The sequence below is a fragment of the Streptomyces sp. NPDC046759 genome, from assembly GCF_040645475.1.
GTDB lineage: Bacteria > Actinomycetota > Actinomycetes > Streptomycetales > Streptomycetaceae > Streptomyces.
The window spans coordinates 91053-147724 of record NZ_JBEYYJ010000018.1 but is presented as its reverse complement, the minus strand read 5'-3'; the positions used below and the strand labels follow the sequence as shown (position 1 = coordinate 147724).

Genomic DNA, 56672 nt, shown 5'->3' with positions numbered 1-56672 from the left:
CCGTGCGGCCTTCGCCGTCGGTCAGCAGGTCCAGCACGAGCGCGTTCTCGATCGTGCGCAGTCCGCGTGCGTGCACGGCCTCCACGAGCGCCCGGGAGACCTCCGCGCCGGTGGCGTCTCCGCCCGCGTGCGCGATCCGGCGCCGGTGGTGGCCGCCCTCACGGGTGAGGTGGATGTCGCCCCCGTCGTCGGTGTCGAAGTGGGCGCCGGTGGAGATCAGCCGGCGTACCGCGCCCGGGCCCTCGGTGACGAGGATCCGTACGGCTTCCTCGTCGCACAGCCCCGCGCCGGCCACCAGGGTGTCCTCCAGGTGCTGCTCGGGGGTGTCGCCCTCGCCGAGCGCGGCTGCGATGCCGCCCTGCGCCCAGCGCGTGGAGCCGTCGTCGAGGCGGGCCTTGGTGACGACGACCGTCGTCAGGCCCGCGGCCTGGCAGCGCAGGGCCGCGGTCAGGCCGGCCACGCCGGAGCCGACGACGACCACGTCCGCGGAGATGGCCCAGCCGGGTGCGGGCGCGTGCAGTCGTATGCCAGTGCTGGTGCCTGTGCTGGTCACGAGGCGGCTCCGAAGGTTCCGAAGGTGAGGGGAAGGTTGTCGATCAGCCGGGTCGTGCCGACCCGTGCGGCCACCGCGAGGACGGCCTCGCCGGTGAAACCGTCGCCGATCTCGGTGAAGTCGGACGGGTCGACCAGGGCGAGGTAGTCGAGTTCGAGCGGCGGGACGAAGCGGGCGGCCTCGTCCAGCACCTGCCGGGCGGCCGCGCGGACGGCCGCCGGGCCGCCGGGGGACGCCGTGGCGACCGCGTGCGCGTCGGCGGCGGCGCGGGACTCCCCGAGAGCGCTCAGCGCCTCGGCACGCGCGTGCGTGGAGGGCACTTCACGGGCACGCGCGCGCAGCGCCTCCTGCGCGGCGTGCCGGTCCCGGCCCGCGAACAGCGCGCGGGACAGCGCGAGCGCGGTACCGCGCTCGTCCGGCGAGAGGTACCGGTTGCGGCTGGACAGGGCGAGCCCGTCCTCCTCGCGGACGGTCGGTACGCCGACGATCTCGACGCCGAAGTTCAGGTCCCGGACCATGCGCCGGATCAGGGCCAGCTGCTGGGCGTCCTTCTGCCCGTACAGGGCCACGTCGGGCCGGGTGAGGTGCAGCAGCTTGGCGACGACGGTGAGCATGCCGTCGAAGTGGCCGGGCCGCGAAGCACCCTCCAGACGTTCGCCCATGGGACCGGCGGTGATCCGTACCTGCGGGTCGCCGCCGGGGTAGACCTCGTCCACGGACGGCGCGAACACCGCGTCCGCACCGGCCTGTTCGGCGATCTTCAGGTCGGCGTCGAGGGTGCGCGGGTAGCGGTCCAGGTCCTCGCCCGCGCCGAACTGCAGCGGATTGACGAAGACGGTGACGACGACCTCGCCCTCGGGGCCGGCGATCTCGCGGGCGGTGCGGATCAGGGTGGCGTGGCCCTGGTGCAGGGCGCCCATGGTCATCACGACGGCACGACGGCCGCGGCGCACGCGCGCGTGGAGCTCGTCGGCGGTGCTCAGCAGGGCGGTGGTCATCGGTCGTTCCCCTCGGTGCCGTGAGTGCCGTTCGTACCGCCGCTGCCGCCGGTGCCGTCGGCCAGCACGCCGAGCAGGTCCTCGGCGAGTTCGGGCTTCAGCAGGCCGTGCGCGAGTGCCCGGTCGGCGGTCGCGCGGGCCATCGCCAGGTAGCCCGCGACGGTCTGCGGGGCGTGCGCGCGCAGCTCGGTGATGTGCGCGGCGACCGTGCCGGCGTCCCCGCGCGCGACGGGCCCGGTGAGCGCCGCGTCGCCGGAGCGCAGCGCGTTGTCCAGGGCGGCACCGAGCAGGGGGCCGAGCATCCGGTCGGGCGCCTCGACGCCCGTGGTGCGCAGCAGCTCCATGGACTGGGCGACCAGGGTCACCAGGTGGTTGGCGCCGAGGGCGAGGGCCGCGTGGTAGAGCGGGCGGTTCTCCTCGCTGATCCACTCCGGCTCGCCGCCCATCTCGATGACGAGGGCCTGGGCGGCCAGCCGCAGCTCCTCGGGCGCGGTGACGCCGAAGGAGCAGCCGGCCAGGCGCTGCACGTCCACCGGGGTGCCGGTGAAGGTCATCGCCGGGTGCAGGGCCATCGGCAGCGCGCCCGCGCGCAGGGCCGGGTCGAGAACCTTCGCGCCGTACCGGCCGGAGGTGTGCACGAGCAGCTGTCCCGGCCGCACCGCGCCGGTCTCGGCGAGGCCGGAGACGAGTCCGGGCAGGGCGTCGTCGGGGACGGTGAGCAGCACCAGGTCGGCGCGCTGGAGAACCTCGGCGGGCGGCACCAGCGGCACGTCCGGGAGCATGGTCTCGGCGCGCCGCCGGGAGGCGTCGGAGACACCGGAGACGGCCACCGGGCGGTGCCCGGCGAGCTGGAGGGACGCGGCGAGCGCGGGGCCCACGCGACCGGCGCCGACGACGCCGACGGTGAGCCGCGCGGGGCGGTCCTTGAGGTCTGGCTGGTGGACTGTACTCACGCGACGGCGGCCTTCCCGTTCCAGTCCGCTCTGGGTACCGGACGATTTCTCGTCATGTTAACGCTATCTCGGTCCGGCGCCGACAGGTTGTCCACAGGCTGTGGGTTTCGCCACGCCCCGCCACGGTTTCGCGCACGGAAACTCCCGTGCCCCGCACGGCCGGGGCACGGCATGCTGCCCGGCATGAGCGATACGGCTGAGCAGGACGAGAAACGATCGAGCCAGGAACGGCGGACGGCCGCCCTCAAGGAGGCACGGCGCGCGCTGTGGCGGCCCGGCTTCCACGGCACGATCCGGGAACGGCTGGAGTGGCTGACGCGGACCGCCCCGCAGCTCTACGACGTGGACGAGCGGGCCGACGTCTACGGCGACCGGATCGTGACCGCCCTGGAGGAGCGCACCGCCGGTCTGCTCGGCACGGAGGCCGCCGCGTTCTTCCCGACCGGCACGATGGCCCAGCAGGTGGCCCTGCGCTGCTGGGCGGCCCGCACCGGCGACCCCACGGTCGCCCTGCACTCCCTCGCCCACCCAGAGGTGCACGAACGGAACGCGTTGAGCCAGGTCAGCGGCCTGCGCCCGGTACGGGTCGGCAGCGAGCCACGGCTGCCCACCGCCGCCGAGCTACGCGACTTCCCCGAGCCCTTCGGCACGCTGATGCTGGAACTGCCGCTGCGCGACGCCGGTTTCGTGCTGCCCACGTGGGAGGAGCTGACCGAGGTCGTCGAGGCGGCGCGGGAGCGCGACGCGGTGGTGCACTTCGACGGCGCGCGCCTGTGGGAGTCGACGGTGCACTTCGACCGCCCCCTGGAGGAGATCGCGGGCCTCGCCGACACCGTCTACGTGTCGTTCTACAAGTCCCTCGACGGCTTCGGCGGCGGCGCGCTCGCCGGTCCGAAGACCCTGATCGAGGAGGCGAGGACCTGGCGGCACCGGTACGGCGGGATGGCCTTCCAGCAGTTCCCGACCGTGCTGGCGGCACTGGCCGGACTCGAGACGGAGCTGCCCCGGCTGCCGGACTATGTGCGCCACGCGCGCGTGGTCGCCGCCGCCCTGCGTGACGGGTTCGCCGCGGCCGGGCTGCCGTGGGCGCGCGTCCACCCCGAGGAGCCGCACACCCATCAGTTCCGGGTCTGGCTGCCGTACGACCCCGACGTGATGGCCGAGGCCGCGGTCCGGCAGGCGGAGGAGACCTCGGTGATGCTGTTCACGGGCGCCTGGGACCGCGGCGGGCCAGGCCTGGCGTTCACGGAGGTCACGGTCGCCGCGGCGGGCCTGGAGTGGACGGCGGACGACGTACGGGCGGCCGTGGCCGACTTCGTGACGCGGCTGCCCGTGGGGTGATCACAGCGTGCGCGGGCGCAACCACCGGCGCAGGGCGTAGCGCACGCGCCCCCGAGTCGGGCGCCCGGCAACGACCGCTTTGAAGCGCCGGTAGTCGCGCAGTTCGCGTATCAGGGCGGCGTCGTGCCGGCCGGGCGCGGGCGGCTCCGGTGCGCCGAGCACGCGGGCGCGGTGGCTGTCGAGGAGGTACTGCTGGGTGATGCTCATGGCTGATCGCCTTCCAGGAAGTTCTCGTGGCGTGTCGGAAGTTCCGAAGGAGCCGGGACCTCTCGGGCCTCTGGGTCACTCGGGTCACTGGGCCGCTCGGGTCACTGGGCCGCTCGGGTCACTCGGGCCTCCGGGACTCTCGAGTCCGTCGGGACAAGGGCTGCTCACCTGCTCGGTGACCGTTCGGGCTCCGCGGCCGCCTCCGGTGCCTCCCAGGCTGCTCCGGGCCGGGGCGGCTGTCCCGTGGATTGACGCCTGCCGTCAATCCACGGCGGCACTGTCGGTGGCCGGGTGCACGATGGTGGGCATGAGCGTGACCATCGACATCACCGGACTGCCGCCGGAGCGGGTCGCCGTGGTGCCCTCCCCCCTGGCGGAACTGGGGATGGCCCTGCACGCCCTCAGCGAGCCCGGCCACCACCCCGGCCTCCAGGGCTGGGCGACCGCCGTCTCGTCCCGGCTCGACCCCTGCCTGGCCGACCGTCTGTGCGAGGCGGATTTCCTGTGGCGAACGACGTTCTCGGACGTCTTCGCCCCGTTCGCGGGGATCCCCGGCGGCAGCACGCTCCCCGGCGCCACCCTCGCCGAAGAACTGGACCTGCTGGACAAACTGACGGACGACCAGTTCGTCAGTGCCGCCCTGGAGTTCACCTGCCGGCTCCGCTACGACGTCCAGACCCCCAGCCCGCTGACCGACCCGGAGCTGCGCCGGCGCGCCGTGGAACTGGCCGCCGCGCGCGGTGCCGTGCAGGAGCAGTTCACACGCCGGCTGCTGGAGGACCCGCCGGCCGTCCGCGCCTGGTTCCGGCAGCTGATGCTCGACTGCGACGAGGCCTTCTTCGCCGACACCTGGGCCCGCCTCCAGCCCCAGCTCGCCGCCGACGCCCGGCACAAGATCGAACTGCTGCGCCGCAAGGGTCTCGGCGAAGCCCTCACGTCCCTCTCCGGGGCCGTCTCACTGGACGAGGAGGCCGCGCTCGTCACGGTCGACAAGCTCACGGTGGGCCGCACCGCCACGGGCGACGGCGGCCTCGTCCTGGTGCCGACCAGCCTCGGCTGGCCGCACGTCATGGTCCTGCACCGGTACGGCTGGCAGCCCTCGATCACCTACCCCGCGAGCGGCACCCGCCCGCAGGCCCCGTCCGTCGAGCAGCTCACCCGCCGTCTGGAGGCGCTGGCCCACCCGGTGAGGATGCGGCTGTGCCGGCATCTGGCGCGCGCCCCGCACACCACGAGCGAACTGGCCGACGCGCACGGCGTGTCGGCGCCCGAGATATCCCGGCACCTGGCGGTGCTGAAGAAGGCCGGCCTGATCACCGACTGCCGCCGTGGCCGGTACGTCCAGCACCAGCTGGACCTGACGGCGGTGGCCCGGCTGGGCAGCGACTTCATCGAGGGCATCCTGCGCTGACGGACGCCACAGCGGCCAGGGGCCGCGGCCCGCTGCGCAGCCGCATCGACGCTTGCCGCGGGCCCGGCCATGGTCATGGTCATGGTCATGGTCATGGCGCCAGGGTGCCCGTGGCCCTCCCGTGCGGCGCGCTCGGCGCGGGGCCCGGGTCGCCACCCACCTTCACGGCCGGGCCCAGCTCCCGGGCAGCCCGGTGGCGGCCTGCACCTCCAGGGTCACTCGCACCCGTAGCACCCACCGCCCCCGTGCCTCCTTTCCGAGCGCCCGCCTCAGCCGTGGCCGCCCGCTCGGACCAGGCCCGTCTCATAGGCCAGCACCACCACCTGCACGCGGTCGCGCAGGCCGAGCTTGGTCAGGATGCGGCCGACATGGGTCTTCACCGTCGCCTCGCTCAGCACCAGCCGGGCCGCGATCTCGCCGTTGGACAGGCCCTGCGCGACCAGCACCATCACCTCGCGCTCCCGGTCGGTGAGCCGCTCCAGCTCCTTGTGCTGCGGTTCCTTGCCGGTGGAGGGCAGCATCGGCGCGAACCGGTCCAGCAGGCGCCGGGTGGTCGACGGCGCCACGACCGCGTCACCGCTGTGCACGGCACGGATCGCGCCCAGCAGGTCACCCGGCGGCACGTCCTTGAGCATGAAGCCGGAGGCACCCGCCTTCAGCCCGGAGAAGGCGTACTCGTCCAGGTCGAACGTGGTCAGTATCAGCACCTTGGGCGGGTTCGGCTCGGCGCAGATCCGCCGGGTGGTCTCCACACCGTCCAGCTTCGGCATACGGACGTCCATCAGGACGACGTCGACGGCCGTGGAGCGCAGCACCTGCAGGGCCTCGACCCCGTCGCCCGCCTCCGCGACGACCTCCATGTCCGGCTGGGCGGCGAGCACCATCCGGAACCCGGTGCGCAGCAGCACCTGGTCGTCGACGAGCATCACGCGGATCGTCATCGGGCCTCTTTCGGTCGGTACGCGGGCGGTTGGTCCCGGGCAGTTCGGTGCCGGGCGGGTTGGTGCCGGGCGGTGCGGTGCCTGTCTTACAGGTGTCAACGGAGGGCGTGCGGCGGCGTCAGTGCGCCGGTTTGAGCGGGAGCAGAACGCTGATGCGGAAGCCTCCACCCGGGCGCGGTCCGGCGTCCAGGGTGCCGCCGACCATACCGACCCGCTCGCGCATACCGATCAGGCCGTGTCCCTGGCCGTCCACTCCGCCGTCCTCGTACAGCTCGTGCGGGGCGCCCTTGCCGTCGTCCTCCACGAGCAGGCCGAGCCCGTCGTCGAAGTAGACCAGCCGCACGCTCGCGCCCGCGTTGGGTCCGCCGTGCTTGCGGGTGTTCGTGAGCGCCTCCTGCACGATCCGGTACGCGGTCAGCTCCACCCCGCTGGGCAGGGGGCGCGGCGTGCCCTCGACCTTGAAGTCGACCGGGAGGCCCGAGCTGCGGCACTGCTCGACCAGCTCGTCGATCTGCTCGACGTCGGGCTGAGGGACGTACTCGCCGCTCTCCTGGTGCTCCCCGGTGCGCAGCACGCCCAGCAGCCGGCGCATCTCGGCGAGGGCCTGCCGGCCGGTCGAGGAGATCGTCTCCAGGGCCTTCTTGGCCTGGTCGGGGGCCGCGTCGAGGACGTACGCGGCGCCGTCCGCCTGCACCACCATCACCGACACGTTGTGCGCGACGACATCGTGCAGCTCGCGGGCGATACGGGCGCGCTCGGCGGCCACCGCGACCTTCGACTGCGCCTCACGCTCCTTCTCCAGACGGGCCGCGCGCTCCTCGAGCTGGGCGAAGTAGGCGCGCCGGGTGCGCATGGAGTCACCGAGCACCCAGGCGAGCGCGAACGGCACCGTCTGGAAGACGACTATCGCGGACTGTCCGAGGAGGCCGTCGTGCTCGGCCGGCCAGCGGATCTGCGCGAGGGCCGCGGCGACGAGACTGGCGGCGAGCGCCAGCCGGGAGGCCCAGCGCGCGCCGATCGCCGCCACCGTGTAGGTGATCACCAGCATGGCGAAGTCGGCGACGGTCGTCTCGACGTCCAGCACCAGCTGGGCCAGCCCCGTCGCGAGGGCGACCACCAGCATCGGCTCGGGGAATCGGCGGCGCAGCGCCACGACAGCGCACAGGACGGCGGACACGGCCATCCCCCCGGCGACCGTCCCGTGCCGGCCGGGGGTCCCGTGGAGGTTGACCACGCTCACGCCGGACAGCCCGAACAGGACGACGGCCCAGAAGGTGTCGACCCACGTCGGGTGGCGGCGGAGGAAGTCGTAGAGGCGCTGCACGTAACCCAGAGTAGGGAAACCGGATGCATGCAGGGGTCAACCGGAGGGCCGATCCGCGCCCGGCGCGCGTACTCCGCAAGGTGGAGGAGGTGATCACCTGTGCGCCTAGTCTGTTGCGGTGACGGATGAGACGGCACGGGAAGCGGAACGCCACCCCGGTGACGGGCACGGCGACGGGCACGCCCTGCCCCGCCGGGAGGAGGGAACGGGCCCGCGCGGCTGGCGTGCGGCGGCCGAGGCGGCGCTGTACGGGCCGGACGGCTTCTACCGCCGCCCGGAGGGCCCGGCCGGCCACTTCCGTACGTCCGTACACGCCTCCCCACTGTTCGCGCGGGCCGTGGCCCGGCTGCTGTGCCGGGTCGACGAGGCGCTGGGACGGCCGCCGGTGCTGGACTTCGTCGACATGGGGGCGGGGCGTGGGGAACTGGTCGCCGGGGTGCTGGCCGCCCTGCCGGCCGACGTGGCCGCACGCGCGCGGGGATACGCCGTCGAGCTCGCCGACCGCCCGGCGGGGCTCGACGAACGCGTCACCTGGCTGCCCGCGCCTCCGGCCGCCGTGACGGGGCTGCTGTTCGCCAACGAGTGGCTGGACAACGTGCCCGTGGACGTCGCCGAGGTCGACGCCGCCGGAGTGTCCCGGCTCGTGCTCGTCACCGAGGACGGCACCGAGCTGCCCGGCGAGCCGGTGAGCGGCGCGGAGGCGGACTGGCTCGCGCGCTGGTGGCCGCTGCCCGCCGAGCAAGGGCTGCGCGCGGAGATCGGGCTGCCCCGCGACCTGGCCTGGGCGTCCGTGGTGGGCCGGGTGGCGCGCGGGCTCGCGGTGGCCGTGGACTACGCGCACACCGTCGAGACGCGGCCCCCTTTCGGGACGCTCACCGGCTTCCGGGAAGGGCGCGAGACGGCGCCCGTGCCGGACGGGTCGTGCGACCTCACCGCGCATGTCGCACTGGACGCGTGCGCCGCGGCGCCCACAGCGCGGACACCTTCGCCGGCGTCCCGCAACACGCCGCGCACGCCTTCCGACACGGCGCCCGAGAGCTCAAGCACGCCTCGGAGTGCCGGCCGCACGCCTCCCGGCCCAGCGCAGGGGCCCTCCGGCACGGCGCAGGCGCCGTCCGACGCGGCGCAGCCACCCTCGGCCACGAAGCGAGCGCCCTTCGAAGAGGCGCGCACGCTGACTCCCGCGCGCCTTCTCACGCAGCGCGCCGCTCTGCACGCCCTGGGCATCGCCGGGGCACGCCCCCCACTCGCGCTCGCCTCCACGGATCCCACCGCCTACGTGCGCGCCCTCGCCGACGCCGGGGAGGCCGCCGAACTCACCGCCCGGGGCGGCCTCGGCGACTTCGGCTGGCTGGTCCAGCCGGTTGGCATTCCGGACCCGCTGGCCTGAGACGGTCCACCGCCCGCTCGCGTGCCGACCGCCTACTTGTCGATGTCGCCGACCACGAAGAACATCGAGCCCAGGATGGCCACCATGTCCGCCACCAGCGTCCCCGGCAGCAGCTCGGTCAGCGCCTGGATGTTGTTGTACGAGGCCGAGCGCAGCTTCAGCCGGTAGGGCGTCTTCTCGCCCTTGCTGACCAGGTAGTAGCCGTTGATGCCGAGCGGGTTCTCGGTCCACGCGTAGGTGTGGCCCTCGGGCGCCTTCAGCACCTTCGGCAGCCGCTGGTTGACCGGCCCGGGCGGCAGCTCGGCGAGCCGGTCCAGGCAGGCGTCGGCGAGGTCGAGCGCGTTGTGCGTCTGGTCCAGGAGCACCTCGAAGCGGGCGAGGCAGTCGCCCTCGCTCCGGGTGACGACCTTCAGGGTGTCCTGGAGATCGCCGTACGCCAGGTACGGCTCGTCGCGGCGCAGGTCGAAGTCGACGCCCGAGGCGCGCGCGAGGGGACCGCTCACCCCGTAGGCGTGCACCGTCTCCGCCGTCATCGCGCCCACCGCGCGCGTGCGCCCCCGGAAGATCTCGTTGCCGAGCACCAGGTCGTCGAAGACGTCCATGCGCGAGCGCACGTCGGCGACGGCGGCACGCGCGCGTGCCGCCCAGCCGGCCGGCAGGTCCTCCTTGAGGCCGCCGACACGGTTGAACATGTAGTGCATGCGCCCGCCGGAGACCTCCTCCATGACGTTCTGGAGCACCTCGCGCTCGCGGAACGCGTAGAACACGGGGGTGATGCCGCCCAGCTCCAGCGGGTAGGACCCGAGGAACATCAAGTGGTTCAGCACCCGGTTCAGCTCGGCGAGCAGCGTGCGCGTCCACACCGCCCGCTCGGGCACCTCCATGCCGAGCATCCGCTCCACGGCGAGGACCACACCGAGCTCGTTCGAGAACGCCGACAGCCAGTCGTGGCGGTTGGCGAGCACGATGATCTGCCGGTAGTCGCGTGCCTCGAAGAGCTTCTCGGCGCCGCGGTGCATGTAGCCGATCACCGGCTCCGCGCGCACGATGCGCTCCCCGTCCAGCACCAGTCTGAGCCGCAGCACGCCGTGCGTGGACGGGTGCTGGGGCCCGATGTTGAGCACCATGTCGGTGCTTTCCGCGGCACCGCCGATCCCGACCGTGGTCTCCGTCGTAGGAGTCATGGCCCCAGTCTCCCCTACGTACGCTGGCCCCATGGAGACGGGGAGTCCGGAGGACACCGGGATACCGGGGGACGAGTTGGTGTGGCGGGGGCTGCAGCCCGCCCTGATGCGGGTGCGCAGGCTGCTCGTGGTGGTGTGGGCGGCGGGGCTCACGGTCGTCACCGGGCTGCTGCCGGGCCTGCTCGTGGGGCCCGCGTGGGCCGCCTCGGCGGTGGTGCCCCTGGCCCTCGCCGCCTGGTGCTGGCGGCTGGTGGGGCGCAACTGGCGCTCGTGGCGGTACGCCGAGCGCGCGGACGACCTGCTGATCAGCCGCGGCGTGCTGTGGCGCGAGGAGACGGTGGTGCCGTACGGGCGGATGCAGCTGGTGGAGGTCACCTCCGGGCCCGTGGAGCGGCGCTTCGGACTGGCCACCGTGCAGCTGCACACGGCGGCCGCCGCGACCGACGCCACCATCCCCGGCCTGGACCCGGCCGAGGCGGAACGGCTGCGGGACCGGCTCACCGAGCTGGGCGAGGCGCGATCGGCGGGCCTGTGACGGCCCCGGGCCACGGCGGCGCCGCGGACGCCACAGCCGCCGAGGACCCCACAGCCGCCGAGGACCCCACAGCCGGCATACCTGCCGAGGACCACGGGGGCGGCGGCGCGGACGGGACAGCCGGTGCCGGGGGCGCGGAGAGCGCCCGGGGCGCGGAGAGCGCTGACGGTGCTGAGAGCGCCGAGGTGCTCGGGGAGGCGGTCGAGCGCCGTCTGCACCCCGTCACGCCCTTCCGCCGGGCGTGGGCGCCGATCGCCGTGCTCGCCGGATGGGCGGCGCACGACCCGAACGGGGCGCAGGAGCAGCTGACGCGGCTGACCACCGGCGTACTGCTGGTGGGACTCGCGGTGCTGGTGCCGGTGGCCGGTCTGTACGGCTTCCTGTCCTGGTGGTGCACGCACTTCGCGGTCACCGACACCGAACTGCGCATCCGCACCGGCCTGTTGTTCCGGCGCGCCGCGCACATCCGGCTGGAGCGCATCCAGGCCGTGGACGTCTCCCGTCCCCTCCTCGCGCGCGTGGCGGGCGTCGCCAAGCTGCGGATCGACGTCGTGGGCGCCGACGGCAAGAAGGACGAACTGGCCTTCCTCGGCGAGCAGGAGGCACGCGCCCTGCGTGCCGAGCTGCTCGCGCGGGCGGCGGGCTTCGCCCCCGAGACGGCGCGCACGGTCGGTGAGGCGCCCGCACAGGAGCTGCTGCGCGTGCCACCGCGTGCGCTGGCGCTCGCCCTGGCGCTGACGGGCGCCACCTGGGGTTCGCTGTGCGCCGCGGTCGTCGTGCCGACCGTGCTGTGGTTCACCACGCACAACCTGTGGACGGCCCTCGCGACCGCCTTGCCGCTGTTCGGCGCGGCCGGCGCGAGCAGCGCGGGACGGTTCGCCGGCGAGTTCGACTGGACGGTGAGCGAGTCACCGGACGGGCTGCGCATCGACCGCGGGCTGCTCGACCGTACGCACGAGACGGTCCCGCCCGGCCGGGTGCAGACCGTGCGGATCGTCGAGCCGCTGCTGTGGCGGCGGCTCGGCCGGGTGCGGGTGGAACTGGACGTGGCCGGGTCCGCCAACTCGGTGCTGGTGCCGGTCGCCCCGCGCCCGGTCGCCGAGGCGCTCGTCGCACGCGTGCTGCCGGGTGTGACGGTGCCGCGGGAACCGTCACGGCCGCCGCGGCGGGCCCGCTGGTGCGTGCCGGTCTGGTGGCGCGGTCACCGCCTCGCGGTCACCGGCGCCGTGTTCGTGACCCGGCACGGCCTGCTGCGGCGCCGGATCTCGCTGGTCCCGCATGCCAAGGTGCAGAGCGTACGGCTGAGCCAGGGGCCCTGGCAGCGTCTGTGGCGGCTCGCCGACGTCCATGTGGACACCGGGGCCGACAAGACCGTGACGGCCCGCCTGCGGGACGCCCAGGAGGCCGCGCGGCTCCTGCACGCCCAGGCCGAGAGGTCCCGTACCGGCCGCCGCGGCGCCCGCCCCGACCGCTGGATGACGTGAGGCCCGGCTCCCCTGTGCGGGGAGCCGGGCCCGGTGCCGGTCTCTGATGAGGCCTCAGGACGCCGCGCTGCGCAGCCCCTGGATGTCGATCTGCTCGGTCTCGTCGTGCGCGGTCAGGTCGATGACCTGACCGGCGCCGAGGTCCTGAGCGCCCGCCTGCTTGAACCCGGCCTCGGCCTCGGCCTTGTGCACGGCGAGGGCCTCCTGACCGACGACGTCGGCGAGATCCTCGTTCTGCATGGAGTCCAGCGCGGCCTTCGGGGCGTCCTTCTGAGTGCCGAAGAAGTCGAAGCCGCCCTCGACGACCGGGCGTCGCGCGGGCGCGGCCGGTACGACGGCCACCGCGGTCGGCACCGTGAAGTGCCCGGCGGGCGGCTGCCCCACCGGCTTGGCGGGCTCGGCCGGTGCCACCGGGGCGGCGGCCGCGCGCGCGTGCTCGCCGGCCGCCACAGGCTGCCCCTGCGCCTCGTCCTCCTGGGCGGCCGGCGCACCGGTCTCGCTCCGGAAACCGCCGACGCCGTCCGTCACGTCTTCCCGGGCGCCTTCCACAACGCTTTGTGCCCTGGCGCGCTCCGCCCCGACCGGGGACGCGGACCCGGCCGCGTCGGCCCTGCGCGCATCGGCCCTGGGCGCATCGGTCCTGCCCGCCGGGACAGCGCTCGCGTCGCCCTTGGTCTCGCCGCTCCCGGGCTCGCCGCTCTCGGGCTCGTCGTCCTCGAGTTCGTCGTCTCCGGGCTCGTCGTCCTCGGGCTCGGGCGCGGCGGAGGACGCGACCGCGGAAGCCATGGGCCCGGAAGTCGCGAGCTCGGCCGTCTCGGCGTCGCCCGTCTCGGCGTCGCCCGTCCCGACGCCGCCCGACGCAGCGTCGCCGCAGGCCTCGTCCGCGAACCGGGCCAGGGCCATCAGGGCCCGGCCGTACAGCCGGGCACCCTCGGAGGAGAACACCGCGTACGCCGCCGGCTCGTCCCCGGAGTCCGTAGCGGCCTCACGGGCGGCCTCGTCCGCCCTGGCGGCCGCGGCCGCCGACTGCGTGGGAGCCGGCTCCGGCTCGGCACGGCGCGCGGGCGGCAGCGCGGGCGAGGACGAGGGCTCGGCCGCCTCGATCTCCAGCAGCCGGCGTCCCTCCAGGGCGCTCGCTCGCTCGGTCTCCGCCGTGGCGTACCGGCGCAGCAGGGCCGCGTGCTCGTTGCGCAGGCCGGCCAGCTCCGCGCGCTTGGCGCGCAGCCGCTGTTCCAGCTTCGTGCGCAGCTCGCGGGACTCCTCCAGGTCGGTCTCCAGTTCGGCGACCCGTTCCTCGAAGCGCCACTCGTCGCCGGCACGCGCGCGTGTCAGGTCGGCGACCTGCTTGCCCGCGTGGATGTCCCAGCGGCGCATCACGAACGCGCCCAGAACGGCCGTGGCCGCGCCGGCCCCGGCCAGCGCGCGCAGCACCATGGCCTCGGAGAACACCCAGGGACCCAGCGCGCAGACGAGGGACACACCGGCGATGGCCGACGGAGGCAACAGCCGGTGCAGAGGCGGTGAATGGCGGTGGCGTCCACGTGGCATGGCCAGAAACTTACCGCGCGTAGGCGAATCGTGGACCCCCGCCCCGTAAAAACCCGGCCACATCACCGGCTCCACGGGGAGGCGGGCTCACGGGATCAGTGCGCCACCAGCCGCGTGCTGAGCCACTGGAGCGTCCCCGGGATCTCCCGCCGCCAGGTGTTGAAGTTGTGCCCACCGCTCGGAAGGATGATCGACGAGACCCTGGTCACGTTCGTGTCCTGCACGTTCTTGATGAACTTGAGCGTGTCCTTGTAATTGTGCTCACCGACCTTGCTGCTGGTGACGAGCAGCGACGTCTCGGGCGCGGGCAGGTGCTTCAGGACCCAGAACAGGTCGGCGCGATTCTGCAGGTTCCTGTTGCCGTGGAAGAGGTCCCCGGTGGTGGGGTCGATCGGCGCCCTGTAGTACGGCGACAGACCCGCGGCGGCCGCGTACGCCCTCGGGTAGTGCATGGCGATCTTCAGCGCGCAGTAGCCGCCGGTCGAATCGCCGACGATGCCCCAGCTGGCGGGCGTCTTGTCCACCCGGTAGTGGGCCATCACGGAATCCCGCAGATCCTTGGCAAAAAACGTTTCCGTCCGCGGGCCGCCGGGGACGTCCACGCATTCCGTGTCCCGCGGCGGCGCCACGGCCGGCCGCAGCATCACCAGAATCATCGGCTGCATCTTCCCCGCCTTGACCAACTGCTGCGCCGTGTCCGGGTAGTGCAGTTTGTCCACCAGTGCCTGCGCCGTGCCGGGGTAACCCGTGAGGACGACGGACACCGGGAACTTGCGCCCGTGGTTCTGCGGCTGGAAGTACTCGGGGGGCAGGTACACGAACGCCGGTGCGGCGATGTGGGTCGTACGGCCGAGGATGTCGACCTTCTGGATCTGCCCGGCCACCTGCGGCAGCGCGCTGCTCACCCCCATGACCCGGGACGTGGAGACCACCCGGATCGGACCGCTGTTGCCGTCCGCTATGTGGTCGACGACCACGCCCTGACCGGTCTCCTGGCCGAACAGGTCCGCCCAGCTCGCGTAGAAACCGAAGGCCTGATTGGCCGCCAGCCCCACGGAGGAGAAGAGCGCCAGCTGAGTGGCGAGCAGCAGCCCGACCCGCCCGCTGACGGCCCGCCAGCTCCGCCGGGCCAGGTGCGGCCACAGCCACACCGTGCCGAGGAACAGTACGACGGCGAGGACGATCGCCAGCAGCAGCACTTTGTTGCTCGTGAGACCCATGGGCTGTTTCCTGCCTGCGCTTTCCGCCCGGCACCCGCCCACGCATCGTCGCGAGAGCTTGCCCGGGGCTTTTCCTGGCCTTTGACCCGACTTTCCGCTGGGGAGTGAACCTCTCCCCCCGAGACACCGTCCTAGAGGGCGCAATGTCGCCGGATGCCCGATCGGGCCCGGGTTCAAGGTCTCTCGCAGAACTACGGGATGCGATGTCTGTCAGGATAGATGGGGAAATGTCGGGCGAGGTTCCGAGCCGATCAAGCCGGGCGCGGCGCATACTGCGCGGCCCGCGTCCCGAGGCCGTCCCCGTGCTCGTCGGCAGGGCGGCCGCCCTCGTGGGCGTCTTGGACATTGCCGCGGGCACGTTTCCGCGATTTCGTCACAGCCGTATGCACGCCCTGGCCGAGGTGCTGCCGGGCTCGTTCGGCCCCTTCGCCGCCGCGCTCTCGCTGAGCGCCGGCGTGCTGTTGCTGCTGCTCGCGCACGGGCTCAAACGGCGCAAGCGCCGGGCGTGGCGGGCCGCGGTCGCGCTGCTGCCGGCCGGCGCGGCGGCACAGTTCGCGTACCGGCACTCGCTCGTCGGCATGCTCATCGCAGTCGCGCTGCTGGCACCGCTGCTGATCCATCGCCGGGAGTTCGCGGCGCTGCCCGACCCGCGCAGCAGGTGGCGCGCGCTCGCCAACTTCGTCCTCATGAGCGCCGGTTCTCTCGTTCTCGGACTCATCATCGTCAGCGTCCACCCGCACCGGACGATCGGCGACCCGAGCCTGGCCGATCGGCTGACGCACGTCGTCTACGGCCTGTTCGGCTTCGAGGGCCCGGTCGACTACCAGGGCAACACCTCCTGGACCGTCGCCTTCTCCCTCGGCGCCCTCGGCTGGATCACCGCCGTCACCACCATCTACCTTGCCTTCCGCCCCGAGCATCCGGCCGCCCGCCTCACCGAGGAGGACGAGTCCCGGCTGCGGGCCCTGCTGGTCAAGCACGGCGGACGCGACTCCCTCGGCCACTTCGCGCTGCGCCGTGACAAGGCGGTCGTCTTCTCGCCCAGCGGTAAGGCCGCGGTCACGTACCGCGTCATCTCCGGCGTGATGCTCGCCAGCGGCGACCCGATCGGCGACGTCGAGGCCTGGCCCGGCGCCATCGAGCGCTTCATGGACGAGGCCAAGGCGCACTCCTGGACTCCGGCGGTCGTGGGCTGTTCCGAGACCGGCGGTGAGGTGTGGACCCGCGAGACCGGCCTGGACGCCCTCGAACTGGGCGACGAGGCGGTGGTGGACGTGGCGGATTTCTCCCTCGCCGGACGCGCGATGCGCAACGTCCGACAAATGGTCAAGCGTATCGAGCGAGCCGGCTACGAAACCCGGGTACGGCGCATCCGTGACCTCGGCGAGCCCGAACTGGAGCGCATACGCCGGGCCGCGGAGGACTGGCGCGGCACCGACACCGAACGCGGCTTCTCCATGGCACTCGGCCGCGTCGGCGACCCCGCCGACAGCGACTGCCTCATCGCCACCGCCCACAAGCAGGACGACGAACCGGGCGAGTACGGCGACCTGAAGGCGATCCTGCACTTCGTGCCCTGGGGCAAGGACGGCGTGTCGCTGGACCTGATGCGCCGTGACCGCACCGCGGACCCGGGCATGAACGAACTGCTGATCGTCGCCGCCCTGCAGGCCGCGCCGAAGTTGGGCATCGCCCGGATCTCGCTCAACTTCGCGATGTTCCGCTCCGCCCTCGCGCGCGGGGAGAAGATCGGCGCCGGCCCGGTGCTGCGGGCCTGGCGCGGACTGCTCGTGTTCCTCTCGCGCTGGTTCCAGATCGAGTCGCTGTACAAGTTCAACGCCAAGTTCCAGCCGCGCTGGGAGCCGCGGTTCATCGTCTACCGCGCCACCACCGACCTGCCGCGCATCGGCTTCGCCACCATGCAGGCCGAGGGGTTCGTCAACCTCGCCCTGCCGCTGCCGCGCTTCCTGCGCCGGCGCAGGACGGCCGCCGAACGCCCCTGCGCACACGCCGTGGCGGAACACGACGTCCGCGCGGCCTGAGCCTGCCCGCGCCATCCGGGCGCGGGACGGCTTGCACGCCGCACGGCCGAAACGCGGCCGGGAAGGGGCCCGGGCAGGGGCCCCACCCCCTCCGGCACGAGGGCTTCCGCCCGGACCACCGCACGTGCCCGGCGCCCTGCTGGGCCTAGGCTGAACGTATGAACAACCTCAGCGGGCGCGGCCAGGTCGCCGGCCTTCCGGTATGGGACCGGTGCGCGGTCATGGGTGTCGTCAACGTGACCCCCGATTCCTTCTCCGACGGCGGCCGCTGGTTCGACACGACCACCGCCGTCAAGCACGGCCTGGACCTCGTCGCCGAAGGCGCGGACCTGGTGGACGTCGGCGGCGAGTCCACCCGCCCCGGCGCCACCCGCGTGGACGAGGCCGAGGAACTCCGGCGCGTCATCCCCGTCGTCCGCGGCCTCGCCTCCGAAGGTGTCCTCGTCTCCGTCGACACCATGCGCGCCTCCGTCGCCGAGCAGTCCCTCGCGGCCGGTGCCTCCCTCGTCAACGACGTCAGCGGCGGCCTCGCCGACCCCGCGATGATCCCGGTGGTCGCCGACGCGGGCGCCCCCTTCGTCGTCATGCACTGGCGCGGCTTCCTCGAAGGCGGCAAGGTCCAGGGCTCCTACGAAGACGTCGTCGCCGAAGTCACGGACGAGCTGCACGCGCGCGTGGAGGCCGTTCTCGCCGGCGGGATCGCCCCCGACCGCATCGTCGTCGACCCCGGCCTCGGCTTCTCCAAGGAGGCCGAGCACGACCTCGCCCTCCTCGCCCACCTCGACCGCCTGCACGAACTGGGCCACCCCCTGCTCGTGGCCGCCTCCCGCAAGCGGTTCCTCGGCCGCGTCCTCGCCGGCCCCCAGGGCGCGCCCCCGCCGGCCCGGGAGCGCGACGCCGCCACGGCCGCCGTCTCCGCACTCGCGGCGCACTACGGCGCGTGGGCCGTACGCGTCCATGAGGTACGCGCCACCGCGGACGCGGTACGCGTCGCACGCGCCGTGGAAGGAGCGCGTACGGCGTCCGCGGCGCCCGGCGCGCGACGTGAGCGTCGGGCGGAAGGAACCCGGTGAGCGCCCCTCATACCGACGTCGAGCAGGTGGAAGCCGCCAACACCGCCTTCTACGAGGCGATGGAACGCGGCGACTTCGAGGAGCTGTCCTCGCTCTGGCTCACCCCCGCCGACCTGGGCGTGGACGACGAGTACCACGACCCGGCGGACACGGGCGTGGTCTCCTGCGTCCACCCCGGCTGGCCGGTGCTCACCGGCCGCGGCGAGGTCCTCAGGTCCTACGCCCTGATCATGGCGAACACCGACTACATCCAGTTCATCCTCACCGACGTGCACGTCTCCGTCACCGGTGACACCGCCCTCGTCACCTGCACCGAGAACATCCTCAGCGGCGGCCCCGCCCCCGAGGACGGCGCGGAACTGGGACCCCTGGTCGGCCAGCTCGTCGTCGCCACCAACGTGTTCCGGCGCACACCCGTCGGCTGGAAGCTCTGGTCGCACCACGCCTCCCCCGTGCTGGCGGAGACCGAGGACGAGGACGGCGAGAACGGCGTCGACGGCGTGAATCCGGACGACGGACCGCTCGCCTGAACGGGTAGACGCTCCCCGAGGGACCAAGAAGGGCAAGAAGTGGTTCGAATCACCTACCCCGGGGTAGGAGCCGCTACCGACCCATGACACCGCCGGGTTTCCCCGGGGAAACGCGAGATGAACCCCTCATGCTCCCGGCCCGGCCACGCGCCCCGCAGCCCGGTCCTGTCAGTGCCCGCAGGTAGATTCGTCTGAGGCCGGGGTGTCGCCCGCACGCGGTACGGACCGGTCCTTCCCGACGATTGCAGGAGTGATTCGCGTGGATCGTGTCGCGCTGCGCGGCCTCAAGGCCCGCGGGCATCACGGCGTGTTCCCCAAGGAACGCGAGGAGGGCCAGACCTTCATCGTGGACCTCGTCCTGGGACTCGACACCAGGCCGGCCGCCGCCGACGACGACCTGGCGAAGACCGTGCACTACGGCATCGTGGCCGAGGAGGTCGTGGCCGTGGTCGAGGGCGAGCCAGTCAACCTCATCGAGACCCTCGCAGGGCGGATCGCCCAGACCTGCCTGAAGCACGAAGGGGTCCAGGAGGTCGAGGTCTGCGTCCACAAACCGGACGCACCGATCACCGTCCCCTTCGACGACGTGACCGTCACCATCACCCGGAGCCGAGCATGACCCGACCTTTCCTCCAGGGTCACAGCGACCCGACCGTCCAGCCGGTGCCCGCCTCGGTCGTCGAGCAGGTCGACGCCGCCGACACGACCCTGCACAACCCCCAGTGGGCCGTCATCTCCATCGGCTCCAACCTCGGCAACCGCCTGGAGACGCTCCAGGGCGCCGTCGACGCGCTGGAGGACACCCCCGGCGTCCGGGTCAAGGCCGTCTCCCCGGTGTACGAGACCGAGCCCTGGGGCGTGGCCCCCGGCAGCCAGCCGTCGTACTTCAACGCCGTCGTGCTCCTCAAGACCACCCTGCCGCCGGCCTCCCTGCTGGAGCGGGCGCACGCCGTCGAGGAGGCGTTCAAACGCGTCCGCGACGAGCACTGGGGCCCCCGCACCCTGGACGTCGACATCGTCGCCTACGCCGACATCACCTCCGACGACCCGCAGCTCACCCTCCCCCACCCGCGCGCCCACGAGCGCGCGTTCGTGCTCGCGCCCTGGCACGACGTGGACCCGCAGGCCAAGCTGCCCGGCCGGGGCACGGTGGCCGAACTGCTGTCGGCCGTCACCCGTACCGGCGTCGAACCCCGCGAGGACCTGGAACTCCGACTGCCCGAGTAGTCGTTAAGGTCAACACGACAAGGTCGAGACGACCACCGTCCGGACCGGTCCGGGGGAGCTGAAGGGACGCCGTGAGAGAGCTGCGCATCAGGGTGCTGGCAGGTGTGTTCGTCGTGGCCGGCGTCCTGTCCTGGGCGGGCGCCCGCCTCTGGAACTCGACCGGGACCCTCCCCAGCGTCCCCCTGGCCGCCCCCATCGTGCTCGCCCTGATCGCGGTGGTCCTGCTCTCGACCGCGCTCTCGCTGCGCGCCCGTTTCAAGGCCCAGCGCGAGCGCCGTCCCGGCGCAAAGGGCGTCGACCCCCTGATGGCCGCCCGCGCGGTCGTCTTCGGCCAGGCCAGTGCCCTGGTCGCCGCCCTGGTCGCCGGCATGTACGGCGGCACGGGCGTCTTCCTGCTGGAACTCCTCGACATCCCCGCCCGCCGCGATCAGGCCATCTACGCCGGCTTCTCGGTCCTGGCCGGCATCGGGGTGATAGCGGCGGCCCTGTTCCTGGAGCGGGTGTGCAAGCTCCCGGAGGACGAGGACCACAACCCCCCGGGAGCCGAACCGGCGGCGTGACCGCCAGTCTGAGCAGACGCCGGTTCAGCGCGCCATGATCAGGCTCATGGCCTCGTTCCGCGTGGCCGCGTCCCGCAGCTGACCGCGCACGGCGGACGTTATGGTCTTCGCGCCCGGCTTGCGAATGCCGCGCATGGACATGCACATGTGCTCGCACTCGACGACCACGATGACGCCCCGCGGCTCCAGGATCTCCATCAGGGAGTCCGCGATCTGCGTGGTGAGTCGTTCCTGCACCTGCGGCCGGCGGGCGTAGACATCCACCAGCCGGGCCAGCTTGGACAGACCGGTGATCTTGCCGGAGACGGACGGGATGTAACCGACGTGGGCGACGCCCCGGAACGGGACCAGATGATGCTCACAGGTGCTGTACACCTCGATGTCCTTCACGAGCACCATCTCGTCGTGGCCCAGGTCGAACGTCGTCGTCAGCACGTCCTCGGGCGTCTGCCACAGCCCGGCGAAGATCTCCTTGTAGGCACGCGCCACCCTCGCCGGTGTCTCCCTGAGCCCCTCGCGGTCCGGGTCCTCGCCGACCGCGATCAAGAGTTCCCGTACGGCGTTCTCGGCGCGCTTCTCGTCGAACTCGCCGATGCGGCCCTCTCCGTCAAGCGTCACCGGGTCGGTCATCTGGTTCCTCGTTCCTGTGCCTTCGCGCGTGGCGGCGGCCACACGCCGTCCTGCGGACATACGAACGCCGCGCCCACCAGGCTAAAACCTGGCAGACGCGGCGTTCATTCCGGGCCCGCTTGGCCGAAAGGCGTCAGCTCTCCGGGCGGTCCTCCGGTGTCTTGTCCGTCACCGGAGCGGACTCCGTGGCGGTGGACTTGGCCGTGCTGATGGCGGCCGTCGCGCCGTTCGCACCGTTGGTCAGTGCCAGCTCCTTCGGGGAGAGCACCGGCGGGCGGGTGGACGGGGTGCGGCGGGACGAGCCGGTCCAGGCGGGCCGCGGCGGGCGCTTGACGATCGGGGCGAAGATCTCGGCGATCTCCTCCTTGCCCAGGGTCTCCTTCTCCAGCAGGTGAAGGACGAGCTGGTCGAGCACGTCGCGGTTCTCGACCAGGATCTCCCAGGCCTCGTTGTGCGCGGTCTCGATGAGCTTCTTGACCTCTTCGTCGACCAGCGCGGCGACCTCTTCCGAGTAGTCGCGCTGGTGAGCCATCTCACGGCCGAGGAAGGGCTCGCTGTTGTCGCCGCCGAACTTGATGGCGCCGAGCCGCTCGGTCATGCCGTACTGGGTGACCATCGCGCGGGCCAGGTTGGTGGCCTTCTCGATGTCGTTCGCGGCGCCGGTGGTCGGGTCGTGGAAGACCAGTTCCTCGGCGGCGCGCCCGCCCAGCATGTAGGCGAGCTGGTCGAGCATCTCGTTGCGCGTGGTCGAGTACTTGTCCTCGTCCGGCAGGACCATCGTGTAGCCGAGGGCGCGGCCGCGGGACAGGATCGTGATCTTGTGGACCGGGTCGGAGTTCGGCGAGGCCGCCGCGACCAGGGCGTGACCGCCCTCGTGGTACGCGGTGATCTTCTTCTCCTTGTCCGACATGATCCGGGTCCGCTTCTGCGGGCCCGCGACCACGCGGTCGATCGCCTCGTCCAGCGCCTTGTTGTCGACCAGCTTCTGATCGCCGCGGGCGGTCAGCAGGGCCGCCTCGTTCAGCACGTTCGCCAGGTCGGCGCCGGTCATGCCGGGCGTGCGGCGGGCGACGGCGGCCAGGTCGACGTCGGGCGCGACCGGCTTGCCCTTCTGGTGGACCTTGAGGATCTCCAGACGGCCCTGCAGGTCCGGCGGGTCGACCGCGATCTGGCGGTCGAAGCGACCGGGGCGCAGCAGCGCCGGGTCGAGGATGTCGGGTCGGTTCGTGGCGGCGATGAGGATCACACCGCCCTTGACGTCGAATCCGTCCATCTCTACGAGCAGCTGGTTCAGGGTCTGCTCGCGCTCGTCGTGACCGCCGCCGAGGCCGGCGCCGCGGTGACGGCCGACCGCGTCGATCTCGTCGACGAAGACGATCGCCGGGGCGTTCGCCTTGGCCTGCTCGAACAGGTCGCGGACGCGGGAGGCACCGACACCGACGAACATCTCGACGAAGTCGGAGCCGGAGATCGAGTAGAAGGGGACGCCCGCCTCGCCCGCGACGGCACGCGCGAGCAGGGTCTTGCCGGTGCCCGGGCGGCCGTAGAGCAGCACGCCCTTGGGGATCTTGGCGCCGACGGCCTGGAACTTGGCGGGCTCCTGCAGGAACTCCTTGATCTCGTGGAGTTCCTCGACGGCCTCGTCACAGCCGGCGACGTCGGCGAACGTCGTCTTCGGGGTGTCCTTGGTGATGAGCTTGGCCTTGGACTTGCCGAAGTTCATCACCCGGGAGCCGCCGCCCTGCATCTGATTCATCAGGAACAGGAAGACGACCACGATGAGGACGAAGGGCAGCAGGGAGAGCAGGACGCCGACGAACGGGTTCTGCTTGGACGGCGAGACCGTGTAGCCGTCCGGGATCTGCTTGTCCTGGTACTTGGTCTGCAGCGTGCCGGCGATGGTCACGCCCTGGTCGCCGATGTAGCTCGCCTGGATCTTCGAGCTGCCCTGGACCTTCTGGCCGTCCTTGAGCGTGACCTTGATGCTCTGCTCGTCACCGGTGGTGAGCTTGGCCGACTGGACCCTGTTGTCGTTGATCGCCGCAACGACCTGGCCGGTGTCCACCGTCTTGTAGCCGCCGGACGAGCCGACGACCTGCATCAACACGACCACGGCAAGGACGGCCAGCACGATCCACATGACCGGCCCACGGAAGTATCGCTTCACGTCCATCCATACGGAGCGGTGTCGCCCCGTCCCTCCTGCCATAGTGAGTTTGATAAGACAGTTCTTCTGACGGTACCCCAGCGCGGTGGTCCGAAGCCGCACGAAGTCGCTTCGGCGGCTGGGAAACCCGTCTCTGCATGCTTCAACGGCGTGGAACCCGCCGGGGTTCCCGATCGTCCTACAAGGCTTGAGCCGGCCGGCTCAGCCGCCGTAGACGTGAGGCGCGAGCGTACCGACGAACGGCAGGTTGCGGTACTTCTCGGCGTAGTCGAGGCCGTAGCCGACGACGAACTCGTTGGGGATGTCGAAGCCGACCCACTCGACGTCGATGGCGACCTTGGCGGCGTCGGGCTTGCGCAGCAGGGTGCAGACCTGCAGCGAGGCGGGCTCGCGCGAGCCGAGGTTGTTGATCAGCCAGGACAGGGTCAGGCCGGAGTCGATGATGTCCTCGACGATCAGGACGTGCCTGCCCTTGATGTCGGTGTCGAGGTCCTTGAGGATCCGCACGACACCGGAGGACTGGGTGCCCGCGCCGTAGGAGGACACGGCCATCCAGTCCATGGTGACGGGGGTGGACAGCGCCCGGGCGAGGTCCGCCATGACCATCACGGCGCCCTTGAGGACGCCGACGATGAGCAGGTCCTTGCCCGCGTACTCCGCGTCGATCTTCGCGGCCAGCTCGGCCAGCTTCGCGTCGATCTCTTCCTTGGTGATGAGCACCTGCTGGAGGTCGGCACCCATGTCTTTCGCGTCCACCCGCATCACTTTCGGTCGTCCCGCACTTACGGCCGTAGGTCACGGCCACCGGCTGCCCGGACCGGCCGCCGGAGGGTCGCTCCGCGGGGCCGGGATTCAGCCTTGCCGAATCACCAGTCTGCCACCCTGCCGCTGGGCGACGACTTTGCCCGGGAGATTGATGGCTCCCTGGCCGCGCCAGCCGGTGATCAGGCGGTCGACTTCCTCGATGTGGCGGGCGAACAGCGAACCGGCCGGGGCACCGGCCTCGATGGCGGCGCGGCGCAGGATGCGGCGGCGCACGGCGGGCGGGAGGGCGTACAGCTTGGCGCACTCCAGCAGCCCTGTGGCGTCGCGTACGGAGGCCTCGGCCTGGCTGGCCCAGGTGTCGAGGGCGTCGGCGTCGTCGCGGGAGAGCTGGGCGGTGCGGGCGAGGGCCTCCACGACGCCTTTGCCGAGGGCCTTCTCCAGGGCGGGCAGGCCTTCGTGCCTCAGCCGGGAGCGGGTGTAGGCGGGGTCGGTGTTGTGAGGATCGTCCCAGACGTGGAGTGACTGGACCATGCAGGCCTTGCGGGCGGTCTGCCGGTCGAGCCCCAGGAAGGGGCGCCGGTAACGGCCGTCGGCCCCCGAGACCGCGGCCATCCCGGACAGGGAGCGGATGCCGGAGCCGCGGGCGAGGCCGAGCAGGACGGTTTCGGCCTGGTCGTCGCGGGTGTGGCCGAGCAGGACCGCGGTGGCGCCGTGGCGTTCGGCGACGGTGTCGAGGGCGGCGTAGCGGGCGTCGCGGGCGGCTGCCTCGGGGCCGCCTTCGCGGCCGACGGTCACCGCGACGGACTCGACGGGGTCGAGGCCGAGTTCGCGCAGGCGCAGGACGACCTCGTCGGCGCGGAGGTCGGAGCCGGGCTGGAGGCCGTGGTCGACGGTGACGCCGCCGGCGCGGATGCCGAGCTTGGGCGCCTCGAAGGCGAGGGCGGAAGCCAGGGCCATGGAGTCGGCGCCGCCGGAGCACGCGACGAGCACGAGCGGGGAGGGGAGCCGCTCGGCTGTCCGGTGCGGGGGCTCGCCGGGGGCCTGCGGGGCTGGGCCGCCGGATGTGTGGTGGTTGTTGAGGATGTCGTGGAGGGCGCGGCGGACCGCCAGGCGTATCGCCGCGACCGCAGGATGGGGACCCATGTCCGGTTCCCTTCATGAAGTTTTCGGGGGGTGAGCCCGAGTCCGGTCACTCAGAGTGTGTAGATGGTGACAGAAGCGGGCGGTTCCCCGAGCATTGCACGCCTACGCATGGCTCACGGTCCCTCGGACGGGTGATTGGAGGGGCGTTCGCCTGCCGTCGGCCGGATTCATTTCACGACGTGTCCATGCCGTTCACGACTCGGCCTTGCGGTGCACCCGCGCGACCCAGTCCGCCGGTTTGGCGATCTCCGCCTTGGTGGGCAGGGTGTTGGGCGAGGTCCACACGCGGTTGAAGCCGTCGACGCCGGCCTGTTCGACGACGGCCCGTACGAACCGTTCCCCGTCCCGGTACTGCCTGAGTTTGGCGTCCAGACCGAGCAGCTTGCGCAGGGCGAGGTCGAGGCGGGAGGCGCCCTTGGCGCGGCGCTGCTGGAATTTCTCTCGGATCTCCGCCACGGTCGGTACGACGCTGGGGCCGACGCCGTCCATCACGTAGTCGGCGTGGCCCTCCAGGAGGCTCATCACGGCCGTGAGGCGGCCGAGGATCTCGCGCTGGGCGGGGGTCTGCACCAGTTCCACGAAGGAGCGGCCCCCGTCCTCCTCCTCGCCCTCGGGGCGGCCTCCGGCGAGGGACTGGGCGGCGTCCCTGATGCGCTCCAGGAAGGTCATCGGGTCGACGTCGGTCTCCGCCAAGAACGACTGGATTTCGCCCTCGAGGTGGTCGCGCAGCCAGGGCACGGCGGTGAACTGGGTGCGGTGGGTCTCCTCGTGCAGGCACACCCACATGCGGAAGTCGTGCGGGTCGACGTCGAGTTCGCGCTCGACGTGGACGATGTTGGGGGCGACGAGGAGGAGCCGGCCGCCGCCGTTCTCGCCGGCCGGGAGTTCCCGCGTGGACGGGGCGAAGGTCTCGTACTGGCCGAGGACGCGGGAGGACAGGAACGACAGCAGCATGCCGAGTTCGACGCCGGTGACCTTGCCGCCGACGGTGCCGAGGACCGCGCCCGCGGGGTTGCCGGCGCGCCGTTCCTGCAGCTTCTCCAGCAGCGGTTTGAGGATCTCGCGGAAGCCGGCCACGTTGGCGCGGACCCAGCCGGGACGGTCGACAACGAGGACGGGGGTGTCGTGGATCTCGTCGGTGCCCATACGAGTGAAGCCCCGGACGTGCTCCTCCGAGGCTTTCGCGTGCCGGCGCAGCTCCGCGACGACGGCGCGGGCCTCGTCGCGGCTGACGTCGGGGCCCGGTCGTACGAGCCGTGTCGCGGTCGCCACCGCGAGGTTCCAGTCGACCATCCCGGGAGATGTGGTGCCACCGAAGCCAGTCATGTCGTCAACCGTACGGGAACGTTCCTATTTGAGGCAGGCCATGGAAGCACGGCAGGGGTGCCGGGACCGGGGCCGGGCATCCCCGGCGGCGGGCCGTGTCCGCCCGGCGGCCCGGTCGCGGCACTAGCTGCAGCCGCAGGCCGCCAGCGCCGTCGCCGTCCTGTCCAGAGCCGCCTCGGCCGCGAGGGGGTCCGTCGTGCCGGACGCCATGAAGGCGAAGGCCAGGAGGCGGCCGTCGGCGTCGACGACGGTCCCGGCGAGGGTGTTCACCCCGGTGAGGGTGCCGGTCTTGGCGCGTACGACGCCTGCCGCGCTGTCGGTGTAGCGGTCGGCGAGGGTACCGGTGAAGCCGGCCACGGGCAGCCCGGTGAGGACGGGGCGCAGGCCGGGGCGGGCGGGGTCGCCGGCGGTGGCCAGGAGGGCGGTGAGCAGGTCGGGGGTGAGCCGGTCGTCGCGGTCGAGGCCGCTGCCGTCGTGGAAGGAGGCGCCGGCCATCGGCAGGCCCAGCTTGGTCAGCCGGGCGGAGATCGCCTCGGCGCCGCCGTCGAAGCTGCCCGGTTCGCCGCTCGTGAGGGCCGTCTGGCGGGCCAGGGCCTCGGCGATGTCGTTGTCGCTGTTGGTCAGCATGCGCTCGACGATGTCGGACAGCGGGGGCGAGGACACCGTGGCGAGGGTCTGCGCGCGCGTGGTGGCCTTCGAGGGCCCGGGCGGTGTGGTGGTGATGCCGGCGTCCTCGAGGAAGCCCTCGAACTTCGTGGCCGCGTCCTTCGCCGGGTCGGCCACGCGGGGCGCCGGGCCTTTGCCGGAGCCGTCGGTGCGGCCCTCGTCGGCGGTGAGGGCGGTGACGGGGGCGAGGTTCTCGTTGACGCCGATGGGGTGCAGGGAGGGGCCGGAGTACAGGGTGGTGTCGTAGGAGAGCGTGACCTTGTGCACGCCGCGCTTGCGCAGTGCCTTCGCGGTGTCCGCCGCGAGCTCGCGCAGGCCGGCCCAGCCGCCGGTGTTCCGGCGGGCGGTGAGGGTGGGGTCGCCGCCGCCGACCAGGACGAGCTCGCCGGTGTCGGGTTCGAGGGCGGTGCGGGTGGTGAAGCGGTGGTCGGGGCCCAGGGCGGACAGCGCGGCGACGGCGGTGGCGATCTTGGTGGTGGAGGCCGGGGTGAGGGCCTTGTCCCCGGCGACGTCGTAGAGACGCCGGCCGGTGGTCAGGTCGATGACGGAGGCCGTACGGGTGGCGCCCAGCGCGGAGGCGTCCAGGAGGGGCCTCAGGACGTCGGAGAGCGCCCTTTCGCCCGGTGCGGCCTTCAGGGTGCCGAAGGCGGCCGCGGGGCCGTCCAGGCCCACCAGGACAGGTCCGGCGCTCGGCGCGGGCCGGGGCGCCGTCCGCGTCGTACCGGCCCGGCCGTGATCTGTGCCACCTGCCCGTTGCAGGGAGGCTGCCCGGTCCCGCTCGGCCGTACGCTGGCCGTTGGCGTCCCAGGGGCCGGCCGCGGTCACCACACCGGCGGCGAGCGCGAGGCCGGCGGTGGCGGCGCCCGCGGTGTACTGCCAGGTCCTGGTCGCCCGCGGACGCCTCGGGGGCAGGGACACGGCCCTGGGCCGCAGTGTCCGCGTCAACCGCGCAACCCGCGGCTCGGCGGCCTGCGCGGCCCGCGCCAGACGCGGTCGTACGGCGTTCGCGATCCGCTCCACCTGCGGTCTCGCGGCTCGCCAAGGCCTCAGCTCTGGCACGACCACCAGCCCCTTTCGCGATCACACACCTGCGTGAGGGACACTTAACCACCAGAACTATGTGCTGATCATGGAGGAGCCACCGGTGGAGTTCGACGTCACGATCGAGATCCCGAAGGGTTCGCGCAACAAGTACGAGGTGGACCACGAGACCGGTCGGATCCGCCTGGACCGTCGTCTCTTCACCTCGACCGCCTACCCGACCGACTACGGCTTCGTCGAGAACACCCTCGGCGAGGACGGCGACCCGCTGGACGCGCTGGTCATCCTGGACGAGCCGACCTTCCCGGGCTGCCTGATCAAGTGCCGTGCGATCGGCATGTTCCGCATGACGGACGAGGCGGGCGGCGACGACAAGCTGCTGTGCGTGCCGGCCACCGACCCGCGAGTGGAGCACCTGCGCGACATCCACCACGTGTCGGAGTTCGACCGCCTGGAGATCCAGCACTTCTTCGAGGTGTACAAGGACCTGGAGCCCGGCAAGTCGGTCGAGGGTGCCAACTGGGTGGGTCGCACGGACGCCGAGGCGGAGATCGAGCGGTCGTACAAGCGCTTCGAGGAGCAGGGCGGTCACTGAAGTCCCACGCTTTCCGGGAACGGGCCGCACGCGCCTGCGTGCGGCCCGTTCCCGTCCCCGCACGTGTGCGGTCCGTCCAGGCACGTGTGCGGCTCCTCCGGGTACGTGTGCGCATACTGAGCCGTACGGAAGGCGTCATTCAGGGAGCGGTGCGAGGTGACGGAGGCGGAGGACCGCAAGCCCCGGTCGGACGAGGCTCGGTACGACCCGGAGATCACGTCCGAGTTCGCCATCCCAGCGGGTCTCGACGTCCAGAAGACGGTCGGTGAGTCGGAGACCACCTCCGAGTTCGCCGTGCCGGAGGGGCTGGAGACGCCGCAGCCGCCGCACCCCGAGCCGGAGGGGTCGGCGTTCAGTCCGCCGCGCACCTACAGCGCCCAGGACGCCCCGGCGGCGTTCACTCCGGCCACCGGAGTGCCGCTGGTCAGTCTGATCAAGGACGCGCCCTGGCAGGACCGGATGCGCACGATGCTGCGCATGCCGGTGACCGAGCGGCCCGCGCCGGAGCAGGTGCAGCGCAGCGAGGAGGAGGGGCCGGCGGTTCCGCGCGTCCTCGACCTGACGCTGCGTATCGGGGAGCTGCTGCTGGCCGGAGGCGAGGGCGCGGAGGACGTGGAGGCCGCGATGTTCGCGGTGTGCCGCTCCTACGGCCTGGACCGCTGCGAGCCGAACGTCACCTTCACGCTGCTGTCGATCTCGCACCAGCCGTCGCTGGTGGAGGACCCGGTGACGGCGTCCCGGACGGTACGGCGGCGCGGCACCGACTACACCCGGCTCACGGCCGTGTTCCGGCTGGTGGACGACCTGACCGACCCGGAGGCGCATGTCTCCCTCGAAGAGGCCTACCGGCGGCTGGCGGAGATCCGCCGCAACCGGCACCCCTACCCCGGCTGGGCGCTGACCCTGGCCAGCGGTCTGCTGGCCGGTGCGGCCTCCGTGCTGGTCGGCGGTGACCTGATCGTGTTCGTCGCCGCCGCGGTGGGCGCGATGCTCGGCGACCGGCTGGCCTGGCTGTGCGCGGGGCGCGGGCTGCCGGAGTTCTACCAGTTCACGGTCGCCGCGATGCCGCCCGCCGCGATCGGGGTGGCGTTCGCGCTGGCGCACGTCGACGTGAAGGCGTCCGCGGTCGTCACCGGTGGGCTGTTCGCGCTGCTGCCGGGACGGGCGCTGGTGGCGGGCGTCCAGGACGGCCTGACCGGCTTCTACATCACCGCCTCCGCACGTCTGCTGGAGGTCATGTACTTCTTCGTCGGCATCGTCACCGGCGTGCTGGTCGTCCTGTACTTCGGCGTGAAGGTCGGCGGCAAGCTGAACCCGGACGCGGCGCTGATCATCAACGAACGGCCGCTGGTGCAGATCGCGGCGTCGATGCTGCTGTCGCTGACGTTCGCGGTGCTGCTCCAGCAGGAGCGGTCGACGGTGCTGTGGGTGACGCTCAACGGGGGCGTGGCGTGGACGGTGTACGGCGCGATGCACTACGTCGCCGACATCTCGCCGGTGGCCGCGACGGCCGCGGCGGCCGGGCTGGTCGGTCTCTTCGGGCAGCTGCTGTCGCGGTACCGGTTCGCGTCGGCGCTGCCCTACACGACGGCCGCGATCGGGCCGTTGCTGCCCGGTTCGGCCACCTACTTCGGGCTGCTGAACATGGCCCAGAACCAGATCGACAAGGGGCTGGTGTCCCTGGCCAACGCGGCGTCTCTGGCGATGGCCATCGCCATCGGGGTCAATCTGGGCTCGGAGGTCTTCCGGCTGTTCCTGCGCGTCGGCTCCCCCGGGAAGCGCCGGGCCGCCAAGCGGACCAGGGGTTTCTAGGCGGCCTGAGAGGTTCTGGGGCGGCTACTGCCGGCGGTGGTCGTAGGGGTACTGGTGCTGGTCGTACGAGCTCTCGCCGTAGGAGCTCTCGCCGTACGGGTTCTGGTCGTACGGGTTCCGGTCGTACGGGTTCCGGTCGTACGGGTTCCGGTCGTACGGGTTCCGGTCGTACGGGTTCCGGTCGTACTGCTGCTGCGGGTACTGCTGCTGGTGGTGTTGCTGGTGCTGCTGCGCGTACTGCTGCTGGTGCTGGTGCTGGTGCTGGTGCTGCTGGTACTGCTCCTGTGGGTACTGCTGCTGGTCGTGCTGCTGCTGCTGGTCGTAACCCTGGTTCCAGTACTCCTGCTCCTGCCCGTAGGCCTCGTCCTGCTCGACGCGGCGCAGCTGGGTGGTCGCGGTGTCCATCACCGGCGGCTGCTGGTACTGGGGGGCCTGGGGCTGCTGCGGGGCCTGCGCCGCGGACGCGGCGGACGCGGCGGCGGCCTTCTTCTCCTTGCCGCGGGCCCGCAGGAACTCGATCACGACCGGAACCACGGAGACGAGGACGATCAGGATCAGGATCGCCTCGATGTTGTTCTTGACGAAGGCGTGATTGCCGAGCCAGGAGCCGAGCAGGGTGACGCCCGCGCCCCACAGGACGCCGCCGATGACGTTGAAGACCAGGAACGAGCGGTACTTCATGCCGCTGACGCCCGCGATGATCGGTGTGAAGGTGCGCACGATCGGCACGAAGCGGGCCAGGACCAGGGACTTCGGGCCGTACTTCTCGAAGAACTCGTGCGCCTTGGTGACGTTCTCCTGCTTGAACAGGCGGGAGTCCGGGCGGTTGAACAGGGACGGGCCGACCTTCTTGCCGAACATGTAGCCCGTCTGGTCGCCGAGGATCGCGGCGAGGCAGATCAGGGCGATCGCACCCCACAGCGGGAAGTGCATCTGGTGGGAGGTGATCAGCAGCCCGCAGGTGAACAGCAGGGAGTCGCCCGGCAGGAAGAACCCGATGAGCAGGCCGGACTCGGCGAAGATGACGAGCAGCAAGCCCCAGATGCTGTAGGTGTTGAGCAGATGGTTGGGGTCCAGCCAGCTCGGGCCGAGGGCGAGTGTCATCACGGGTCCGGGCTCCTGAGGGGTGAAAACGGCTACGGCGGCTGGTCTGCCGTGGAAGGCCGCACAAAGCTATCAACGTGATGTGACCGCCCCAGGTTCCAGCGGTGTCTTCAGGATGCACTGTGGGACGACTGGGAGAAAGCTGTGACTCATGGGACTCGATGACTACGGCGGCGGCCAGGGACCCCAGCCGGACGTGCTGGTCGTGACGACGAACGACGTGCCCGGTCACCGGGTGCAGCAGGTGATCGGCGAGGTCTTCGGTCTCACCGTGCGCTCGCGGCACATCGGAAGCCAGATCGGCGCCGGACTGAAGTCGATGATCGGCGGCGAGCTGAAGGGGCTCACCAAGACGCTGGTGCAGACCCGCAACCAGGCCATGGAACGCCTGGTGGAGCAGGCACGCGCGCGTGGAGCGAACGCGGTGCTCGCGTTCCGGTTCGACGTGACGGAGGCAGCCGACGTGGGGACCGAGGTGTGCGCCTACGGCACGGCGGTGGTCCTGGCCCGGGAGTGACCGCGTGCACACCCGGGCCGGGACCGGTCAGGAGCCGTGGCGGTCGGCGTTGGCGAGGATCGCGTCGCGCAGGTGCTCGGCGAGGCCCGCGCGCATGGTGTCGTAGTACGCCTTGAAGCGCTCGTCGGAGACGTACATCTCGGCGAAGCAGCGGTGCATCTCGTACGGCACCTCGAAGTACCACCTGCTGATGTGCTGCCGGTGCTCCTCGGCCAGGTCCATGGCCGCCTCGCCGGACGGCTGCCCGCCGGCGGACACCAGGGCGGCGTACCGCTCCTGCCAGTCGTCGACCTCGGCCTGGATGCGCTTCCAGTCCTCCTTGGTGTACGTGGCGGCCCGGCGCTGCGACTCGGTGTACGCCGCGGTGTCGCCCCAGCGCTGCTCGGCCTCCTCGCGGTACTGCTCGGGGTCCTTGTCCCCGAACACCTCGAACCGCTCCTCCGGAGAGAGGTTGATGCCCATCTTGCGTGCCTCCATGGCGTGCTCCACGGCCGCGGCCATGTTCTGCAGCTTCTCGATCCGGGCGGTCAGCAGTTCGTGCCGGCGGCGCAGGTGTGCGCGCGGGTCCACGTCCGGGTCGTCGAGCAGGACCGCGACCTCGTCGAGCGGGAAGCCGAGTTCCCGGTAGAACAGGATCTGCTGGAGCCGGTCGAGGTCGGCGTCGTTGTAGCGCCGGTGGCCGGCGTGCGTGCGCTCGCTGGGTACGAGCAGGCCGATCTCGTCGTAGTGGTGCAGGGCGCGCACCGTGATCCCGGCGAACCCCGCGACCTGTCCCACGGAGTAGCTCACTTCTTCCGCTCCTTCGGTCGGTACGTCCTCCACGCTGAGGCCTCACGTCACGTGAGGTGCAAGCCGGAATCCGTTCGGGATGTTGTGGGTGTTCTGTCCGCTTATGGTGAGCCCGTGGCCCAAGAGACCGCGCAGCAGGCGCCCACGACCGCTCATACGGCTCCCGCGCGGGCTCTGCTGCCGCTCATCCTGCCCGCCGCACTCGTGGGCGTCGTGGCCAGCCTGGTCTTCGTCGGCGTGAGCACGGCGGCGGAGCAGCTCCAGCACGTGCTGTGGGGACCGCTGCCGGACGCGCTCGGGGTGGGCCGCTACTCGGTGCTGTGGATGTTCGTCATGCTCGTGGCGACCGGGTTCGCCGTGGGGCTGGTGGTCTGGAAGGTCCCCGGTCACGCGGGGCCCGATCCGGCCACGCTCGGCCTGGACGCCCGGACGATGCCGCCCGTCGTGCTGCCGGGTCTGGTGCTGGCGACCGGGCTCATGCTGGCCGGCGGCCCGAGCCTCGGCCCGGAGAACCCGATCATCGCCGTGAACGTGGCCCTCGCGGTCTGGCTCGGCCGGCGCTTCCTGCCCCGGACGCCGGGCGCCCTGTGGCCGGTGCTGGCCGAGGCGGCGACGATCGGCGCGCTGTTCGGTACGCCGCTGGCGGCCGCGCTGGTCGTCTCGGAGGCGCTGGCCGGACGGCCGATGCGGGGACGCTTGTGGGACAACGTGTTCGCCCCCCTGACCGCCGGCGCGTTCGGGGCCATGACGACCACCCTGGTCTTCCATCCGACCTTCGACCTGGGCCTGCCGACCCTGGGCCACCCGCACTGGCAGGACCTGGTGGCGGCGCTCGTGATCGCGTCGGCGTCGGCGGTGCTCGGCATGTGCGCCGTGTACGCCTTCCCGTACATCCACAAAGCCTTCCTGGGACTGCGCCACCCGATGCTGATGCTTCCGGCCGGTGGACTCGTCCTGGGCGCTCTGGCGGCCCTCGGCGGCCATCTGACGCTGTTCAAGGGCCTGTCGGAGGTCGGGGTGCTGGCGCGCGACCCGGAGGGCTGGTCGGCGGGGCAGTTCGCGACGATGGCCGTCGTGAAGCTGGCCGCGCTGCTGGTCGCCGCGTCCTGCGGTTTCCGGGGCGGCCGGATCTTCCCGTCCGTGTTCGTCGGCACGGCCCTGGGCCTGTGCGCCCACGCGCTCGTCCCGGCCGTCCAGCCGGCACTCGGCGTGGCGACGGGAGTTCTGGGCATTCTTCTGGCGATCACCCGGCAGGGCTGGGTGAGCCTGTTCACCGCCGCCGTCCTGGTCGCGTCGCCCGCCGTCCTGGCCTTGCTGTGCATCGCGTCGCTGCCGGCCTGGCTGCTGGTGACCGGGCGGCCGCAGATGCAGCTGCGGGACGACGGCACCCCGATCCGCTGAATACCCGTTCGAGGAGGCATGTTCATGGCCCTGCACAAAGGTCCCGAGAAGCACCAGCAGCGGGTGATGTCGGTCAACCCGTTCTTCGGGGAGGCCAATCCGGTCGGCGGCATGACCGAGGCGCCGCCCACGCACCGGCTCCCGGACGCCCCGCTGGCCCCGTCCACCGCGTACCAGCTGGTGCACGACGAACTGATGCTGGACGGCAACTCCCGGCTGAACCTTGCCACGTTCGTCACCACCTGGATGGAGCCGCAGGCCGGGGTCCTCATGGCGGAGTGCCGGGACAAGAACATGATCGACAAGGACGAGTACCCGCGCACGGCCGAGCTGGAGCGGCGCTGCGTGGCGATGCTCGCCGACCTGTGGAACGCGCCGGACCCCGCGGCAGCCGTGGGCTGTTCGACGACCGGGTCGAGCGAGGCGTGCATGCTCGCCGGAATGGCGCTGAAGCGACGCTGGACGCAGCGGAACGCCGACCGCTATCCGGGCGCGCGGCCCAATCTGGTCATGGGCATCAACGTGCAGGTCTGCTGGGAGAAGTTCTGCAACTTCTGGGAGGTCGAGGCCCGGCTGGTGCCGATGGAGGGCGACCGCTTCCACCTGGATCCGCAGGCGGCGGCCGAGCTGTGCGACGAGAACACCATCGGGGTGGTCGGCATCCTCGGCTCCACCTTCGACGGCTCCTACGAGCCGATCGCGGAGCTCTGCGCCGCGCTGGACGCCCTCCAGGAGCGCACCGGTCTCGACGTCCCGGTGCATGTGGACGGCGCGTCCGGCGGGATGGTGGCGCCTTTCCTGGACGAGGACCTGGTGTGGGACTTCCGCCTCCCGCGCGTGGCCTCGATCAACACCTCGGGGCACAAGTACGGCCTGGTGTATCCGGGCGTCGGCTGGGCGCTGTGGCGGGACGCGGAGGCGCTGCCGGAGGAGCTCGTCTTCCGGGTCAACTACCTGGGCGGCGACATGCCGACCTTCGCCCTGAACTTCTCGCGGCCCGGCGCGCAGGTGGTCGCGCAGTACTACAGCTTCCTGCGGCTGGGCCGGGAGGGCTACCGCGCGGTGCAGCAGTCCACGCGGGACGTGGCCGGCTCGCTCGCGGACCGGATCGAGGCGCTCGGCGACTTCCGGCTGCTCACGCGCGGCGACCAGCTGCCGGTGTTCGCGCTGACCACGGGCGACGACGTCACGGCGTACGACGTCTTCGACGTCTCCCGCCGGCTGCGCGAGAGCGGCTGGCTGGTGCCCGCGTACACCTTCCCGGCCAACCGTGAGGACCTGTCCGTGCTGCGGATCGTGTGCCGCAACGGCTTCTCGCACGACCTGGCCGACCTGTTCGTGGACGACCTGTCGCGTCTGCTGCCGGAGCTGCGCCGGCAGCCGCATCCCCTGACCAGGGACAAGCAGGCGGCCACCGGCTTCCACCACTGAGGCGCCCCGCGATCAGCGGGGACCAGTGGTCGTCCCCCGGGTGCCGCTCCCCCGTCGCATACGGGTCCTCCTGGTCCTCGGCCAGCACGCCGACGAACGGTTCGCCCTCGCCGGCGAAGGTGTGGGCACCTCGATGCGCTCGACGAGGCCGTGGGTCCACTCGGCCTCGGAGTCGGCCGTGTGGACCCACCTGTTCGCGATCTCGCAGATGTGGCGGGCTCGGCGCAGCACCACGCGTGCGCCCCAGTCCTCCGGGTCGCCCCGGACCTGGTGACCGTGGGCCCGCACGTGCCGGCGGACCGCGCCCGGGCACGAGAAGGCGGATCGCTGGCAGGGGCTCCAGGTCAGGACCCGGCCATCACCCCCAGGACGTGCCCTGTTCCCGGGCCACCAGCTCGAAGGCCGTGCTGCCGTCCAGGGACTCGCGGATGATGTCGGCGTGCCCCGCGTGCCGGGCCGTCTCGCGGATCAGGTGCAGACACAGCCAGCGCAGGCTGACCCGGCCCTCCGGCGGGAACCAGGGGTCCGGCGGCAGCGGGAAGGTGTCGTCCAGGCTCGGCGCGGAGCGGACGAACTTGTCCGTCTCGGCGGCGACCTGCTCCCAGTACGCCAGCTGCGAGGCGACCGTCTCCTCGCCGACCAGCTGGAAGGTCTCGTGCCAGTTCGACTCGTCGCGCCGGACCGCGGGCGGTTCCTGCTTGGCGCGGGCGATCCAGCTCTGCTCGACCTCGGCGACATGCTTGAGCAGGCCGCCCAGCGACAGCTCGCTGGCGCTGGGACGGGAGCGGGCCTGCTCCTCGGTCAGTCCGAGCAGGGCCCGGCGGATGCCGCCGCGCTGCTCCTCGATGAACGCCAGCAGCGCCCCGCGTTCGTCGCCCTGCGCCTCCGCCGGTACGTGCTTGACCATGGCCGACCGTCCTTTCTCGCCCTTGCCGGGGGCCGTGCGCCCCCTGACACCGACGACGCTACGGACCATTGCGGTCGGATGCTGTCCGCAATGGCCCGGGCGCTCCGGAAAGAGCGCCTGGAAGAGAGCGTCTAGAACGGGAACCCGCTGCGGCCGTGCTGCACCGAGATCCACTTGACGGTCGTGAACGCCTCCAGCGTCGTGTCGCCGTTCAGGCGGCCGATGCCCGACTGCTTCTCGCCGCCGAACGGCACGATCGGTTCGTCGTGGACCGTGCCGTCGTTCACATGGAACATGCCGGTGTCGACCTGCTTGGCGAAGGCGACGCCCCGCTCGACGTCACCCGTGTGGACGGCACCGCTGAGGCCGTACGGGGTGTCGTTGACGATGCGGAGCGCCTCCTGCTCGCCGTCGAACGGGACGAGGAAGACGACCGGGCCGAAGACCTCCTGCTGCAGCAGCGCGGAGTCGGCGGGCACGTCGGTGAGCACGCTGGGCTCGACCAGGTTGCCGGACGTGCCGCCCTGGACCAGGGCGGTGGCACCCTCGGCGATCGCCTGCTCCACGGCGCCGGAGAGGGCGTTCGCCTGCTGGGAGTTGATCACCGGTCCGATGACGGTCTGCGGGTCGCGCGGGTCGCCGACCTTGAGGGTGCGGACCTTGGCGACGAACTTCTCGGTGAACTCCTCGGCCACGGAAACGTCCACGAGGACACGGTTGGCGGCCATGCAGACCTGGCCCTGGTGGACGAAGCGGCTGAAGGCGGCCGCGTCCACCGCGTAGTCGATGTCGGCGTCGTCCAGGACCACCAGCGCGCTGTTGCCGCCCAGTTCGAGCACCGAGCGCTTGAAGTTCGCTGCGCAGACGGTGGCCACGTGCCGGCCGACCTTGTCGGAACCGGTGAAGGAGATGACCTTCGGGACCGGGTGCTCGATGAACGCGTCACCGATCTCGGCGATGTCGGTGACGACGACGTTGAGCAGGCCGCCGGGCAGCCCGGCCTCCTCGAAGATCTTCGCGATCAGGGTGCCGCCGGCGATCGGGGTGTTCTGGTGCGGCTTGAGGACCACGGCGTTGCCGAGCGCGAGCGCCGGGGCCACCGACTTCAGGGACAGCAGGAACGGGAAGTTGAAGGGGCTGATCACCCCCACGACGCCGACGGGCACCCGGTAGACGCGGTTCTCCTTGCCGTCGACCGGGGAGGGCAGGATCCTGCCCTCCGGGCGCAGCGCCAGGTGGATCGACTCGCGCAGGAACTCCTTGGCGAGGTGCAGCTCGAAACCGGCCTTCACGCGCGTGCCACCGAGTTCCGTGATGATCAGGTCGGCTATCTCCTGCTCGCGGTCCTCTATGAGTCTGAGCGCCCGCTCCAGGACGGCACGGCGGGTGTAGGGGTTGGTCTCGGCCCACTTCTTCTGGGCACGGGCGGCGGCCCGGTAGGCCTGGTCCACCTCGTCGACGGTGGCCACGGTGATCGAGGCCAGCTTCTCGTCGTCGTACGGGTTGAAGTCGATCACGTCCCAGGAACCGGTGCCCGGACGCCATTCACCGTCGATGTACTGCTGGGCCAGGTCGCTGAAGTAGGACGACATGTGATCCCTCAATCACTAGCGGAGCCAGATCCCGGTCACGGACTGATCGCACGTCATCGTACTTGTGTTTCAAGCGAGTTGAAGGAGGACTCCGGACAGTTGGGCCCTCAGGACAGCTGCAGGAGCCCGCGGAGCAGATCCCGGCTCTCGTCCGGGCCCGGGCTGTCCTGCTGGAGTTCCTTCAGGGCCTGCTCGTACTGGGCGACGTCCTCGCGCTTGTCCAGGTAGAGGGCGCTGGTCAGCTGCTCCATGTAGACGACGTCGGACAGGTCGGCGTCGGGGAAGCTGAGGATGGTGAAGGCACCGCTCTCGCCGGAGTGCCCGCCGAAGCCGAACGGCATGACCTGCAGCCGCACGTTGGGCCGCTCGGAGATCTCGATGAGGTGCTGGAGCTGGCCGCGCATGACGTCTCGGTCGCCGTACGGGCGGCGCAGGGCGGCCTCGTCGAGAACGATGTGGAACTCGGGCGCGCTGCCGGTGAGCAGGATCTTCTGCCGCTCCAGGCGCAGGGCGACCCGGCGCTCGACGTCGGCCGGGCCGGCGCCCTTCATGCCCCGCCGGACCACCGCGCGCGCGTACTCCTCGGTCTGCAGCAGGCCGTGGACGAACTGCACCTCGTAGCCGCGGATCAGGGACGCGGCGCCCTCCAGGCCCACATAGGTGGGGAACCAGCTGGGCAGGACGTCGGTGTAACTGTGCCACCAGCCGGCCACGTTGGCCTCCCGGGCGAGGGAGAGCAGCGACTCGCGCTCCGACTCCTCCGTGATGCCGTACAGCGTCAGCAGGTCCTCTACGTCTCTGGTCTTGAAGCTCACCCGGCCCAGCTCCATCCGGCTGATCTTCGACTCGGAGGCGCGGATGGAGTAACCCGCCGCCTCGCGCGTGATCCCCCGAGCTTCACGCAGCCGCCTGAGTTGCGAGCCGAGCAGCATCCGCCGCACCACCGATCCGGGCTCTCCCGCGCTCACGTTCGCCAGCCTCCCCAACCGTCTTCAGGGCCCGCAGTCTGCCACTAAAACACTTCGAGCAGTACTCATCCGGTTACAGAAACGGAAAGAGGCGGCCCGTTTCTGGCTGGGTGTTGTCGGGGAGAGGTCAGGACCTTTGGCGACCACGGCCGTGAAGATGGCGGAAAAAATGGCCAAGAAGCGGTACGGGCGGTGTCATTTCGGTCGCGTGCACGTGCATCTGCCCTTGCATCTGCTCTGCCCATCCGAAACCATGGTGCCGCGCCACCGCTGCATCGCAACGACCGCGAATTGACCGGGAGTGCCTCGCATGGGGACGAATGGATCGACCATGCTCAAGCCGTTACGGCAGGGCCTTCCGCCGTTGGACCCCGCAGCCGTGTCCGATGCCGCCTCCTGTGCGCTGCCCGCCCGTTACGAGGCCGTGCGCGAGGCCCGCCGCTTCACCCGCGGCACCCTGGACCAGTGGGACCTCGGCGACCGCTTCGACGACATATGCCTCGTCGTCTCCGAACTCGTCACCAACGCCCTGCGCCACGCCCTGCCCGCGGATGCGGGTTGCGCCGAACGCAGCGCGCCCGTACGGCTTCACCTGATGCGCTGGACCGGACGACTGGTGTGCGCCGTCCGCGACCCGAGCCATGAGACGCCGGTGCCGCGCGACTCGGACGACTTCTCCGCCGAGTCGGGGCGCGGGCTGTTCCTGGTCGACTCCTTCGCCGACAGCTGGGGGTGGCACCCCCTCGCCGGAACGCTCCACGGCAAGGTGGTCTGGGCGATGTTCCGGCTGCAGCCGGCCGGCTGACGCAGTACTGCACCTACGGACGCGCGGTGTCTACGCGCGTCGCCCGCCCTACCGGCCGCCCGACATCGTTGCCACCGGGGACCCGCAGCATCCTTGGACCCTCAGCTCACTATCAGATGATCGAACTCGCCGTCCTTGATGCCGAGGAGCATGGCCTCGATCTCCGCGCGCGTGTAGACGAGCGCGGGGCCGTCGGGAAAACGCGAGTTGCGTACGGCGACCTCGCCGCCCGGCAGTCTCGCGAACTCCACGCAGGAACCCTGCGAGTTGCTGTGTCTGCTCTTCTGCCAGGCCACTCCGACCAGCTGCTCGGCAGCCATTCCGTTGTACACGTCGTACCCCCCGTACACGCCGTCAACGTCGCGGTCCACAGGTCGCTCCCCGCTGGTGCACTGGCTGGTGTGGCCATGGATGCTGTGGTCAACTGACCCGGATCATAACCTTCTTCACGTGCCGATGCATGAGCAAATGCACGTGCACGAGGGGTGTTCCCGCGGTTACAGCTTTGACGTCCGCTTTACCGAAGTGGCCCGCGCGACCTGTACAGACGGCCTTTCGCCCGAAATCGGCGCGGGTTACCGAGACTGCTCGAGCGTTTGCCCCAAAGCGGGCAGGACATGCCCCCGCCACCCCCCGTCCATGATCTTCCGCGCCATCAGCTGAGCCGGGTCGTCCGGATCGAATCCCTCGTGCACTAGAAAGAGACGCGTACCGCGCCCCTCGTGTTCCAGGGTCCAGGTGATGGTCCAGTCCGCGGGATTGGCCGGATCGGCGTCCACCCAGCGGACGGACAGCATCCGCTCGACGTCGTAGGCCAGGACCCGCACCTCCACGACCCCGGAGAAGCGGGCGTTGGGACGCGGGACGGAGGTCATCCGGTACCGGTGGCCGACCTCCAGCCGGAAGTCCCCGGCTCCGGGCATCTGCCACTGGACGAGCAGGTCGGGGTCGGTCAGGGCACGCCAGACCTTGGCCGGCGGGTGCGGGAAGAACTGGTCGACGCGGATGGTGGTCAGGTCGTCATCGGGTTCGGTACTCATCGCCGGCCATCGTCGGGCATGCGGTCGAGCACGTCACCGAGGCCCTTCAGCTGGTCGCGCCAGAACCGCTCGTACGGGTGGAGCCAGTCCTGCACCTCGGCGAGCGGGGCCGCCTGGAGGCGGTAGATGCGCTGCCGCCCGGAGCGCTGTTCCGAGACGAGGCCGGCCTCCCGGAGCACCCTGAGGTGTTCCGAGAGGCTGGGGCGGCGCATGTCGAAGTGGTCGGCCAGCTCCTGGACGGGCTGCGGTCCGCGCTCACGCAGCAGCCGCAGCACCTCGCGGCGGGTGGTGTTGGCGAGCGCGGCGAAGACGCGGTCCTCGGTGGCCTGCCCGGCCCCGGCTGCGGTCATCTGCCGTCCTCTCCCTGCTGGTTCCTAATGCCGAGCCTCCGTGAGCAGCATCAGACCGTTGCCGTCCGGGTCCCGGAAGGAGGCCATCCGCCCCCACGGGTACTCCTGCGGGCCCTGCACCTCGGTGCCGGCCTCGGCGAGCCGTGCGCAGTCGGCGTCGACATCGGTCGTCACCAACATGATCCCCCGCGCGGAGCCGGGCTGGAAATCCCCCATCCCCGGCCCGGAGAGCGTGAAGACGGTCTGCGCGCCCTTCGGCGCGACCTGGAGCCAGCGCCCCGGCGGCATCTGCAGATCGGCGGTGACCTCGAAGCCGAGCACGTCCCGGTAGAAGCGCAGGGCCCGGTCCTGGTCGGTGACGGGGAGGGTGACGAAGGAGGCGTGGGTGATGTTCATGAGCGCGACGATACGTAGGGGATTACCTACCAGTCAAGCGTAGGGAGATGCCTACCCGTCAGGCCCTCCCGGGCCTCACAACCGACTCTTGCCCGGCGGCGGGAAGTCCTCTCGAGGTCTGCTGGTAGCTTGCTGCGGGCCGTCCGGCCGAGGGCGGCCGGACGCTACGACCTTGGGAGCTTTCCGGTGACTTCTGCGACTGCAAGGGTGCGGACCGCGACCGTGGCCGCGGGTCTGGTGGGCGCACTCGCCGCGCTGACCGCCTGCAGCGGGGGCGGTGGCGGCGACAAGTCCGCCTCCTCCCCGACGCCGAGCGCCACCTCCGCGCCCGCCGCCTCCTCGGGATCGGGTTCCGCGGCCGTGACCGGGGCCTCCGGCAGGCTTCAGGGCAGCTGGATCACCACGAGCGGCGGCAAGATCGTGGCTCTGGTGATCACCGGGAAGAAGGCCGGGCTCTTCGTGACCGGCCGCAAGGCCTGGTGCCAGGGCACCGCCGGCCAGGAGGCGGGCATGCAGATGATCCACCTGACCTGCCCGGACGGCAACAGGGACCGGGGCACGGGGATGGTCGACGTGGTGAACGCCCAGGGCATGACCGTGAGTTGGTCGGGCACGACCGGCAAGGAGACGTACACCAGGGCCGAGGGCGGCAAGCTGCCTTCCACGCTGCCGACCAAACTGAAGCACTGACAGGTGTGACTCCGGTGAGGAGCGCCACCTGAAGTGGTGATTCCGCCGGGGTGGGCGAACAGGGCCACTGCGCAGGCGCCATGATGCAGGGGCACCGTCACGACCTCGATGGGACCTGCTCATGCGCGCCATTCCGCTCACCGTCACGGCTCTCGCCGCCGCCCTGTTGCTCACCGCCTGCCACAGCGGCGGGAGCAAGAGCGGCGGCAAGAACAGCTCGGCCTGCGAGATCGGCCGGGTTTCCGTGCAGATCGGGTCGGCCAGCGTGGCACCCAAGGCCGGGGACACGGGAGAAGTTCCCGTCAGCATCACCAACCAGAGCAAGCCCTGCACCCTGGACCAGTTCGCCGGCGTTCTGCTGAACACCGGCAGCACCGAGGCCAAGGTGCCGGCCCTCAAGGGCGCCAAACCCCAGAAGCTGAAGCTCGCCAAGGGCGACTCGGCGTCCTTCACCATCACCTACGTACGCGGCAAGGCAGGCGACAAGACCACCCTGAACGCCAGGACGGTGAAGATCACCCTGCCCGGCACCAGCGCTTCCCGCAGCTTCCCCTGGTCGTACGGACCGGTGGCCGCACAGGCCGGCGCCAGTGGCCCGAACGCCTCCGTGTCCGCCTTCCAGCAGGTCGGCGACTGAGACGTCGCACCCGGAGACGCCGTACCCACCGGGCGGCGCGGCGTTCGCCGCCCGGTGCGGCCGAGCTTCACTCCAGCCGGGGGCGGACCCTGACCTGCGCCCGGTCCGCCGCCCTCGCGCCCTCCGTCCACCCGGCCGCGTCGCTCACGCCGCGCAGCCGGGTCGTGGTGGTCTCGGGGAACATCCGCTCCAGCCGGTCGGCGACGGCTATCTGCCGGGTGGCGAGGACCGGCAGCAGGTCCTGGGTGACCTGGGTCTCGGCCGCGGCCGCGAGCCGGTCGCCGACGCGGTGGGCATAGGCGGCCAGGAACGACTGCCGGAAGGTCTTGGTCCGCTTCCGTCCACCGGCTCTCTGGGCGGCCTCCGCCTTGGTCATCGCGTGCGTGGCCTGCACCAGGAGCGAGGTGTAGAGCAGCTCGACCGCCTCCAGGTCCGCCTCGAAGCCGACCACGGTGGAGAAGGCGTACGGCTCGTTCCACACCGCGCGGCAGTTGTTCGCGCCGGCCACCGCGTCGAGCAGGACCGCCTTGGCCTGTTCGTACGGCGGCTCGACCCCGATGCGGCAGGCGCCGGGCGCGTCCGGCGCCGGCGCCTCGGCGGCGAGCAGCGCCTCGTCGACACTGTGCCGCGCCATCAGCTCCTGCGCCTTGGCGGTCAATGCCTCCGCCTCCTCCGGATAGCCGGTCGCCTCGGCCTTGGCGAGCAGCGCGCGGATGCGGGAGAGCTGGCGGGAGGCGGCCGGGCCGGCAGCACGTCCGGCGGCGCGCCGGGGCTCCTCCAGGGGCTCCAGCGCGGGCAGGCGCAGCAGCAGGCGGTACAGCTCCAGTACGGTCGTGGCCTGCGAGAAGCGGTCGCTCTCGCGCGCGGCGGCCTCGGGCAGCTCCGCCAGCTGCGCCGCCCAGCGGCGCCCGCGCGGGCGGTCCTGCCCGGCCTGTGCTCGGATCAGCGCGGCGGCGAGGCGCACATGCTCCTCCTCCAGCTCGCGCCGCACCAGCCGTACGACATCGGCGGGCTGCCAGCCTCGCTGCCAGGCCGTCGCGACGAACTCCGCGCCCCGTCGCGTGAGTTCGGCATCCGCGGCCGGGTCGGCGGCGAGCAGGGAGGCACCCGTGTCGAGGCCGGTGTCGGTGTCGTCGTAGAGGGCCGCCCGAAAGGCCCGCTCGACAGTGCTGGCAGTGCTGGTCACACCGTCGATCGTGCCATGCCCCACCGACAGCGGGCCGAGCCTTGTCCACAGGCTGTGGACAAGCGGGACGGAGGGAGCCGTCCCGGGACGCCCCCGCCGGGGCACCTGTCGGGATCGTCCCACCGGTGGGAGGGGTGAGCCGCCCGGCCCGGCCGCGAGCCACGGGAACGCTCGGCCGCCGGACCGCGCCTGCGGGGCCGAGGCCGCTGGACGTACCTGCGGAGCCGGCCCGGAGACCCGACTGGCGGAGACCGACTGGCGGAGACCGTCTGGCACAGACCCAGCCATAGGAGAAACGGCCATAGGAGAAACGGCCGCCCGGGATCCAACCGCCCGGACTCGGCCGCCGGGATCCAACCGCCTGGGCCCGGCCGTTGGGACCCGGCCGCCGAACTCCGCCTCCAGGGCTCAAACGCGCAGGTCGGAGCGATTGTCAGAGCTGCCTGCAAGACTCGCAGGCATGACCGATCGGTGGGCGCTCGCGGCGGCCGAGGACGGTGGCGTGGACGTCGCCCCCCTCGGCCCTGACGGGCTGCCCGCCGGGCCGGTGCGGCGGGAGAGCGATCTCGCCGGGGCGGTGCGGAGCCGCCCGGAGGTGACACGCTGGGTGTGGCGATCCACCCCCGAGGTCTATCCGCGTCTGCTCGCCACGGGGGTGCGAGTGGAGCGGTGCTACGACATCGAGGACGCCGAGACACTCCTGCTGGGCCACGAAGGACGGTACGGCGAGCCGCGCTCGGCCGCCGCCGCCCTGGCCCGCCTCCGGGGCGGCCCCGTACCGCCCGACCCACCCCAGCGCTCGGCCGAACCGGGCGCCCAGTCCCCGCTCTTCGAGCCCACCGGCACCCGCCTCCCCCTGACCGACCTCCTCGCGGTCTACGCAGAGCAGCTCAAGCGGCACGACCGGACCGCCCACCCCGACCGGATGCGGCTGCTCACGGCCGCCGAGTCGGCCGGGATGCTGGTGGCCGCCGAGATGAACCACGCGGGCCTGCCGTGGAGCACCGAGGTCCACCGCCGCCTGCTGCACGACCTGCTGGGCGAGCGGTACGCGGGCGGCGGCGAGCCGCGCCGCCTCGCCGAACTGGCCGACGAGGTGTCCGCCGCCTTCGGCCGCCGGGTGCGCCCCGATCTGCCCGCCGATGTGATCAAGGCCTTCGCCCAGGCCGGGATCAAGGTCCGCTCGACCCGCCGCTGGGAGATCCAGTCCGTCGACCACCCGGCCGTCGAACCCCTGCTGGCGTACAAGAAGCTGTACCGCATCTGGGTGGCGCACGGCTGGTCCTGGCTGCAGGACTGGGTGCGCGACGGCCGCTTCCGCCCCGAGTTCCTCGCCGGCGGCACGGTCACCGGCCGCTGGGTGACCAACGGCGGGGGCGGCCTGCAGATCCCCAAGGTGATCCGCCGGGCCGTGGTCGCCGACCCCGGCTGGCGGCTCGTGGTGGCCGACGCCGACCAGATGGAGCCGCGCGTGCTCGCCGCGATCTCCCGGGACCCCGGTCTGATGGAGGTCGCCGGCCGCGAGAGCGACCTCTACCAGTCCGTGTCCGACCGAGCCTTCTCCGGCGACCGCGCCCAGGCCAAGCTGGCCGTGCTCGGCGCGGTCTACGGCCAGACCTCGGGCGACGGCCTGAAGAACCTGGCCGCGCTGCGCCGCCGTTTCCCGAAGGCCGTCGCCTACGTCGACGAGGCGGCCCGCGCGGGCGAGGAGGGCCGGCTGGTGCGCACCTGGCTGGGCCGTACCTGTCCGCCGGCCGCCGGGTCCGGCCAGGACACGGCGGAGGAGGCGGGCATCCCCGTCGGAGAGGACGACAGCGAGACGCAGCCCGACGGCCAGGGGCACTGGGTCCCCGGCTACGCCTCCAGCAACTCCCGGGCGCGGGGCCGCTTCGCGCGGAACTTCGTCGTCCAGGGCAGCGCCGCCGACTGGGCCCTGCTGATGCTCGCCGGGCTCCGCCGGGCCTGCGCGGACCTCAAGGCCGAGCTGGTCTTCTTCCAGCACGACGAAGTGATCGTGCACTGCCCCGCCGAGGAGGCCGACACGGTCGTCCAGGCCATCCGTGCCTCCGCCGACCTGGCCGGACGGCTGACCTTCGGCGAGACACCGGTGCGGTTCCCGTTCACGACGGCGGTGGTGGAGTGCTATGCCGACGCCAAGTGAGCGCCGTTTCCGGGCGCTTCGGGCACTGCCGGCGGGCTGTGCGGGCGGATGCCGGGCACTCCGGGCGAGCTGTTCGCGTACGTGCCGGGCGCTCCGGGTGAAGTGTTCGCGCGTGCTCCGGTCGGGATCCGGGAGCTGTGCGAGGAGTCTGCGGTCACTGCGCGAGAAGCTCCCGCAGCTCCGTCACGACCGCCTGCTCGTCCGTGCCGTCCAGCGCATCGAGCGCCGCGCGCCAGGCGTCGTGCGCCTCCGTCCGCCGGCCCAGCGCGCGCAGCAGCAGCCCGTGCTGGTGGCGGGCCAGGCCGCCCATGTAGCCGTCGGCGCGCGCGTCGGCCCGGCGCAGCAGCTCGGCACACTCGTGGTCCGCCCGCTCGGTCTCCCCCAGCCGGCGCAGCGCGCGGACCAGGCCGAGCCGGGTCTGGGACTCGCCGTGCCAGTCGCCGTGACCGCCGAGGATGCGCAGGCTCTCCTCGAAGTGCCCGGCCGCGGCGGCCGGTTCGCCGAGGGTGAGGTGGGCGTAACCGATGTTGCAGTGCGCCGAGTGCTGCACGATGACCGCACCGATCGCGTCGCCGATCGCCAGCGAGCGCCGGTGCTGCTCGATGGCGGCACGCGGGTCGGTGTGCTCGTACAGGTTGCCGAGGTGGCTGTGGGTGATGGCCTCACCGTAGGGGTCGTTCAACTGCCGCGAGTAGGCGAGGCTCTGCCGCAGCGCCTCACCCGACTCCGCGAACCGCCCGAGCCCCTCCAGCAGCAGTCCGCGGTTGTTCAGGCAGCGCCGGATGCGGGAGACGACACCGAGACGCCGCCAGATCGCCAGGCACTCGTCGGTGAGGGAGAGGGCGTCGTTCTGCCGGCCGGTCAGGAAGTGCAGGCCGGCCAGGTCGCCCAGCGCGTACGCCTCGGCCGCCGCGTCCCCGAGGCGTCGCGCCGCACCGAGCGCGGCCCGGCCCAGCGCCTCCATCTCGGCGACCCGCCCGCCGCGCTGGACATAGGGGTAGAGCAACCGGGCGAGCGTCGAGACGTGCGCGGCCAGGCGCCGGTCGGACGTGTCCGCGTTCCGTGCCACCAGGGCGACGACGTTCTCCAGCTCCACCTCGCCCCAGCCGAAGGCCTGCTCGGCCGAGTCGAAGGAGGGCAGCTCGGCCACGTCGGCCGCGTGCTCCGGCGGCTGCGCCGAGGTCGGCCGGCGCCGGTCCTCCTGGTCGATCCCCGGCTCCATGGTCACCTCCAGCACCCGTTCGGCCACGGCGGCGTACCAGCGCAGGGCGGTCAGTTCGGGCGCGGGAGCGAGGTCCGCAGCGGGGCCGGAGGCGGCCGCAGCGGGGCTGGAGGGGTCCGTGCCGCCGTCCTCGGACGCGTCCGTGCCGCTGTCCTTCAGAGAGTCCGCCAGTTCGCGGGCGAAGTCGCGGACCAGGTCGTGCGGGGCGTAGCGCCCGTAGGCGGTCTCCTCCAGCAGGGCGACGTCGACGAGGCGGTCCAGGGCAGCCTCGGCGCGCCGCGCGTCGGTGCCCGTGAGGCGGGCGATGAGCGGGGCGCCGTAGGTCGGCAGGTCCAGCGCGCCGATGCGGCGCAGGGCGAGGGCCGCGTCCCGGTCCACCTCGCGATCGGCGGCGGCGAGCGCGTCGTGGGCCACGGCCAGGGAGCGCCGGACGCTCAGGTCGTCGTACTCCAGATTCCTCAACCGCCCACCGGTCTGCGCGAGTTGGCTCGCCAGCATGTCCGGGGTGAGGGCATGGCGGGCGGCGAGCCGGGCGGCGACGACGCGCAGCGCCAGCGGGAGCCGGCCGGTCAGCTCGATCAGCGGATGACCGGCGTCCAGCCCCTCGCGTCCGCTCACCGCGCGCAGCAGTGCCGCACTGTCCTCGCCGGTCAGCGGAGCGAGCGGGAAACGCCGGGCGCCGTCGAGGGCCGTCAGCGGCGAGCGGCTGGTGACGATCACCGCGCAGCCGGGGCCGGCCGGCAACAGGGGCCGTACCTGGGCTGCGTTCGCCGCGTCGTCCAGCACCAGCAGGAGGCGGGCGGGCGCGAGCAGCGAGCGGAGCAACGCGGCGGCCGCGTCCGGATGTTCAGGGATGCTGCGCGGCTCGGCGCCCAGGTCCCGGAGGAGCGCGGCGAGCGCCTGGGCGGAGGTGAGCGGGGGCATGCCGGGGGTGGCGCCGTGCAGGTTGACGTACAGCTGGCCATCGGTGAAGCGGTCCCGCAGCTCATGGGCGACGTCCAGGGCGAGCGCACTCTTGCCGACGCCCGCCATGCCGCTGATCACGGCGATGGCAGGACCCGGGGCCGGCGGCACGGTGAGCGCGTGCCGCAGCGCGCGGCGGACATCGGCACGACCGGTGAAATGAGCTGGAGGCGGCGGGAGTTGCGCCGGACGCGGGATCTGCCGGGCATCGGGCCCGGCGTTCTCGTGCGGGGCGGGCGCCGTTTCCTTCCCCGTTTCCGCACCTGCCGGGTGACTCGCGTCCCGCCCCTGTCGGCGGGCCTCGTCGTCGGTGCCTCGCCGCCGGACGTCGCGCTGCCCGTCCGCCCGCTGCTGCGTCCCGTGACTTCCCCGCAGCACCTCGACATGGGCCTCGCGGACCGCCGGGCCCGGCTCGATGCCGAGTTCCTCGATCAGGCGGGCGCGAAGATCGCGGTGCACGGCGAGGGCCTCGGCCTGTCGGCCGGTGCGGTGCAGCGCGAGCATGAGCTGGCGGTGGTACGCCTCGCGCAGCGGATACTCGGCGACCAGCGCCGCGAGCTCGGGGACGATCTCGGCCAACCGTACGCCGCCGAGGGCTGTTTCGGCGTCGTAGCGCCACTCCAGCAGGAGCAGTCTCGCCTCCTCCAGGCGCTGCACCAGGGCGAAACCGCCGAGATCAGCGGGGAGCCCGCTGAGCGGGGTGCCTCGCCAGAGCGCGAGCCCGGCGGTGCAGGCGCGTACGACCCCCGGCCAGTCCCGCAGGGCATGCGCGGCACGCGCCTCGGCGACACGGGCGTCGAAGACGTGCACGTCCAACTCGCCGTGATCGACGCGCAGTACGTACCCCGGCGGTACGGCCCTGAGCCGGTCGGGGTCGTCCAGGAGCCGGCGCAGCCGGGTGACGTGGTTGTGCAGGGACGCCTGTGCGGAGACCGGCGGCGCCCCGCCCCACAGGGCGTCCTTCAGCGACTCCACCGACACGACCCGGCCCGGCTCCAGCAGCAACGCGGCGAGCAGCGCGCGCACCTTGGGGCTGCCGATGGCACGGACGCCGTTGTCGGAAGCTTCCTCGCCGGCGGGTCCCTGGGGTGTGACCCTGGGAGCGCGGTCGGCACCGGAAGGCCGTGAAGTGGCGGCGTCCGCGCCGCCGTTGGCGCCACTGACGTCGCCGGCGGGGCGGGTGGCGCGGTAGGTGCCGTCGGCGCGGCCGGGACGGGAGTCGTCGCCGGCCGTCTCGCCGGTGAGGGCGTCAGGGTTGTCGCACGAAATCCCGAACGGTGGTCGGTCATACAGGACCGGTGGCCCCAGCAGCCCGAACCGCAGCTCGCACCGCCGCATCACCCGCTCCACTGCCTTCCCGCGCGGTCGGGGCCGACCGTGCTCCGTGACGAGCGCGCGCCCGCCGTTCCCTGGCGGAATTCCGCCCTGTCCACAACGGTTTCCCGCCACCGTCTACCGGTCGGACCAGCTCCTGACCGCCCTGTCCGAGGGCCCTCTTCGGATACCGACGACCAATTTCAGCCAACCGGTCCCTCACCTTCCGGCGAACCGTTGGCCACATGTTAGCGATCCGTTGGCGCGTCCTGATGTGATCATTTCCCTCGGATCTGGTCCAACGGTGCGCGCGTATGTCGCGTAACTCGGGGGAGTGTCGCCGCAGGCTGGATCCGGGGACGCAAGGGGCCCCGGTCGGCGGAGGTGAACGCCCGGGGCCCCGTCCCGTTCCCTTCTCCCCGGATCCCGTGCGCATCGGCCGGCCGACCGGGGAACGCCGTGCGGACGCCGGGAGTCGCCGTCGGACCGGCGCCTCGATCCGCAGCCGGCTTCCGCGCCCCGGCGCACGACGACCGGCGCCTGAACTCACCGGCAAAGGCAGCGAACACCGGGCCACGAGCCCGCGAGCACCTGGCCACGAGCCGCGAACACCTGGCCACGAGCCCGCGAGCACCTGGCCACGAGCCGCGAACACCTGGCCACGAGCCGCGAACACCTGGCCACGAGCCGCGAGCACCTGGCCACGAGCCGCGAACACCGGGCCGCGAGCCGCGAACACCTGGCCACGAGCCGCGAACACCGGGCCGCGAGCCGCGAGCACCGGGCCACGAGCCGCGGACCACGGCCCTCAGATCACCGGCGGACGCCCCAGCCGGGTGAGGCGCCACACCGTCCGCCAGTGCATGGGCCGGCGCTCACCGGCTGGTTCCCGCAGCCCCTCCACGAAGCCGCCGAACCACGCCTTCAGCCCTGCCGTGGAGCGCGTTCGGGCGAGCGTGAGCAGCGTCCACACCCCCAGGTGCAAGGGGATCAGCGGCACCGGCAGCCGGCGCCGGACGAGCCAGACGCGGTTGCGGGCGTTGACGCGGTAGTAGATCGCGTGCCGGGCCGGCGAGGTCTTGGGGTGCTGGAGCAGCAGCTCGGGGGCGTAGAGGATCTTCCAGCCGGCGTCGGCGGCGCGCCAGGCGAGGTCGGTCTCCTCGTGCGCGAAGAAGAACTCGGCGGGCCAGTCCCCCGTCTCGGCCAGCATCGCCATGCGCAGGGCGTGCCCGCCGCCGAGGAACCCGGTGACGTAACCCCCGCGCATCGGGTCCGACTTGCCCACCCGGGGCACGTGCCGTTGCTGGGTCTCGCCGCGCTCGTCGGCGATGCGGAAGCCGACGATGCCGAGGCGCGGGTCGGTGGCGTACAGGTCCCGTACGCGCCGCAGCACATCGGCGTCGACGAGCAGCCCGTCGTCGTCCAGTTCCACGACGACGTCCACGTCGCCGTACTCGCGCAGACGGGCGAGGGCGACGTTCCGGCCGCCCGGGCAGCCGAGGTTCTCCTCCACGTCGATGGTGGTGACCTCGCCGGGCAGGGAGAGCCTGCGGGCGAACTCGGGCAGCCGGCAGCCGTTGCCGACGATCACGATGCGGGCGGGGGCGAGATCCTGCTTGGCCACGGACTCCAGCAGGGCGTCGACCTCGGCGGGCCGGTTGCCCATGGTCACCACGGCGACGGCGATCCTCGGCTCCACCACGTCCCTCACCCCATCCGGCCGACGGCGGCACCACGCCCTGACCGCGCGGTGCCCGCCGTTCACCAAGATGTTGCCTCAGATCCTCGGGTTCACCGGACCCCGATTCACTTTGCCGCCCCCTTGCTCCGCTTTTGTCCGCCCATTTACCCCGAGACTCCTCCCAGCCGGGCGGACCGTGACACTCAGAGGCAGTGGTGGGTAGCGGTGGCCGGGAGACTGTGACCGAGCCGCTCCCGGTCCGCTGCGCCACTCAGAGGCAGGGGACGTTGGCGTAGCCCGGGTAGTAGTAGCGCCCGGCCGGGCCGGCGCTGTGGATACAGAGGTGGAAACTGGGGCTCTGGGGTTTCGGACTCTCGGTGGCGGCGGTCGCGGTCGGGGCCGCGAAGGCGATCGCCCCGAGGATCATTGCCGCCACCGTCGATTTCCTGCCGGGGATGCGCCTCCGGAACGTCTTCATCGTCGCCCTCCTTCGGGTCGGGACGGGAGCGCCGTGCGGTTCACAGGGCGACAGTCCGGCGCTCTTGATTGCGTTATCGTCATATGCCGCAGACATATCGTCAACACCTGAATCCGGACATTCTCGCTTCAAGAGGTGCATTCCGAGGAGTGGGCGACCGCGGGGCGGTCGGAGGGTGGAGGGTTCCAGGCTCAGGGTCCGGCTGAGACCGAGAGGAGACCCCGGACAGCCGTGCGGCCCGCTCGCGCCGCCGTCACCGCATCCGCTGAACGACAAAACCCCAGGCCAGAGAGGATCTGTCCTGGGGTTCCAGTGGAGCCGCCTTCGGGATTCGAACCCGAGACCTACGCATTACGAGTTGTCCGATCTTGCTCCGTGAGCGTCCATAGGCGTCCACGAATCGACGTTCGCCCCTGGTCAGAGGCGCTTCCCAACCCGATGGACGATGGCGGACACCGCTGGAACGAGCGGCAACTGAGACCGCAACTGAGACTGGGCCGCCCGCGGGCACTCCCGTCAGGCACCGCCTCGCCGTGTGGCCCTGCCAGCAGAGCCACAAGACGAGTGAAGCCGCGAACGACACAACCCCTGCCGTCGTCATCCGTGGTCGGCGCGGTCCCGAATCTTGCCTGTTTCCTGGCTTGTGTGGGTGAACGCGGGTCGGTTGGGGGTGGGGGGTTCTAGGCTCGGAGCTTCAGTGCGGTGGCTGGACGCGGGGGACGGGATGGACGGCGTTGAGACGCCTGGCGGGGCGTGGTTCGTCAGTCATGCGGGGGCGGATCGGGCCTGGGCGGAGTGGGCGGCGTGGCAGTTGCTCGACGCCGGGTTCGAGGTGGAGTTGGATTACTGGGACTGGGGTGCGGGTGACGACTTCGTTCTGAAGATGAACGCCGCTTTGGAACGGGGGCGTTTTCTGGCGTTGTTCTCCCCGGCCTACTTCGAGCCGGAGCGGTTCACCACGTCTGAGTGGACCGCCATCGTGGCGATGAAGGAGAAGATCACCCCCGTTCGTGTGGCCGAGGTCGTCTCGCCGCCGATCCTGCGCCCCCTCATTGCCCCGAAGCTGTTCGGGTTGGACGAGGAGGCCGCCCGCGGGGTGCTGTTGGAGGCGGTCACCGGCCCGCGCAGGCCGACCGCTCGGCCGGCATTTCCCGGGGCGTTACGGCAGCTGGGTGGCAGCGGACCCCGTCTGCCCGGATCGCTGCCGCGGGTGTGGAACCTGCCCGCCCGCAACGCCTCCTTCACCGGCCGCGACACCCTCCTGGTTCGGCTGCGTCAGACATTGGCGGCCAGCAGTCGGGTGGCCGTCCAGGCGCTGCACGGGCGGGGCGGGGTCGGTAAGACCCAGCTCGCCATCGAATACGCGCACCGCTTCGCCGGCGAGTACGAACTGGCCTGGTGGATCGCCGCCGAGGATCCCGCGCTCATCCCCGATCAGCTCGCCCAGCTCGCCACCCGCATCGGCGCAGCACCTGCCGACGCGCCGTCCGCGAACGCGGTGGACGCGCTGCTGGGTGAGCTGCGCACCCGCTCACGCTGGCTGCTGGTCTTCGACAACATCGAAGAGGCCGCCGTTCTGGCCCCCTACCTCCCGGGAGGTGGCGGGCATGTGCTCATCACCTCCCGCAACCCCCACTGGCACGCGCACGCCAGCCCGCTGAACGTCGACGTCTTCACCCGTGCCGAATCGATCGCCTTGCTGCACGCCCACGGCGCCGTTCTGGGCGAGACCGACGCCGACCATCTCGCCCGGACCCTCGATGACCTCCCGCTCGCTCTCGCCCAGGCTGCAGCCCTTCTCACCGACGGCCTGCCCGCCGCCGACCTGAGCGCCGAACTGGCCCGTAACACCGCCGGGGTCCTGGCCGAGGGCCGCCCCGTCGGCTACCCCGTCTCGCTGGCCGCGCAGGTCCGTCTCACCATCACCCGCCTGGAATCCGACCACCCCGGCGCAGCCGCCCTCATGATCGCCCTGAGCCTGCTGGCTCCCGAACCCTTTCCCGTCACCGCCTGCGCCGGTCACCTCCCCGAGACGGCCTCCACACCCCTGGCCGACGCCCTGGCCACCCGCCTGGCCGGCAGCGCAACGCTGCGCGCCATCACCCGGAACAGCCTGGCCCGGGCCCAGGACGGCACCGTCCAGCTGCACCGCCTGACCCAGAGCGTGCTGCGCGACCAGCTCACGCCTGACCAACGCCAGCAGGCGGCCCGGGACGCTGCAGCCCTCCTGACCGCGGCCGCTCCCAGAGACGTCAGGCATCCCTCGACCTGGCCCGCCTGGCGAACGGTCCTGCCCCATCTCCTCGCTGTGGACCCGGTCCTCATCACCACCGAGGCTGGACGGCGTGCGGTCCGCAATGCCTGCTGGTACCTGCTGGACCGCGGCCTGGCCCACGCTGCCCGAGACCGCCTCCAGCAGCTGCACCACACCTGGTTGCGGCAACTCGGCCCGGACCACGAAGGCACCCTGTGGACCGCCCACTACCTCGCCCGCGCCCACAACGACACCCAGGACCACGCCCGCGCCCGCGCCCTGGACGAGGACACCCTCCAGCGCCGCCGCCGCCTCTTGGGCGAGGACGACCCGGCCACCCTGCGGACCGCCTCCAACCTGGCCAACCGACTGGCGGCGCTGGGGCGTACGGAGAGGGCCCGCGCCCTGGGCGAGGACACCCTGAGCCGGCAGCGGCTGGTACTGGGGGAAGACCACCCCAACACCCTGCTCACCGCCTCCAACCTGAGCAACCGGCTGGCGGAACTGGGGCAACCGGAGGAAGCCCGCGCCCTGGCTGAGGACACCCTGACCCGGCAGCAACGGGTGCTGGGCAAAGACCACCCCGACACCCTGCGCACCGCCTCCAACCTGACCGTCGAGCTGACGACGCCGGGGCGCGCGGAGGAGGCCCGCGCCCTGGGCGAGGACACCCTGACCCGGCAGCGGCAGGTGCTGGGCGAAGACCACCCCAACACCCTGCTCACCGCCTCCAACCTGGCCAACCGACTGGCGACGCTGGGGCAACTGGAGGAGGCTCACGCCCTGGGCGAGGACACCCTGACCCGGCAGCAACGGGTGCTGGGCGAAGACCACCCCCACACCCTGGCCAGTGCGTCCAACCTGGCCATCCGGCTGGCGGCACTGGGGCGCATAGAAGAGGCTCACGCCCTGGGCGAGGACACCCTGACCCGGCAGCAACGGGTGCTGGGCGAAGACCACCCCAGCACCCTGGGTACCGCCTCTAACCTGGCCATCTGGCTGGCGGCTCTGGGGCGCATGGAGGAGGCTCACGCCTTGGGCGAGGACACCCTGACCCGGCAGCGGCGGGTGCTGCGCGAAGACCACCCCCACACCCTGGCCAGTGCGTCCAACCTGGCCATCCGGCTGGCGGCGCTGGGGCGCATAGAAGAGGCTCACGCCCTGGGCGAGGACACCCTGACCCGGCAGCAACGGGTGCTGGGCGAAGACCACCCCCACACCCTGCGCACTGTCAAGTTCTTGAAGCTGTTGGATGAGGGGCGAGAGGATCCCGGCAGCGGGGAGTGACCAGACGGCGCACCGACGATGCCGCATTGCGAGTTGTCCGATACAGTCCGGATATATCCACGGACATACATCACAAGCCTTACTCCGCTGGTCAGCCGCCATGCTGGACGGCCATGGACGGAAACGAACCACCCCGGGACTAGCGTCAGCTGAGACCGCAACTGGGACCAGAGGCAGATCCCTCACGCCGATCCGGGATAGTCCGCCGTCGGCCGACCCCAAGGCCCCCGCCTTACAAGTTCACCCCGCTGGCTCAGTGGCCTCGCCCTCGTCGCTCAGGCCTTGCCAGCGAGGTACACGAAGGGTTCCCGGGGTACGGCAAAGTGCGCGCTTGTTGCCGTCAACGGCTGCCGTCAGTGAGTCGCCGATTGTGGAGTGACCGCCACCGCCGAGACCGACCGGCCACCCCCACACGGCCCCATCCGGCACGGCCCAGCAGATTTACAGCGGGCTGGTTCTAACGTTCCTGACCAGTCAGTTCGATTGCTGACTTACTTCTCGGGGGATGTCTGGGGGGATCCTTCGCCTTCCAACACGTCACCCGCCGTTGGCGCCTTAAGGCTGTCGAGCGATCGCCTGGTACTCAGGGTGTCGGGGTGCTCCTCCCCCAGAACCCGCCGCTGCCGGCCCAGCGTCTCCTCGGCCAGCTCCCGCGCCTCCTCCACCCGACCCACCTCCGCCAGCCGGTTCGCCAGGTTGGACGCGGTGAGCAGGGTGTCGGGATGCTCCTCCCCCAGCACCCGCCGCTGCCGGCCCAGCGTCTCCTCGGCCAGCTCCCGCGCCTCCTCCACCCGACCCACCTCCGCCAGCCGGTTCGCCAGGTTGGACGCGGT

General features: G+C 71.8%; 50 protein-coding genes and 1 pseudogene (1 of these 51 only partly in view). 21 read left to right on the top strand and 30 right to left on the bottom strand.

Features of this window, described 5'->3' with window-relative positions:
* The 3 genes in view from ABZ919_RS24195 to ABZ919_RS24185 are tightly spaced (each overlapping or abutting the next) and all read right to left on the bottom strand, a layout consistent with a single transcriptional unit that may run on beyond the window.
* On the bottom strand, positions 1-553 hold the start of the coding sequence (locus ABZ919_RS24195; protein WP_361251361.1) for an L-aspartate oxidase. It extends 1181 nt beyond the left edge of the window; 553 of the gene's 1734 nt are visible here — the first part of the coding sequence; the start codon lies at positions 551-553; its stop codon lies beyond the left edge, outside the window.
* Positions 550-1551, bottom strand: coding sequence for a pantoate--beta-alanine ligase (gene panC / locus ABZ919_RS24190; RefSeq protein WP_361251359.1), 1002 nt, complete (start codon positions 1549-1551; stop codon positions 550-552). The genes ABZ919_RS24195 and panC overlap by 4 nt, the downstream gene beginning before the upstream one ends.
* A complete protein-coding gene (locus tag ABZ919_RS24185; protein ID WP_361251356.1) occupies positions 1548-2504 on the bottom strand; it encodes a DUF2520 domain-containing protein in 957 nt (318 codons plus the stop codon). The genes panC and ABZ919_RS24185 overlap by 4 nt, the downstream gene beginning before the upstream one ends.
* A 183-nt stretch (positions 2505-2687) precedes the next feature.
* Here ABZ919_RS24185 and ABZ919_RS24180 point away from each other — a divergent pair, with 183 nt between their 5' ends.
* Positions 2688-3845, top strand: coding sequence for a beta-eliminating lyase-related protein (locus tag ABZ919_RS24180; protein ID WP_361251354.1), 1158 nt, complete (start codon positions 2688-2690; stop codon positions 3843-3845).
* On the opposite strand, the gene ABZ919_RS24175 is transcribed toward ABZ919_RS24180, so the two are convergent.
* Positions 3846-4052: a hypothetical protein gene (locus ABZ919_RS24175; RefSeq protein WP_361251351.1), complete on the bottom strand. Its 207-nt coding sequence runs from the start codon at positions 4050-4052 to the stop codon at positions 3846-3848.
* Between the two features lie 307 nt (positions 4053-4359).
* Between ABZ919_RS24175 and ABZ919_RS24170 the strand changes: the two genes are divergently transcribed.
* A complete protein-coding gene (locus ABZ919_RS24170) occupies positions 4360-5463 on the top strand; it encodes a DUF5937 family protein (RefSeq protein WP_361251348.1) in 1104 nt (367 codons plus the stop codon).
* A 269-nt stretch (positions 5464-5732) separates the two neighbouring features.
* Here the strand turns inward: ABZ919_RS24170 and ABZ919_RS24165 are convergent, their stop codons facing one another.
* Both ABZ919_RS24165 and ABZ919_RS24160 read right to left on the bottom strand, forming a co-directional pair.
* The gene (locus ABZ919_RS24165; RefSeq protein WP_361251345.1) at positions 5733-6404 is read right to left on the bottom strand and encodes a response regulator transcription factor; all 672 of its coding nucleotides are present in this window, start codon (positions 6402-6404) and stop codon (positions 5733-5735) included.
* 118 nt (positions 6405-6522) lie between these two features.
* Complete coding sequence (locus tag ABZ919_RS24160) at positions 6523-7728, bottom strand: sensor histidine kinase (protein ID WP_361251342.1); 1206 nt, start codon at positions 7726-7728, stop codon at positions 6523-6525.
* A gap of 184 nt (positions 7729-7912) precedes the next feature.
* Here ABZ919_RS24160 and ABZ919_RS24155 point away from each other — a divergent pair, with 184 nt between their 5' ends.
* Positions 7913-9118, top strand: a complete 1206-nt coding sequence (locus ABZ919_RS24155; protein ID WP_361251475.1) for an SAM-dependent methyltransferase — start codon at positions 7913-7915, stop codon at positions 9116-9118.
* A gap of 32 nt (positions 9119-9150) precedes the next feature.
* On the opposite strand, the gene ABZ919_RS24150 is transcribed toward ABZ919_RS24155, so the two are convergent.
* Positions 9151-10302, bottom strand: a complete 1152-nt coding sequence (locus ABZ919_RS24150) for an NADH-quinone oxidoreductase subunit D (RefSeq protein ID WP_361251339.1) — start codon at positions 10300-10302, stop codon at positions 9151-9153.
* Positions 10303-10333: 31 nt separating this feature from the next.
* Here ABZ919_RS24150 and ABZ919_RS24145 point away from each other — a divergent pair, with 31 nt between their 5' ends.
* Both ABZ919_RS24145 and ABZ919_RS24140 read left to right on the top strand, forming a co-directional pair.
* Positions 10334-10837, top strand: coding sequence for a PH domain-containing protein (locus ABZ919_RS24145; RefSeq protein WP_361251336.1), 504 nt, complete (start codon positions 10334-10336; stop codon positions 10835-10837).
* Positions 10838-11022: 185 nt separating this feature from the next.
* Complete coding sequence (locus ABZ919_RS24140; protein ID WP_361251472.1) at positions 11023-12321, top strand: PH domain-containing protein; 1299 nt, start codon at positions 11023-11025, stop codon at positions 12319-12321.
* A gap of 54 nt (positions 12322-12375) precedes the next feature.
* Here the strand turns inward: ABZ919_RS24140 and ABZ919_RS24135 are convergent, their stop codons facing one another.
* Positions 12376-13869, bottom strand: coding sequence for a hypothetical protein (locus ABZ919_RS24135; protein WP_361251334.1), 1494 nt, complete (start codon positions 13867-13869; stop codon positions 12376-12378).
* A 95-nt stretch (positions 13870-13964) separates the two neighbouring features.
* Complete coding sequence (locus ABZ919_RS24130) at positions 13965-15089, bottom strand: alpha/beta hydrolase-fold protein (protein ID WP_361251332.1); 1125 nt, start codon at positions 15087-15089, stop codon at positions 13965-13967.
* Positions 15090-15316: 227 nt separating this feature from the next.
* On the opposite strand from ABZ919_RS24130, the gene ABZ919_RS24125 reads away from it, so the two are divergent.
* The 6 genes from ABZ919_RS24125 to ABZ919_RS24100 all read left to right on the top strand — a co-directional run bounded on the left by ABZ919_RS24125 (position 15317) and on the right by ABZ919_RS24100 (position 20521).
* Positions 15317-17131 (top strand): phosphatidylglycerol lysyltransferase domain-containing protein, encoded by a 1815-nt coding sequence (locus tag ABZ919_RS24125; RefSeq protein WP_361251329.1) that lies wholly within the window; start codon positions 15317-15319, stop codon positions 17129-17131.
* A gap of 158 nt (positions 17132-17289) precedes the next feature.
* The gene (folP, locus tag ABZ919_RS24120; RefSeq protein ID WP_361251326.1) at positions 17290-18204 is read left to right on the top strand and encodes a dihydropteroate synthase; all 915 of its coding nucleotides are present in this window, start codon (positions 17290-17292) and stop codon (positions 18202-18204) included.
* A complete protein-coding gene (locus ABZ919_RS24115; RefSeq protein WP_361251324.1) occupies positions 18201-18734 on the top strand; it encodes a nuclear transport factor 2 family protein in 534 nt (177 codons plus the stop codon). Before folP ends, ABZ919_RS24115 begins: the two co-directional genes overlap by 4 nt.
* A 259-nt stretch (positions 18735-18993) precedes the next feature.
* Positions 18994-19353 carry a dihydroneopterin aldolase gene (gene folB, locus ABZ919_RS24110; RefSeq protein ID WP_361251321.1) on the top strand — a complete coding sequence of 120 codons (360 nt, stop codon included), beginning with the start codon at positions 18994-18996 and terminating at the stop codon, positions 19351-19353.
* Positions 19350-19961 carry a 2-amino-4-hydroxy-6-hydroxymethyldihydropteridine diphosphokinase gene (folK, locus tag ABZ919_RS24105; protein WP_361251318.1) on the top strand — a complete coding sequence of 204 codons (612 nt, stop codon included), beginning with the start codon at positions 19350-19352 and terminating at the stop codon, positions 19959-19961. Before folB ends, folK begins: the two co-directional genes overlap by 4 nt.
* Before the next feature lie 71 nt (positions 19962-20032).
* Positions 20033-20521: a DUF3180 domain-containing protein gene (locus tag ABZ919_RS24100; protein ID WP_361251316.1), complete on the top strand. Its 489-nt coding sequence runs from the start codon at positions 20033-20035 to the stop codon at positions 20519-20521.
* A gap of 24 nt (positions 20522-20545) precedes the next feature.
* Here the strand turns inward: ABZ919_RS24100 and folE are convergent, their stop codons facing one another.
* From folE to dacB, 6 genes are all read right to left on the bottom strand, one after another.
* Positions 20546-21151 (bottom strand): GTP cyclohydrolase I FolE, encoded by a 606-nt coding sequence (gene folE, locus ABZ919_RS24095; protein ID WP_361251314.1) that lies wholly within the window; start codon positions 21149-21151, stop codon positions 20546-20548.
* A 133-nt stretch (positions 21152-21284) separates the two neighbouring features.
* Positions 21285-23324, bottom strand: a complete 2040-nt coding sequence (gene ftsH, locus ABZ919_RS24090; protein WP_361251312.1) for an ATP-dependent zinc metalloprotease FtsH — start codon at positions 23322-23324, stop codon at positions 21285-21287.
* A gap of 195 nt (positions 23325-23519) precedes the next feature.
* Positions 23520-24080 (bottom strand): hypoxanthine phosphoribosyltransferase, encoded by a 561-nt coding sequence (gene hpt / locus ABZ919_RS24085; protein ID WP_361251309.1) that lies wholly within the window; start codon positions 24078-24080, stop codon positions 23520-23522.
* Between the two features lie 90 nt (positions 24081-24170).
* On the bottom strand, positions 24171-25226 hold the full coding sequence (gene tilS, locus ABZ919_RS24080; protein ID WP_361251306.1) for a tRNA lysidine(34) synthetase TilS: 1056 nt from the start codon (positions 25224-25226) through the stop codon (positions 24171-24173).
* Between the two features lie 192 nt (positions 25227-25418).
* A complete protein-coding gene (locus ABZ919_RS24075) occupies positions 25419-26552 on the bottom strand; it encodes a zinc-dependent metalloprotease (RefSeq protein WP_361251304.1) in 1134 nt (377 codons plus the stop codon).
* Between the two features lie 123 nt (positions 26553-26675).
* A complete protein-coding gene (dacB, locus tag ABZ919_RS24070; RefSeq protein WP_361251469.1) occupies positions 26676-28238 on the bottom strand; it encodes a D-alanyl-D-alanine carboxypeptidase/D-alanyl-D-alanine-endopeptidase in 1563 nt (520 codons plus the stop codon).
* Between the two features lie 124 nt (positions 28239-28362).
* On the opposite strand from dacB, the gene ABZ919_RS24065 reads away from it, so the two are divergent.
* Together ABZ919_RS24065 and ABZ919_RS24060 are read left to right on the top strand one after the other, a co-directional pair.
* Positions 28363-28854, top strand: a complete 492-nt coding sequence (locus ABZ919_RS24065; protein WP_055708033.1) for an inorganic diphosphatase — start codon at positions 28363-28365, stop codon at positions 28852-28854.
* Positions 28855-29010: 156 nt separating this feature from the next.
* Positions 29011-30666: a threonine/serine exporter family protein gene (locus ABZ919_RS24060; RefSeq protein ID WP_361251301.1), complete on the top strand. Its 1656-nt coding sequence runs from the start codon at positions 29011-29013 to the stop codon at positions 30664-30666.
* Positions 30667-30690: 24 nt separating this feature from the next.
* On the opposite strand, the gene ABZ919_RS24055 is transcribed toward ABZ919_RS24060, so the two are convergent.
* The gene (locus tag ABZ919_RS24055) at positions 30691-31773 is read right to left on the bottom strand and encodes a VTT domain-containing protein (RefSeq protein ID WP_361251298.1); all 1083 of its coding nucleotides are present in this window, start codon (positions 31771-31773) and stop codon (positions 30691-30693) included.
* Between the two features lie 148 nt (positions 31774-31921).
* On the opposite strand from ABZ919_RS24055, the gene ABZ919_RS24050 reads away from it, so the two are divergent.
* Complete coding sequence (locus tag ABZ919_RS24050) at positions 31922-32287, top strand: YbjQ family protein (protein WP_361251295.1); 366 nt, start codon at positions 31922-31924, stop codon at positions 32285-32287.
* A 27-nt stretch (positions 32288-32314) separates the two neighbouring features.
* On the opposite strand, the gene ABZ919_RS24045 is transcribed toward ABZ919_RS24050, so the two are convergent.
* Positions 32315-33076, bottom strand: a complete 762-nt coding sequence (locus tag ABZ919_RS24045) for a MerR family transcriptional regulator (protein ID WP_361251292.1) — start codon at positions 33074-33076, stop codon at positions 32315-32317.
* A gap of 114 nt (positions 33077-33190) precedes the next feature.
* Here ABZ919_RS24045 and ABZ919_RS24040 point away from each other — a divergent pair, with 114 nt between their 5' ends.
* Together ABZ919_RS24040 and ABZ919_RS24035 are read left to right on the top strand one after the other, a co-directional pair.
* Positions 33191-34477, top strand: a complete 1287-nt coding sequence (locus ABZ919_RS24040) for an ion channel protein (RefSeq protein ID WP_361251291.1) — start codon at positions 33191-33193, stop codon at positions 34475-34477.
* A gap of 24 nt (positions 34478-34501) precedes the next feature.
* Complete coding sequence (locus ABZ919_RS24035) at positions 34502-35908, top strand: glutamate decarboxylase (protein WP_361251288.1); 1407 nt, start codon at positions 34502-34504, stop codon at positions 35906-35908.
* Between the two features lie 28 nt (positions 35909-35936).
* Here the strand turns inward: ABZ919_RS24035 and ABZ919_RS24030 are convergent.
* From ABZ919_RS24030 to ABZ919_RS24015, 4 genes and pseudogenes are all read right to left on the bottom strand, one after another.
* Positions 35937-36121, bottom strand: a pseudogene (locus ABZ919_RS24030) (PadR family transcriptional regulator); the annotation flags it as partial.
* Positions 36122-36266: 145 nt separating this feature from the next.
* Entirely contained in the window at positions 36267-36815 is a 549-nt protein-coding gene (locus tag ABZ919_RS24025) for a DinB family protein (protein ID WP_361251285.1), read from the bottom strand.
* 131 nt (positions 36816-36946) lie between these two features.
* Positions 36947-38407, bottom strand: coding sequence for an aldehyde dehydrogenase family protein (locus ABZ919_RS24020; RefSeq protein WP_361251283.1), 1461 nt, complete (start codon positions 38405-38407; stop codon positions 36947-36949).
* A 107-nt stretch (positions 38408-38514) separates the two neighbouring features.
* Positions 38515-39339 (bottom strand): helix-turn-helix transcriptional regulator, encoded by an 825-nt coding sequence (locus ABZ919_RS24015; protein WP_361251465.1) that lies wholly within the window; start codon positions 39337-39339, stop codon positions 38515-38517.
* 346 nt (positions 39340-39685) lie between these two features.
* Here ABZ919_RS24015 and ABZ919_RS24010 point away from each other — a divergent pair, with 346 nt between their 5' ends.
* Positions 39686-40180 carry an ATP-binding protein gene (locus tag ABZ919_RS24010; protein ID WP_361251280.1) on the top strand — a complete coding sequence of 165 codons (495 nt, stop codon included), beginning with the start codon at positions 39686-39688 and terminating at the stop codon, positions 40178-40180.
* A 101-nt stretch (positions 40181-40281) separates the two neighbouring features.
* On the opposite strand, the gene ABZ919_RS24005 is transcribed toward ABZ919_RS24010, so the two are convergent.
* From ABZ919_RS24005 to ABZ919_RS23990, 4 genes are all read right to left on the bottom strand, one after another.
* Positions 40282-40551 carry a DUF397 domain-containing protein gene (locus tag ABZ919_RS24005; protein WP_351243994.1) on the bottom strand — a complete coding sequence of 90 codons (270 nt, stop codon included), beginning with the start codon at positions 40549-40551 and terminating at the stop codon, positions 40282-40284.
* Positions 40552-40755: 204 nt separating this feature from the next.
* Entirely contained in the window at positions 40756-41220 is a 465-nt protein-coding gene (locus ABZ919_RS24000; RefSeq protein ID WP_361251277.1) for an SRPBCC domain-containing protein, read from the bottom strand.
* Entirely contained in the window at positions 41217-41570 is a 354-nt protein-coding gene (locus tag ABZ919_RS23995; protein WP_361251274.1) for a metalloregulator ArsR/SmtB family transcription factor, read from the bottom strand. Before ABZ919_RS23995 ends, ABZ919_RS24000 begins: the two co-directional genes overlap by 4 nt.
* Positions 41571-41594: 24 nt before the next feature.
* Positions 41595-41966, bottom strand: coding sequence for a VOC family protein (locus ABZ919_RS23990; RefSeq protein WP_361251271.1), 372 nt, complete (start codon positions 41964-41966; stop codon positions 41595-41597).
* A gap of 186 nt (positions 41967-42152) precedes the next feature.
* Between ABZ919_RS23990 and ABZ919_RS23985 the strand changes: the two genes are divergently transcribed.
* Positions 42153-42656: a hypothetical protein gene (locus ABZ919_RS23985; RefSeq protein WP_361251268.1), complete on the top strand. Its 504-nt coding sequence runs from the start codon at positions 42153-42155 to the stop codon at positions 42654-42656.
* 121 nt (positions 42657-42777) lie between these two features.
* Complete coding sequence (locus ABZ919_RS23980; protein ID WP_361251266.1) at positions 42778-43293, top strand: DUF4232 domain-containing protein; 516 nt, start codon at positions 42778-42780, stop codon at positions 43291-43293.
* A 67-nt stretch (positions 43294-43360) separates the two neighbouring features.
* Here ABZ919_RS23980 and ABZ919_RS23975 read toward each other — a convergent pair whose 3' ends face one another.
* Positions 43361-44479, bottom strand: coding sequence for a DUF2786 domain-containing protein (locus tag ABZ919_RS23975; RefSeq protein WP_361251263.1), 1119 nt, complete (start codon positions 44477-44479; stop codon positions 43361-43363).
* A 460-nt stretch (positions 44480-44939) separates the two neighbouring features.
* Between ABZ919_RS23975 and ABZ919_RS23970 the strand changes: the two genes are divergently transcribed.
* The gene (locus ABZ919_RS23970; RefSeq protein WP_361251260.1) at positions 44940-46640 is read left to right on the top strand and encodes a bifunctional 3'-5' exonuclease/DNA polymerase; all 1701 of its coding nucleotides are present in this window, start codon (positions 44940-44942) and stop codon (positions 46638-46640) included.
* A gap of 154 nt (positions 46641-46794) precedes the next feature.
* On the opposite strand, the gene ABZ919_RS23965 is transcribed toward ABZ919_RS23970, so the two are convergent.
* From ABZ919_RS23965 to ABZ919_RS23955, 3 genes are all read right to left on the bottom strand, one after another.
* The gene (locus tag ABZ919_RS23965; protein ID WP_361251257.1) at positions 46795-50163 is read right to left on the bottom strand and encodes a BTAD domain-containing putative transcriptional regulator; all 3369 of its coding nucleotides are present in this window, start codon (positions 50161-50163) and stop codon (positions 46795-46797) included.
* Between the two features lie 784 nt (positions 50164-50947).
* Positions 50948-51841 carry a glycosyltransferase gene (locus ABZ919_RS23960; protein WP_361251254.1) on the bottom strand — a complete coding sequence of 298 codons (894 nt, stop codon included), beginning with the start codon at positions 51839-51841 and terminating at the stop codon, positions 50948-50950.
* A 250-nt stretch (positions 51842-52091) separates the two neighbouring features.
* Positions 52092-52298, bottom strand: a complete 207-nt coding sequence (locus ABZ919_RS23955; RefSeq protein WP_361251252.1) for a hypothetical protein — start codon at positions 52296-52298, stop codon at positions 52092-52094.
* Between the two features lie 724 nt (positions 52299-53022).
* On the opposite strand from ABZ919_RS23955, the gene fxsT reads away from it, so the two are divergent.
* Positions 53023-55839, top strand: a complete 2817-nt coding sequence (gene fxsT / locus ABZ919_RS23950) for an FxSxx-COOH system tetratricopeptide repeat protein (protein ID WP_361251249.1) — start codon at positions 53023-53025, stop codon at positions 55837-55839.
* 491 nt (positions 55840-56330) lie between these two features.
* Here the strand turns inward: fxsT and ABZ919_RS23945 are convergent.
* Positions 56331-56672 (bottom strand): tetratricopeptide repeat protein (locus tag ABZ919_RS23945; protein ID WP_361251247.1); only part of this gene is annotated, 342 nt, incomplete at its 5' end.

Bases quoted from the DNA above. Each gene is read 5' to 3' on its own strand.
- ABZ919_RS24165 (WP_361251345.1), bottom strand. From the start codon at position 6,404: ATGACGATCCGCGTGATGCTCGTCGACGACCAGGTGCTGCTGCGCACC.
- ABZ919_RS24035 (WP_361251288.1), top strand. From the start codon at position 34,502: ATGGCCCTGCACAAAGGTCCCGAGAAGCACCAGCAGCGGGTGATGTCG.
- ABZ919_RS23955 (WP_361251252.1), bottom strand. From the start codon at position 52,298: ATGAAGACGTTCCGGAGGCGCATCCCCGGCAGGAAATCGACGGTGGCG.
- ABZ919_RS24145 (WP_361251336.1), top strand. From the start codon at position 10,334: ATGGAGACGGGGAGTCCGGAGGACACCGGGATACCGGGGGACGAGTTG.
- folE (WP_361251314.1), bottom strand. From the start codon at position 21,151: ATGACCGACCCGGTGACGCTTGACGGAGAGGGCCGCATCGGCGAGTTC.
- ABZ919_RS23970 (WP_361251260.1), top strand. From the start codon at position 44,940: ATGACCGATCGGTGGGCGCTCGCGGCGGCCGAGGACGGTGGCGTGGAC.
- ABZ919_RS24130 (WP_361251332.1), bottom strand. From the start codon at position 15,089: ATGGGTCTCACGAGCAACAAAGTGCTGCTGCTGGCGATCGTCCTCGCC.
- ABZ919_RS24170 (WP_361251348.1), top strand. From the start codon at position 4,360: ATGAGCGTGACCATCGACATCACCGGACTGCCGCCGGAGCGGGTCGCC.
- ftsH (WP_361251312.1), bottom strand. From the start codon at position 23,324: ATGGACGTGAAGCGATACTTCCGTGGGCCGGTCATGTGGATCGTGCTG.
- folK (WP_361251318.1), top strand. From the start codon at position 19,350: ATGACCCGACCTTTCCTCCAGGGTCACAGCGACCCGACCGTCCAGCCG.
- ABZ919_RS24025 (WP_361251285.1), bottom strand. From the start codon at position 36,815: ATGGTCAAGCACGTACCGGCGGAGGCGCAGGGCGACGAACGCGGGGCG.
- ABZ919_RS24135 (WP_361251334.1), bottom strand. From the start codon at position 13,869: ATGCCACGTGGACGCCACCGCCATTCACCGCCTCTGCACCGGCTGTTG.
- ABZ919_RS24075 (WP_361251304.1), bottom strand. From the start codon at position 26,552: ATGACTGGCTTCGGTGGCACCACATCTCCCGGGATGGTCGACTGGAAC.
- folP (WP_361251326.1), top strand. From the start codon at position 17,290: ATGAACAACCTCAGCGGGCGCGGCCAGGTCGCCGGCCTTCCGGTATGG.
- ABZ919_RS24125 (WP_361251329.1), top strand. From the start codon at position 15,317: ATGTCGGGCGAGGTTCCGAGCCGATCAAGCCGGGCGCGGCGCATACTG.
- hpt (WP_361251309.1), bottom strand. From the start codon at position 24,080: ATGCGGGTGGACGCGAAAGACATGGGTGCCGACCTCCAGCAGGTGCTC.
- fxsT (WP_361251249.1), top strand. From the start codon at position 53,023: ATGGACGGCGTTGAGACGCCTGGCGGGGCGTGGTTCGTCAGTCATGCG.
- tilS (WP_361251306.1), bottom strand. From the start codon at position 25,226: ATGGGTCCCCATCCTGCGGTCGCGGCGATACGCCTGGCGGTCCGCCGC.
- ABZ919_RS24150 (WP_361251339.1), bottom strand. From the start codon at position 10,302: ATGACTCCTACGACGGAGACCACGGTCGGGATCGGCGGTGCCGCGGAA.
- ABZ919_RS24175 (WP_361251351.1), bottom strand. From the start codon at position 4,052: ATGAGCATCACCCAGCAGTACCTCCTCGACAGCCACCGCGCCCGCGTG.
- ABZ919_RS24180 (WP_361251354.1), top strand. From the start codon at position 2,688: ATGAGCGATACGGCTGAGCAGGACGAGAAACGATCGAGCCAGGAACGG.
- ABZ919_RS23980 (WP_361251266.1), top strand. From the start codon at position 42,778: ATGCGCGCCATTCCGCTCACCGTCACGGCTCTCGCCGCCGCCCTGTTG.
- panC (WP_361251359.1), bottom strand. From the start codon at position 1,551: ATGACCACCGCCCTGCTGAGCACCGCCGACGAGCTCCACGCGCGCGTG.
- ABZ919_RS24010 (WP_361251280.1), top strand. From the start codon at position 39,686: ATGGGGACGAATGGATCGACCATGCTCAAGCCGTTACGGCAGGGCCTT.
- ABZ919_RS24000 (WP_361251277.1), bottom strand. From the start codon at position 41,220: ATGAGTACCGAACCCGATGACGACCTGACCACCATCCGCGTCGACCAG.
- ABZ919_RS24050 (WP_361251295.1), top strand. From the start codon at position 31,922: ATGGGACTCGATGACTACGGCGGCGGCCAGGGACCCCAGCCGGACGTG.
- ABZ919_RS24015 (WP_361251465.1), bottom strand. From the start codon at position 39,339: ATGCTGCTCGGCTCGCAACTCAGGCGGCTGCGTGAAGCTCGGGGGATC.
- ABZ919_RS23990 (WP_361251271.1), bottom strand. From the start codon at position 41,966: ATGAACATCACCCACGCCTCCTTCGTCACCCTCCCCGTCACCGACCAG.
- ABZ919_RS24020 (WP_361251283.1), bottom strand. From the start codon at position 38,407: ATGTCGTCCTACTTCAGCGACCTGGCCCAGCAGTACATCGACGGTGAA.
- ABZ919_RS23965 (WP_361251257.1), bottom strand. From the start codon at position 50,163: ATGCGGCGGTGCGAGCTGCGGTTCGGGCTGCTGGGGCCACCGGTCCTG.
- ABZ919_RS23995 (WP_361251274.1), bottom strand. From the start codon at position 41,570: ATGACCGCAGCCGGGGCCGGGCAGGCCACCGAGGACCGCGTCTTCGCC.